The following is a 40470-nucleotide window of genomic DNA, read 5'->3' on the forward strand; positions in this document are numbered from 1 at the left end:
GTCCAGTTCGGTGCTGGCATCGGCGGTCTGAATGGGCATTGATCGGTGCTCCGCAACAGGTTGATCGTAGTGTAATCCCGGTACCGCCCTGATGCCCATCGGAAAGAATGCGTCCCTACCGGGTCAGCCAGATGTCCACCCGCCGATTGAGGGCCCAGGCCGCTTCCGTGGCGGCCGTGTCCAGGGGCCAGGACTCACCGAAGGCACGGGTTTCGATCCGGTGAGCGGCGATTCCCTGGGCGCGCAGATGGGCCTGAACGGCGCGTGCCCGCCGCAGGGACAGGGCATCGTTGTAGGCCTCGGTGCCGCGCTCATCCGCATGCCCCCCCAGGATCACCCGGCTGGCCGGGTTGTCCCTGAGCACCGCCAGGGCACGACGCAGCTCGGCATGCTGATCCGGACGGATGCGGGCCTCGTCGAAATCGAAGTGGATGCGCCAGTCGTCCAGGATCTCGAAATCCAGGGGCCTGATCTCTCCCTGGCAGGCGCGAAAATCCGCCAGGACCTCCCGAAAACGCAAGGGCGAAAGGGTCACCCGGATATCCCGGGCACCGGGACCAGGGTCCGGATGTTGCACAAGGACCTCATGGCCGGTTTCCAGGCCATAGTAAAGGGTCAGTGCCTCCTCCCGTCCCAACCGAAGCAGGGTATCCCCGGCCATGGCCGGCACCGCCCCCAGGTCCTGGGGAGGAAGATCATGGCGCCAGTCGGGCGCCTGCAGGGACAGACGCGCCACATCGGGCGCATTCAGCGGGATGCGCGGGTCCAGGTAAAACCGCAGGGCGCGGCCCGGGCTGGCGTGGAAACGGGCAATGCCGTAGCGGGGAATGGGCTGCACCAGTTCACACAGGTCCGGCTCCTGGCTCACGACCCACTGGGCCTGCTCCATGCGGGGACCATAGTCGGCGGCCCAGAGGCCGGCGGGCAGCAGACAGAACAGCAAAATGGCGTAACGTGTGTTCATGCCTGGTTTTATCGGCGGCAGACGGGGGAAGTTGAGGCCTTCCCCCGTCTGCTTCATCACCGCCGACGCGGTGGCAGGATATCGGTGACCGAACCGTGGGCCACCTCCGCCGCGAAGCAGAGGGTTTCCGACAGGGTGGGATGGGGATGCACCGTCAGTCCCAGGTCTTCCACGTCCGCCCCCATCTCCAGTGCCAGCAGGGCCTCGGCGATCAGCTCCCCGGCATTGGGGCCGACGATTCCGGCGCCGATCACCCGTTGCCGGTCATCCAGCAACAGCTTGGTCAGACCCGCCTCGCCCCCCACGCTGATGGCACGACCACTGGCCGCCCAGGGGAAAACCGCCTTGGTGTACTCGACCCCATCCGCCTTGGCCTGTGTCTCGGTCAGCCCCATCCAGGCCACTTCCGGGTGGGTATAGGCCACGCTGGGAATGGCCCGGGCATCGAAGTGGGACTTTTGCCCGGCCGCCACCTCGGCGGCCACCTTGGCTTCGTGGGTAGCCTTGTGGGCCAGCATGGGGCCACCCACCACGTCGCCGATGGCGAAGATGTGATCGACGTTGGTCCGCATCTGCCGGTCCACCTTGATGAAGCCGTGTTCGTCCACCTGGATGCCCGCCGCTTCCGCGTCGATCCGGCCGCCGTTGGGCAGACGCCCCACCGCCACCAGCACCCGGTCGAAGGTATCCTGCTCCGGGGCATTGCCCCCCTCGAACCAGACCCGGATACCCTCGGCCATGGCCTGGGCCCGCGCCACCCGGGTACCGGTGAAGATATTTTCGTAACGGTCCCTGATCCGTTTTTCCAGCGGCTTGACCAGATCCCGGTCGGCGCCGGGCATCAGATCCTTCGACAGTTCACAGACCGTCACCTTCGAACCGAGGGCATCATAGACGCAGGCCATCTCCAGTCCGATGATACCGCCACCCACCACCAGCAGACGGCCGGGGATGTCCTGAAGCTTCAGGGCTCCGGTGGAATCCATCACCCGCGGATCATCCCAGGGAAACCCCGGCAGCTGCACGGGTCGGGAACCCACGGCGACGACGGCCTGTTCAAAACGGATCCGCTGCTCGCCCTCCTCTCCGGCCACGGTCAGGACATGGGGCGAGGTGAAACGCCCCACACCCTGCACCACCCTGACCTTGCGCTGTCCGGCCAGATGCCGCAGGCCGCCGGTGAGCTTGCCCACCACGCCGTCCTTGTAGGCCGCCAGCGCGGGGAGATCAATTTCAGGCTTGCCGAACGAGATACCATGCCGTGCAAAGGCTTCCGCTTCCTCAATCACCTGGGCGGCATGGAGCAAGGCCTTGGAGGGAATGCAGCCCACATTGAGACACACGCCGCCGATCTGCGGATACCGCTCCACCATGACCACATCCAGTCCCAGGTCAGCGGCGCGAAAGGCGGCGGTGTAGCCCCCGGGGCCGGAGCCCAGCACCAGCAGGCCGCAGTGGATGTCCGCGTCATCGGTCGGCTCGGGGGCCGGGCGGGGACGGCCGGGCGGAGTTTCGGGACGCGACGAGGCAGCGGCCGGCGCCGTGGTGTCTTCCCGTGGGGGGGATTCGGCGGCATCGGTTTCCAGTTCCAGGATGGCCGTGCCCTGGGAGACCTTGTTGCCCTTTTTCACCAGCAGTGTGCCGATGACTCCCGCCATCGGGGCGGGAATGTCGATGGAGGCCTTGTCGGACTCCAGGGTGATGAGTGGATCTTCGGGTTTGACGGCGTCGCCCGGGGCGACGAGGATGTCGATGATTTCCACATCCTTGAAGTCGCCGATGTCGGGGACCTGGATGGTGCGTGTCTGAGCCATGGATTCAACACTCCTTTATGCCGTTTCAAACTGCCCATGAATACCCGTGGGAGCGAGCCGCTGCTACAGCAGCATGCGCCGCATGTCCGACAGCAACCCGCTCAGACAACTGGTGAAGCGGGCGCCCAGGGCACCGTCGATGACCCGGTGGTCATAGGACAGGGACAAGGGGAGGATCAGCCTGGGCACAAAGGCCTTGCCATCCCAGACCGGCTGCATCCTGGCCCGGGAGACCCCCAGGATCGCCACTTCGGGTGCGTTGACGATGGGCGTGAACTGGGTACCGCCGATCCCGCCCAGGCTGGTGATGGTGATACACCCACCCTGCATGTCGTCAGGCTTGAGGCGGTGCTTGCGGGCCTTCTCGGAGACCTCGGCCATCTCCCTGGCCAGTTCCACCAGGCTCTTGCGGTCCACATCCCGGATCACCGGGACCACCAGACCGTCCGGGGTGTCCACGGCGATCCCCAGGTGGAAATATTGTTTCAGGATCAGATTTTCCCCGGTGGCATCCAGCGAGGCATTGACCCTGGGATGCTCCTTCAGGGCCGAGACCAGGGCCTTCATCAGGAACACCAGGAAGGTGATCTTCACGTCCTTGTCCTTGTATTCCGCCACCAGGGACTTGCGGAAGGCATCCAGTTCAGTGATGTCCGCCTCGTCGAACTGGGTGACGTGGGGGATGTTCACCCAGTTGCGGTGCAGGTTCTCGCCGGTGAGACGGTTGATGCGGGTCAGGGCCTGGGTCTTGACCGGGCCGAACCGGGAAAAGTCGATCTCCGGGGCAGGTGCCTGCCCGGGCAGTGCCGCCGGCGCGGCCAGGGCCCGCTTGACGAAGGCCTGCACATCCTCCTTGAGGATGCGCCCCTTGCGGCCCTTGCCCTCCACCCTGCCCAGATCCACCCCCAGTTCGCGGGCAAACCGGCGCACCCCCGGCGAGGCCAGGGCCTTGCGAAAGGCCGCCTCGTCCACCATCCCCGCGGTGGGGGAAGATCGGGTGCCGGACGATGACACCGCTTCGCCGCGGGGGCTCTCCCGGGGGGGCGTCGGCCGGGATTCCGTGACCTCACCCTGATCAGGCCTTGGGGCGGGTGCCTGTTGCGGCGACGGCCGTTCCTCGGCCTTGCCAGCAGCAGATACCTCACCCTCCTCCGCCGGTTCCAGATCCAGAATGGCCACCCCCTGGGAAACCCGGTCTCCCACCTTGACCTTCAGGCCTTTCACGGTCCCCCCCCGGGGGGCCGGGATGTCGATGGAGGCCTTGTCCGATTCCAGGGTGATCAGCGGGTCTTCCGGCCTGACCGTATCCCCCTCCCCCACCAGTACCTCGATGATTTCCACGTCCTTGAAGTCACCGATGTCGGGAACCTTGATTTCAACCACGTTGCCCATGGCGCAACTCCTTTGAAAATTTGGATTCACCGGCGACGGCAGGCAACGGGACGGCCGCGCCGGCCGGTGATGCACATCAATGGATGCGGCCCGGCGCCTCAGGCGCGCAGGGGATTGGGTTTGTCCACGTCGATCCCGTACCTGACGATGGCCTCGCCAACCCGCTCCACCGGGATCCGGCCTTCATCCGCCAGGGCCTTGAGGGCGGCCAGGGCCACGTAATGGCGATCCACCTCGAAATGGTGGCGCAAACGGGAACGCAGATCGCTGCGGCCGAAGCCATCGGTGCCCAGCACCGTATAGCGTCCCGGCACCCAGGCCCGGATCTGATCGGCAAAGGCCCTGACATAATCGGTGGAGGCCACCACCGGCCCCTGACGCCCCTCCAGGCATTGAGTGACCCAGCTGCGGCGGGGGTCGGCCCCGGGATGCAGCATGTTCCAGCGCTCCGTGTCACGACCGTCCCGGGCCAGTTCGTTGAAGCTGGTGGCACTCCAGATGTCCGCTTCCACGCCGAAGTCATTCCTGAGCAGGTCGGCGGCTGCGATCACCTCCCGGAGAATGGTGCCCGATCCCATGAGCTGGACCCTCGGCTCACCCGCCGCCCCTTCCCTGAACAGGTACAGCCCCTTGCGGATCCCCTCTTCCGCCCCCTCCGGCATGACCGGCTGCGGGTAGTTCTCGTTCATGACGGTGATGTAATAGAAAACGCTTTCCAGATTGACGTACATGCGGCGGAGACCGTCATGGAGGATCACCGCCAGTTCATGGGCGAAGGCCGGGTCATAGCTGATGCAGTTGGGCACGTTGGCGGCCATCAGATGGCTGTGTCCGTCCTGGTGCTGCAGCCCCTCGCCGGAAAGGGTGGTGCGACCGGCGGTGCCGCCCATGAGGAAACCCCGGGCCTGCATGTCGCCCGCGGCCCAGATCAGATCTCCCACCCGCTGGAAGCCGAACATGGAATAGAAGATGTAGAAGGGGATCATGCTCACGCCATGGACGCTGTAGGCCGTCGCCGCCGCCATCCAGGAAGACATGGCACCCGCCTCGTTGATGCCTTCTTCAAGAATCTGCCCCTTCTTGTCCTCCCTGTAGAACATCACCTGATCCTTGTCCTGGGGTGTATAGAGCTGTCCCACGGAGGAGTAGATCCCCAGTTGCCGGAACAGCCCTTCCATGCCGAAGGTGCGGGCCTCGTCCGGCACGATGGGGACGATGTGATGGCCGATCTTCTTGTCCCGGATCAGCTGGGTGAGCATGCGCACCAGCGCCATGGTGGTGGACAGCTCGCGCTCTCCGGAGGACTCCATGGCGGCGTCGAACAGGGAGAGATCCGGGATCTCCAGGGGTGCCACCGAGGACTTGCGCACCGGCAGAAAGCCACCCAGGGCCTTGCGCCGTTCGTGCATGTAACGCATTTCCGGAGCATCTTCCGGCGGCTTGATGTACTCCATCCGTTCCACCTGATCATCGGTGAGCGGGATGCTGAAGCGGCTGCGGAAGGTCTTGAGTTCGCCCATGCCCAGTTTTTTCTGCTGGTGGGCACGCATCTGCCCCTCGCCGGCGGATCCCATGCCGTAGCCCTTCACGGTCTGGGCCAGGATCACGGTGGGCTGGTCCGCGTGATTGACCGCTGCGTGATAGGCGGCGTAGACCTTGAAGGGATCGTGTCCGCCCCGGTTCAGACGCCAGACATCATCATCTGACATATTGGCCACCATGGCCTTGAGCTCGGGATATTTGCCGAAGAAATGCTCCCGCACATAGGCACCGTCCTTGGCCTTGTAGTTCTGGTAATCCCCGTCCACGGCCTCCATCATGCGCTGCTTGAGCAGGCCCTTGGTGTCCTTGGCCAGCAGGGGATCCCAGTAACTGCCCCAGAGGACCTTGATGACATTCCATCCGGCGCCCCGGAACATGGCCTCCAGTTCCTGCACGATCTTGCCATTGCCTCGCACCGGCCCGTCCAGACGCTGCAGGTTGCAGTTGACCACGAAGATCAGGTTGTCGAGTTTTTCCCGGGCCGCCAGGGAGATGGCGCCCAGGCTTTCCGGCTCATCGGTTTCCCCGTCCCCCAGAAAACACCAGACCTTGCGATCCCGGCTGCTGGCCAGTTCCCGATCATTCATGTACTTCATGAAGCGGGCCTGCATGATGGCGGCGATGGGGCCCAGCCCCATGCTGACGGTGGGAAATTGCCAGTAACCGGGCATCAGCCAGGGGTGGGGATAGGAAGACAGGCCGCCGCCGCCCACTTCCTGGCGGAACCGGTCCAGCTGGGCCTCGGTGAAGCGGCCCTCCAGATAGGAACGGGCATAGATCCCCGGGGCGGAGTGGCCCTGAATGAAAAGCAGGTCGCCGCCATGCTCATGGGAGGGGGCGCGCCAGAAGTGGTTGAAGCCCACGTCATAGAGGGTGGCGGCAGAGGCGAAACTGGCGATATGCCCCCCCAGCTCCGAACTGATGCCGTTGGCCTTGACCACCATCATCAACGCATTCCAGCGGATGTAGGAGCGGATGCGGTGCTCCAGTTCCGCGTCCCCGGGGAACGCAGGCTCCAGATGGGGCGGAATGGTGTTCACATAGGCGGTATTGGCGGAATACGGCAGGAAAGCGCCGGATCGCCGGGCCTGATCCACCAGACGCTCCAGCAGGTAATGGGCCCGTTCCGGGCCATCGGCCTGGATCACCGCTTCCAGGGCATCAAGCCATTCGTGGGTTTCCTGGGCATCCAGGTCTTGGGGCAATTGCTGCGCCGTCATCACTTTTTCTCCATCCAATCCCCCGTCGCCGCGGGCACGCAGGTGCGCACCCGCTCGGGGTGTGGTTCAGACAAAACGGGATACTTGCTGATATCATTCCGACCGGGCTTTATTATTTTTATGTCCACATCCAATGCCGACCTGAAACGCGACAATTCGGTTCACATCGAGCAGAAAATTCATCGTCGAGTGGCGCAATTCGCTGAGTCATGTTCTAGCTTTTGCACCGGCAGGTCAAGGAACCGGAACACCGTTTCCCATGCTTCACCGCAACACATTTCTGCAATAAAAACAGGAAACAGCAACACAATGACGACAATCCAGGAACTGCGTATCAGACGCCCCGATGACTGGCATTTGCATGTGCGGGACGGGAGCGCCCTTGATAGTGCAGTGCCGCATACCGCCAGATGTTTCGGCCGCGCCATCATCATGCCCAATCTCAGGCCGCCGGTCGTGAACGTGGAGCAGGCCATCGCCTATCGCCGGCGCATTCTTGATGCCGTTCCGCCGGAGATGAAATTCGAGCCATTGATGACAATTTACCTCACCGACATGACCTCGCCGGAAGAGATCAAAAAGGCGGTGGACAGCGGGATTGTCTTCGGCGTGAAGCTGTACCCCGCCGGCGCCACCACCCATTCCGACGCCGGCGTGACCGATATCCGTCACACCTATCCCGCCCTGCAGGCGATGCAGGACCTGGGGCTGCCACTGATGATCCATGGCGAGGCCACGGACCCGGGGGTGGACGTGTTCGACCGGGAAGCGGTGTTCATCGATCAGGTGCTGGCGCCGTTGGTGGAGCAATTCCAGGGCCTGAAGGTGGTTCTGGAGCACATCACCACGGCCCAGGCGGTGGACTTCGTGCGCCAGGCCCCGGACCGGGTGGCCGCCACGGTCACCCCTCAGCACATCCTCATGAACCGCAATGCCCTGTTCCAGGGCGGTCTGCGGCCCCACCACTACTGTCTGCCGGTACTCAAGCGCGAGACCCATCGGGCGGCCATCATGGCGGTCCTGGCGGAGGGGCATCCCCGCTTCTTCCTGGGCACCGACAGCGCGCCCCATCCCAAGGGCGCCAAGGAATCCGCCTGCGGCTGTGCCGGCATCTTCAGCGCCCCGGCCGCCATTGAGCTCTATGCCGAGGCCTTCGAGCAGGCCGGCGCCCTGGACAAGCTGGAAGGGTTTGCCAGCCTGTTCGGCCCGGCCTTCCACGGCCTGCCGGTGAACGATGACTACATCACCCTGCGGCGGGAATCCTGGACGGTGCCGGAGGCCTACCCCTTCGCGGACGCCACGGTGGTGCCCATGCGGGCCGGCGGCACGCTGGACTGGAAGCTGGTAGTCTAGCGCCATGACAGACGAACTGAACTTCCGCCCCATGGGCAATCGTTTCCGTGGTTTTCTGCCCGTGGTGGTGGATGTTGAAACCGGCGGCTTCAATCCCAAAACCGATGCCCTGCTGCAGATCGCGGCCGTGTTCCTGCGCATGGACCAGGACGGCTTCATCCAGCGGGACAGGACATTGTCCTGCCATGTCCAGCCCTTCGAGGGGGCCAACATGGACCCCAAGTCCCTGGAGGTGAACGGGATCAACCCCTGGCATCCCCTGCGCATCGCCCTGCCCGAGGACGAGGCCCTGCAGCGGGTGTTTCGGGAAGTCCGCCAGGACATCAAACGCAATCACTGCACCCGGGCCATTCTGGTGGGACACAATGCCGGTTTCGACCTGGCCTTCGTCAACGCCACTGCGGAGCGGGCCCAGGTGAAGCGAAACCCCTTTCATCCCTTCAGCAACCTGGACACCGTCACCCTGTCGGCCCTGGCCTACGGTCAGACCGTGCTGGCCAAGGCAGTGAAGGAGGCGGGGCTGCCCTGGGACAACGCGGAAGCCCACTCCGCCACCTATGACGCGGAAAAGACAGCGGACATCTTCTGCGACGTCATGAACCGCTGGAATCAACAGATACTGACTCAGGATCCCCTGAACATGGACAAGGCGCTGTGAGTTGCATATAAGAGCTGGGTGACGCATCAACAACGAGAGGCTCTCATGCCACCGCCGCCGCTCTCCATTCTGGTTGTTGACGATATGCAGTACAGTCGGACCGTGCTCAGAAATACCCTGGAGCGAATTGGTTATGATGATGTCCGGCTGGCGGGCTCGGCGCAGGAGGCCCAGGATGCACTGGCACAGCGCCGGGCGGACGTGGTCATTGTCGACTGGGTGATGCCGGAGATGAACGGGCTGGAACTTGCTTCCGCCATTCGCCTGCATGACGAGGAAGCCGACCGTTACACCTCCATCATCCTGTTCACATCAAAAGATGAAGACACGGCCATGCTCAAGGCCTTTCACCAGGGCGTTGACGACTTTCTGACCAAACCGATTCATGACATCCACCTGGCGGCACGCATCTATGCCGCCGGGCGGATTGCCATGCTGCAGAATCGCCTGATAGAAACCTCATCAGCACTGGAAACCGCAAACCGCCTGCTGGAGCATCAGTCCACCGCAGACCCCATCACGGGCCTGGGTAACCAGCGCGCCCTGAATCAGCGCTTAGAAGCCCTGGTACTGGAAACCCAGGCCCGCGCAGGCGGGTTCTGCCTGGCCCTGGTCAGCCTGGACCAGGAAGATGATGATCAACAGAGCGACCTCAGCGCAGAGGTCCTGGTGGGGTTCGCCAAGCGCCTGCGGTTGGCCGTGCGCCCCACCGATCTGGTGGCCAGAATTGCGGAAGAGGAATTCGCCCTGTTGATGCATGTCCACTCACCACAGGACTTCAATCGGGACCTCTTCAAGCGGGTACTGGCCAGCATCACCCAGGACGGCATCCAGACCTCTGAAGGCCCCATTGCCATCAAGGTATCCATCGGTGCCCATTTCCATCATTCAGAGCAGCGGCTGATGACCATCCGGGACCTCATGAAACAGGTTCGGATCAATCTGGAAAAGGCTCGCCATCAAAGCAGTACCCATGTCGTGGTCACCTAGCCACACCCCTGGGAAATGTCCAGACCGGCACCGTGCGCCCCTCATCCCGGGGGCGACCGGCCTGGCTTGGCATGGGGGATGAATTCCTAGTCGCCGCTCCCCGCGGCCTCCTTGACCATATTCTGCAACTCCCCGGACTCGAACATCTCCAGAGTGATGTCGCAGCCGCCGATCAGCTCACCCTTGATGTAGATCTGCGGAAACGTGGGCCAGTCGGCAAAGCCGGGCAACGCCTGCATGATCTCCTGATCCGCCAGGACATTCACATAGGCAAAGGGTGCCCCGCAGGCCTTGAGTGCGGTGGCGGCACGGTTGGAGAAGCCGCACATGGGAAACTGGGGCGTCCCCTTCATGTAAATGATGACGGGGTTTTCCTCCACCTGCTGCCTGATACGATCCAGAGCGTCCACTTCGTTTGACCTCGTGTTTATGAAAAGCCCCAGCCGGGGCAAATTCGGTCACTCCCGCGACAGCGGGAGTCCAGCTTTTTCAGACTGCGACCGGATTCCCGCCTGCGCGGGAATGACTCCATTCAAATGGAAAGTGAATTCCACATGAAAATGAACTGATTCAACACACCACTGACCGATTAAACCTGGTTGGACATCAGAACATGACCATTGGTTTGTTCCCGGGCGCCGGCGTCTAGCCGGCGTGGATCCCCTGGCGCTGCAACCAGAATTCCAGCAGGGCCAGATGCCAGAGCTTGCTGCCCTGGATGCGGGTCAGGTGCTGCTCCGGGGCCTTGAGCAGGGTCTCCACATACTCCCGCTGGTAAAGTCCCCGCTCCCGGCAGGCCCGGGAATTCAGGATGTCGCCCATGAAGTCCAGAAACTCCCCGCGCACGTACTTGAGGGCCGGTAGCGGGAAATACCCCTTGGGACGATCGATGACCGCATCGGGCAACAACCCCCGGGCAATCTGCTTGAGCACGCCCTTGCCGCCCTGGGCCAGCTTCAGCGCCGGCGGCATGCGGGCCGCCAGCTCCACCAGTTCATGATCCAGGAACGGCACCCGGGCCTCCAGCCCCCAGGCCATGGTCATGTTGTCCACCCGCTTGACCGGATCATCCACCACCAGGGTGGTGACATCCAGACGCAGCACCGCATCCAGGAAGGTGTCCGCGCCCGGCTCGTTCAGGGCCGCCTCGATCAACAGGGCCGTGTGATCCTCCCCCACCAGGGCCGGGTTCACCATGCAGGCAAACTCGGGCTGGTCGCGGTCGAAATAGTGCCGGCGGAAGCGTTCCACCAGGGTCCCTTCCGTCTCCGCCGCCATGCGCGGATACCAGAAATACCCGGCAAAGACCTCATCGGCCCCCTGCCCCGACTGCACCACCTTCACGTGCCGGGAGACCTGCTCCGACAGTAGGTAGAAGGCTACCGCATCCTGCCCCACCATGGGTTCGGCCATCTGGTCCACGGCCTCGGGCAGACGGGCCAGAACCTGGTCATTGGGCACATGGAAGCGGTGATGATCGGTGGCATAGCGCTCGGCCACCGGGTCGGAAAACTCGAATTCGCTGCCCTTCTCCTCGGGCTGATCCTCAAACCCCACGGTGAAGGTCTTCAGCCCCGTCGCCCCCGACTCCGCCAGCAGGGCCACCAGCAGACTGGAATCCAGGCCGCCGGAAAGCAGCACCCCCACCGGCACGTCGGAAATCTCCAGGCGCCGCTTGACCGAGCGCCGCAGGGCATCATGCACGGCCTCGGTCCAGGCTTCCGGGGTCTGGTCCCGGTCGGGGCGGGTAGCCTCCAGCTGCCAGTAGCGCTGCAGCCGGGTACGGCCGTCCTGCTCCACGGTGAGGGTATGGCCGGGCTGCAGCTTTCTCACACCCTTGAACAGGGTGCGGGGGGCGGGCACCACCGCATGCAGGGTGAAGTGATGATGCAAGGCCACCGGATCAATGTCCGTATCCACCTCCCCCGCGGCCAGCAGGGCCTGGATGTTGGAGGCAAAGCGCAGGCGCCGGTCGGTGTGACTGTAGTAAAGGGGCTTGATGCCCATGCGGTCCCGGGCCATGAACAGGCGCCGCCGACGCAGATCCCAGACCGCAAAGGCAAACATGCCGTGAAAGCGCTTGACGCAGTCCTCGCCCCAGGCATGGTAGGCCTTGAGGATGACCTCGGTGTCGCCGCTGGAAAAGAACCGGTAGCGATCTTCCAGCTCCCGACGCAGCTCGCGGAAGTTATAGATCGTGCCGTTGAAGACCACCGCCAGCCCCAGATCGGGATCCAGCATGGGCTGGTTGGCCCGTTCGGACAGATCCAGGATGGACAGGCGGCGATGCCCCATGGCCAGGGGGCCGTCGGAATAACTGCCTTCGTGATCCGGACCACGGCGACGCAACCGATCCAGCATGCGCCGGATGGACTCAAGATCAGGGAGGGATTCGTTGAAATTCAGTTCGCCGCAGATGCCGCACATGGAGGTCGTCAGGGATCCTTGCAATGGAGATGTCGTACATCAATGTTCACACAATACAGGAGATGGGGGCGAATTGGACACGCTCAAGCCCCGTGTCGAGCCGGATCAGGAGAGCCGGAGCGTTCCTTCCGGCGGCAAGACATGACGCGCGGACCGCATCGGGATAAGATGCGCGGCTCAACGCAGACACTTGCCGGAGTTCTCCATGTCCGTCATCCGCCAGGAAGACCTGATCCAGAGCATTGCCGATGCCTTTCAGTTCATCAGCTACTACCATCCCCAGGATTATATCCAGGCCCTGACCGCCGCCTATGAGCGCGAGGCATCTCCCGCGGCCCGGGATGCCATGGCCCAGATCCTGATCAACTCCCGCATGTGCGCCGAAGGCCATCGCCCGATCTGTCAGGACACCGGCATCGCCCTGGTCTTCCTCAAGGTGGGCATGGACGTGCGCTGGGAGGCGGACATGAGCCTGCAGGCCATGGTGGACGAAGGAGTGAGACGGGCCTACCAACATCCGGACAACACCCTGCGGGCCTCGGTGCTGCTGGATCCGGCCGGTGACCGCCGGAACTCCCGCGACAATACCCCGGCGGTGGTGCACATGGAGATCGTGCCGGGAGATCACCTGGAAGTGATCTGCGCCGCCAAGGGCGGCGGTTCCGAGAACAAGTCCAAGCTGGCCATGCTCAACCCCTCCGATTCCATCGTCGACTGGGTGCTCAAGACCGTGCCCACCATGGGCGCCGGCTGGTGCCCGCCGGGCATTCTGGGACTGGGCATCGGCGGCACACCGGAAAAGGCCATGCTGCTGGCCAAGGAATCCCTCATGGCCCCGGTGGACATCCATGAACTGATCGCCCGCGGCCCGCAAAACCGGGTGGAAGCACTGCGCCTGGAGCTGTACGAGAAGGTCAACGCCCTGGGCATCGGCGCCCAGGGGCTGGGTGGCCTGACCACGGTGCTGGACGTGAAGATTCTGGACTATCCCACCCATGCGGCCTCCCTGCCCGTGGCCATGATCCCCAACTGCGCCGCCACCCGCCATGTGCATTTCCACCTGGACGGCAGCGGCCCGGCGGTCCTTACGCCGCCCTCCCTGGAGGACTGGCCGCAACTGGAGTACGACGCCTCCAAGGGCAAGCGGGTGAACCTGGACACCATCACCCGGGAAGACGTGGCCGGCTGGCAGCCGGGCGACGTGCTGCTGCTCAACGGCCGCCTGCTCACCGGCCGGGACGCGGCCCACAAGCGGCTCACCCAGATGCTGGACGAGGGCAAGCCCCTGCCGGTGGATTTTGCCAACCGCTTCATCTACTACGTGGGCCCGGTGGGCCCGGTCCGGGATGAGGTCATGGGACCGGCCGGCCCCACCACCGCCACCCGCATGGACAAGTTCACCCGCCAGATGCTGGAACAGACCGGCCTGCTGGGCATGGTGGGCAAGGCGGAACGGGGTCCGGCGGCCATTGAGGCCATCAAGGACAACCAGGCGGTCTATCTCATGGCCGTGGGCGGTGCCGCCTACCTGGTTTCCAAGGCCATCCAGGCCTCCCGCGTGGTGGCCTTCGAGGACCTGGGCATGGAGGCCATCTACGAGTTCGAGGTCAAGGACATGCCCGTGACCGTGGCGGTGGACAGCCGGGGCACCTCGGTGCATGAGACCGGACCGAAGGAATGGCGCGGACGCATCGGCAAGATCCCCGTCCTGGAAGGCTGACAGTCGCCCGGCGAGGCTCGAAACACCCCTCTCCCGGTTTTTGGGAGAGGGGTTGGAGTACCTGACTACGGCGCATCCGGCGGCGGACCTTCCGCCAGCCCGTAGAACCGTGCCACCCGCACCGCAAAATCATAGATGGGTTGCGGCGATGCCGCGTCGGGCATGCCGTCGATGATCTTGCGCCCGTCCCGCAGGTTCAGACAGACCACATAGCGATGCCCTCGATGGAAGGGGTAACGCTCGATGCTGATGCGCTCCACACTGGCCAGTTCATGTTCCAGGTACTGGCTTCGACCAAAGGGCCGCCAGTGCTGGACATCGACCCTGGCCGGCGAATGCTGGAAACGATAGACGGATACCGGCGACAACCGCCACAGGGAGGTGATCAGCATGCCCACCAGCACCAGCAGCACCGCCAGACTGGCCAGGGGCGGCACATGCCCACCGACGAACTCCCGGGCGAAGAAACTGCCGTAGACCACCAGCGCGACGATGGGCAGTCCCAGGATCAGGACTGCCATGGGGTCCCAGTGGCGAATAATCATCGGGATGCGATCTCGTGCATGGCCTTGTCGATGCCCGGATACAGGAACTCATACCCCGCCTCCAGCAACTTGTCGCCGGCGATGGTCTGGGAGTCCAGCACCACCGTGGACATCTCCCCCAGGGCCGTGCGCAGCATGAAGGCCGGCGCCGCCACCACCGCGGGACGGCCCAGGGCATGGCCCAGGGATCTGGAGAACTCCCGGTTGCTCACCGGCTCCGGCGCCACCGCATTGTAGACACCGAACATGGCGTCATCGGTCAGGGCACGATTGATGACACCGACCACATCTTCCAGGTGAATCCAGCTCATGATCTGACTACCGTCGGAAACGGGGCCGCCCAGTCCCATCTTGAACACCGGCAGCAGTTTCGCGATCACGCCACCGTCCCGCCCCAGCACCACGCCGAAGCGCAGGATCACCACACGACTGCGGGGATTGAGATGGCCGGCCTCCTCTTCCCACTGACGGCAGATATCCGGCAGGAATCCGTCACCAGGCTCGCTGTCCTCGGTCAGACGATCCGGCAGGTTGACCGGGTAATAACCGATGGCGGAGGCGGAGACCAGCACCTTGCACTGGGGGGCATGTTCGTTGAGACCTTCCACCAGTTGCCGGGTGGGCTCGATGCGTGAATTGAAGATGCGTTTCTTCTGCTCCGGACTCCAGCGGCGGCTGGCCAGACTCTCCCCCACCAGATTCACCGCCCCGTCCACTCCCTCGAAGGCCTCATCCGGTATGGAGGAACGGGTATCCCACTGGATGAACTGACAGCCCGCTGTCCCAAGCCTGCGCCGGGCGCCGGACACATTGCGGGTCAGCACCACGCATTCATAGTCCTGGGAAACCAGGCGCCTGATCAGATGGGACCCCACAAAGCCAGTGCCCCCGGTGATGAGGATTTTCATGCCTTCTCCATTCGATCAGTCAGTGGCCCGACAGGACGCTTCCCCGTCAGTCCTGTTTTTGGTTGTCGGATGTCTTCTGTTCCTCGGCCCGGCGGCGGTCCCGCTCCTCCCGATCCCGACGCAGGGAGCCAAATTGCCAGATGGCAAAAGCCACCACCGCGCCGATGATCAGCAGGCCTTCAAACATCTTGAACGTCGAGGCTTCCACGGTATGTCCTCCGGTCTTGGGGGCCACGGGTACGGGCCACGCCCCATGGTCTGAAAAACTACGCCGGGAACCGCACCCGGTCAACCGGTGGGCGTGCCTCAGTCCTTGCCCTTGAGCAGATCCCCCAGGGCCGCAAAGGGGTTATGGGTAGCCTCCTTGCCGGTGCCGCCGGCGCCCGCCCCACCCCCGTGGCCAGACATGGCCTCGGTCAGACGCTGATGCTCGTTGTCGTGGCAGTACACGCACAGCAGCTCCCAGTTGGAACCATCCTGGGGATTGTTGTCGTGATTGTGATCCCGATGATGCACCGTCAGTTCACGGACATTGCCGTGATCGAAGGTACGCCCGCAACGTCCGCAGACCCAGGGGTACATCTTCAGGGCCTTGGCCCGGTAACCCTGCTCCCGCGCCGCCTGTTCCTTGTGGCTGTTGGCCACGATCTGATCCAGACGCTGTCTGGAGGATGAATTAGACGCCATCTCACACCTCGAAAAAACCTGAAAATCCCTGCCGTCAGCGATCCCGATCCGGGCCTGCCGCCGGCTCGGGACGCCCCATGCCCAGCATACGCCAGATCCAGCCATCCGGGCGATTGTCACCGGTCACAAGATAGCGCAGGGCCTGCTGATCACGCAGCAGATGATGTAGATAGTCCGCGGCACGGGGGCGGCCGCAGAGCAGGAGCCGATCGCCCTGTTCGATGAGGGTGTCCTCCGATGGCGTCAATCTCTCTTCTCCTCCCCGGCAAAGCATCAGGGGCACGCAGTTGAGGATCGCATAGCGTGCCTGACCAGCCTCCAGCAATTGCCCCAAGGTGACCGGATGGCCTTCACGGATCAGGGCATGCAGCGCAGGCGCCCCCTTGGCCGTGACGTGTACCCGCCAGACTTCGGGCACCCGCTCGTCTGTCACCCCGCTGATCCGGCTAAGGAGTTCATTGGCCCAGGCTTCACCCCGACCCAGGCTCAGCAGCAGAAAACGGGCCAGCAGGGGATTGCCCAGATGGGCCAGTATGGACTCCACGATCATCTCGCTGGAGCGCATGACCAGAGCCGGCCGTGCCGCATCGAACAGGTCCTGATTGTCGCAATGATTCTGACGGGCAATCATGAACAGATCCGGCTTCAGGTCCCGGGCCGTCATGATCACGGAGAGGTTGTTGGTGTCCTGCTCCGTCCCGGCCACCAGTCCCACGGCCTGATCAATTCCGGCAAGACGCAGGGTGTCCGCTTCGGTGCCGCGCCCCTCCACGCAGGGGCCGTCACATCCGGCACGGGAGGGATCGATCTCGATCACCACCGTGCTCAATCCCTGCGCCACCATGGCCCGCCGCACCGCCTTGCCGAAGCGCCCGAACCCCACCAGAATCCAGGTGCCCCTGGGGGGATGCACCGGTTCCTGCAGAGGGGAGCCGGGTACGCTGGTCAGCCATTCACGCAACAGATACAGCCCCGGTGATCGCAGGGCCAGTCCAAGGCGCTCACCAAAGGCATCGAAGGGGTTGATGATGTGATCGGTGCCGAAAGAGGCCATATTGTCCTCGGTGGACCGGGTATGGGCGCGGCAGATCACCGGCAACTCCGGGTTGAGCAGCTTGCTGGTGATGGCGATCTTGAGATTGGCTTCCTCGTCGTCGGTCAGGGCCACCACCCCCCGGCACAGGGGATGCAGGAGCCCCGCGGCCTTGAGATGGCGCGAGACGCTGGCATCCCCCAACAGCCCCGGCACATGCAGGGTCAGGTCCGCCAGTTCCAGATCATTGATGCGATCCGGGTCGTAGTCGATCACCACCGCATGACGCCCCCGCTGCACCATGGCCCGAACCAGCATGGAGCCGGTATCACCATGGCCGCAGACGATGTAAAACGGCTCCTTCATACGCCGCACGGCCCGGTCAAGGGCATGTGAACCGAGGGCCTGTCTGAAGGCCGGGTCCTGGATCAGGGTGAGGATCTTGCCGATGGCATAGAGCCAGGCGACGATGGTGAGATAAATGCTGAAAGTGACCCACATCCGCTGGGCATCGGTAAAGGCATGGGGCACCTCACCGAAACCGGTGGTGGTGGCGGTGTAGCTGAGGAAGTAGAAGGCGTGGAAGATGCTCATGCGCCAGGGTTCGCCCTGGTCGTCCATCCCCGGGATCAGCAGCAGGCCGACACCGGACACCGTATACGCCCCGATCAGCACCAGCAACGGGGTACGCATGCGCCGCAGGAACAGGAAGATGACCTTATTCATGGGGCCGTCCTCGACGCCGACTAGCGGCGCAGATTCACGGTGTCGATGATGACCAGTACCACCGATACGATATTGGCCAGAAGGGCCCCCGCCGCCAGGGAAACGATGCTGGCCATCATCACTGCGTCCACGCCCGTGGCACTGACATGGGCCGCGTAGGCCCACACCACCCCGGCCACCAGCAACTGCAGCACGGCCACCAGCGAACTGGCCAGCAGCAGCGCCCCGGTCTGGGTGCGGTCACCGAACTTGAGCACGGTGGCGATGAGATTCACCACGATTACCGCCAGCAGCTCATAGCTGTGGTGATGATCCGGATTGTCGAACTCTCCCAGGACGAAGCCGAAGTTCAGGGTCAGGGCCAGAAGGATGAAAAAGCTGAAGACGACTTTTTCCAGGGACATGTGTTCTCCAAATCAATGGCATGGAACGATCAGATTTCCAGCAAACTTTCGTTGGCACAAGCCTCCAGAAAACGCTCCATGCTCTCGGCCGCCCCATCAGTCAACCACAGGAAGACACGCCGGCGATCGGATGGATCACGCTCCTTCCGAACCAAGCCTCTGTTGACCAGATCCTCCACATGACGAAGGGCTGTCGTCAACGGGATCCCCGAACCGACCGCCAGGCTGGAAACATAGTCAGGCCGGTTAGCCAGCCGGGCAATCATCAGATCAACCAGAATATTCCAGGTTGCTCCAGAACACAGCTCCGGATCAAAAAAATGCGTCCGCAACGTCCTGGCCTCCGCTGACTTTTTCAGAATGCGGCTGACCCCGGCGCTGGCCAGTGCATTCTCACGCTCGCCCACGCCCATGCGGCGTGGGCCTTCGGGTGGAACCGGATCAATTTCCTCTTTTTCAGAATAGAGATAGCGCAGACGCGACTCAATCTTACTGAGCTGACCTTGCGTGATGCTCAGAACCTCCTTGAGCTGACGTTTTTCCAGGTCCCGTCGCAGGGCGCGGCGTACTGCCTTGATGAATTCCTGCTCACGGAATGGTTTGAAAAGAAAATCCACCGCTTCCATGCGAAGGGCATCCTGTACCTGATCTATCGAGGCATATCCGCTCATGAATATGATCTCGGCCCGTTCGTCCCCCTGGGAATTGGAGAGCGCCCTAACCAGATCCATACCATTCCACTCCGGCATGCGAACGTCGGAAACCAGCACTCGTATCGAGCGGTCTTCCTTGAGCATGGACAGCGCCTTGCCTGGATCCAGGGTAGTCAATGGTATGAAGCCTGCTCTGCGAATCATGATGCCAAGCTCTTCCAGAATCCCTGATTCATCATCCAGAACCAGCACTTTACTCGATTCCAATGTTTCGTAATCCACTCAGCCCCCCTGAACACCGACAACTCACGGCGCGGCGTACCATTATGCTAAAGAAAAAAACCACCAAATTATCAATCAATCTGGAAATTTTAACGAACACAAGAGATTCACTGACAGCAGCGGCGGCATTCATTAGATCCAGAATTGCAGCATCTCAAGACACATCTCTGGAGGAAGGTGCTCTACACGCAATCCAACCCCATCAACCACTCCAAAATGGAGTCATTTTTATTTCACTTTAACTCCCACTACCGGCAACCTGAAAGCTCGGAAGTGAAGGAACAGGCCATGAACCATCAAGTACACCATCCCATCAGGGAGTATCACCAAGTCGCCTCATTGCCAGTCCGGCGTGAACCGGGACCGCTTCAGGTCAATCTCATACTTCTCAATCCAGCAGCGCTCCCTGACTCGGGAGCCTGCGTGCCTGCCGGCACCAATTCGGTGCCCCCACAGCAAAGACTGGAACGACTGGATAACATGCTGGATACCCTGACAGGGCTGGCTCTTCTTTCGATTTCAATCAGCATATTGACCCTCATCGTGACTTGGAGCGCCTGGATTTCCATGCGGTTCATATAAAAATGACTGTCATGGACAACATGACCAAAGCCCCCTCCGTTAAGTCCGGCCGGATTCAGGTTTCTTCTCCGAAGACATTTTTCAATACAGGATTCCGTTCTCTGACAGGGTTCATTCCATATCCCTGGCAGTACCGCCTTTTTCAGGCGCTGATCCAGGGTAAACCACCGGGCAGGATTGACATCCCCTCCGCCTGTGGCAAGAGCGCCGTTCCCACCATATGGGTTTTGGCCGCATCCTATGACGGCCTCATGGCGACCGGCCATGTTCCAAGGCATTTCGTCCTGTTTCGCAACACCTTCAACGGCACGGACCGGGAAACCGAAAATGCCATCGCCATTGCAAAAATACTGACCACTGAAAATCTCGCCTTGGCAGCGAATACCTCATTGACTCCAGTACTGACCGGACTAAGCGTCAGTTTGAGACAACAAGGCACCCCTCCGCTGATCATCAGGGAAATTTTCCCTTACACCATTCCAAAGCACTTCGATCGTTTCCAGGAATCACCCAGCATTACCTTGCTGGACATGCCGGACTGGATGGAAAGTGGGCATGCTGAGTACCAGCCCACGCCATCAAGCCATCTGGATCACGTACTGCAGAATCAGGCATCTTGTTCCGCCTTGCTTTATTTTCCATCCGGACATTTCATTCAAAGATCCGAAAACAACAATGAGAGAAGTCACATCAACCCCATACTGACCCTTGATGAAGATGATCTTTCCTCATGCCATATACGCCGACGAGCAGCAACCCCAAGAACCATCATAGAAGAATCATGCAGCCGGGATCATCTGTTTAAGCACATCATCCAGCATGCATTGTCATTTCAAGATTCCCGCAAGACCATTTTGATCTGCCTGAACGACACGGATATTGCCGATAAAATAACACGGCATCTCTCCAGCATCATCGGCAAGTCGCGTGTCAAGATGATCTCATCCAATCAACGAAACCACGAGAGATCAGAGATTCTTGGAAACACCTACTTTCAATCCCTGTTCATGCACAGGTCAGCCTTCATCACAGAGACACATTACCTGATTTGTGTGGATCAAAGACACCAGATTGGCGATTTCGACGTAGATGCGGGTATCTTTGAGCATATCTCCGATACCGGTCAAAATTGGCGCCTTGCCAGAATCAATCGAAGCGGACGGCGTATAGAAGGAAAGGTCGTGTTTCTGCGCTGCCCTCCCCACCAGACACCTGCCGACGGCGCATCGTTGACAACCCTGGTCTGGCGGGAGCGCATTCCACCAGATCGCGACATGGACAAATGGCTGGGGTATTTCCCCATCAGGCACGAAGAGTGCCTCCGGATACCGGTCATCCAGGCGGTAACCTTTCTGCGGACCAGGCGTCACACCATGTCGGGACGCGGTATCACAGTGGTTGGCCACCAAGGCAACCTCCACGGCATCCATGAGATCGCAGAACTCATCCGTACTCCCGCCCTTCTGCGTGACCATGTTGTGATTCTGCCCTCTGACGCTGGGGGACTGGATGGCGGCCTTCTGTCAACGGCGAGCGAATCACGGGCCGAGGACCTGGCCGATGTCGACAACATCCGTGAACGCTGGACCCTGTATCGGAGAGGGCGTCACTGGCATGCCCGGCGGGTACAGTCGCATTTTCCACATCAGACCCTTCCGCTGGGAGACTCCAGCCAACAGCAGGCCATGCGCGCACTGGAAAACAAAACCGGACTGCAAATGGTTCATCAACTGCCGTGTATTCCTTCCGCACTGCATCTGGCCGGCAGCGTCAACCTGGCCTTCGATACCTGGCTTGTCCATCCGCGTATTACACCCAATCCTGAGTTGCCATCATGCCTGCACACGACCTCAACATACTGATTATCACCCGCCACGGTCAAACCTTGGGCCCTGTAGCCTCAGCCTTGTTCCGAGAAACGACCACCTTATCCAGTCAGGCTAAGGTCACCTCCGCGGCCACGATCCCTTCACACACCCTGGCACCTTCCATTCCCATGGCCAGAACGCTGTCCAAGGTAGGCATCAAACTCGAAAATTATTCAAGCATTCCGCTTACCCGTGAACTGGTGGATTCCAGTTCCCACATGCTGGCCCAGGACGATCTTCTTGCCCGCGAGTTGATCAAAAGTTTTCCCGAAGCCAGATCCAGGATCTATTTGTTAAACGAGTGGAGCCTGAGAGACATCGTTGAACCTGATCTTTCAGACCCACAGCAGATTGTGGAAACCATCACCGTTCTATCTGAAGCCATCGGCGGCTGGTGTTCCGCATTCAACCGGGAAGACCGTCAGCCCGAACCGCTTCTGAACGAACCGAATCGTCAGAAAGAACCCGGACTCATGACTCGCAGTAACGATCACAACCTCAGACAGAACAATCCAGGAAGTCACTAGATCGTCACAGGAGGAAGCACGCCTTCCTCGCAGATGGCGTTACAGATTTCCTCAAGATTTCCTGCAGGAACCAGGGTGGCAAGGAGTTCCTTGGCCTCGCCAGATGAAATCTGGCCGCTACTGGAATCGATTTGCGCGCCCAGACGTTCATCGAACAGGCGACGCCTGAGACGAGTCAATGCGGCAGCCCTAAGGATTGCCTCACGCAGGTCTGCCATCGTCACGGGTTTCAGTAGAAAATCATCCACTTTCTTGCGGAAAATACGCCGAATGAAGTCCTGGCTGACCTCGCCGGTCATCGCAATCATTGCGGGCGGCACACGTTGCCGCTCCTGGCAAAAACGTCTGATGTCGTCGATCAGAAGAAACCCATCTCTTTTAGGCATCATCAAATCAATCAGCATGCAGTCAGGATCCACACCGGAACTGAACAAGGACAATGCCTCATCCGGTGAATCCGCGGAAAGACTGTCGATACCTCGACGCTGCAGGTCCGAGATTACCTCCTGTCGAATCCCGATCTCGTCATCCACCACAAGCACCCGCAAGGGGGCTTTCGCGGCAACTGCAGAGGAATCTTGACTAGTAAGCATTGTGCAATGCTTGTCTTCCTGTACCAGCATCACTTACCTTGTCCCTGCAGGTTTTCATAATCCTGTCTTACAAGACTTAATTGAGTAATTTCCTTGAGCTGGCGGAGCGATACAGGTTTTCTCAAAAACGCAAAAGCCCCCCGACCACTGGCCTCCTCCGCCAACTGGGCACTCCCATGACCTGTAATCACCACCACTTGGGTGGCATTACGCCTCCGCCAACGCTGAAATCCCTCGTCCTTAAGCAGCTCCATTCCATTGCCATCAGGCAACCTGAGGTCGAGAAACACAATCGAAGGCGGAGGCTCTTCCAGCATTCTGCGTCGGGCCTCAGCCAGATTACCTGCATGCCAGCACAGAATACCCATCCTGGAAATGGCCGAGGCCAGTTCACTGCGTACCATGCCATCATCTTCGATGATCAGTGCCCAGCGATCCAGTTGGCTACACTTGGGCGGAGTGCTTTCTGTCGCAGGACGGGCGCTCAACTCCTGAATGAAGGCGATTTCATCGGGAGACAAAAGAGGCTTGTACAGGATCATGGGAAGACCTCACCGTGTGATCAAGCGTGCAACACGCCAGCGCCAGTGCGGCCTTAGCAACAAGACAACGCAACGTGACGGGGCTCTCATCTTCTATTCATTAGAACACCCCGACGTCCTGATTGCCCGAGATCCACATCCACAACGGAAGGACAAATACTCCGGAATGGAGCAGAATCCCAAAAGAACTAACGATCGACCTCAAACCATTTTTCGAGTTTTTTTGCCAGCTCCTTACGGGTATATGGCTTTGGCAACCAGTCATCCATTCCGGCCTCCAAATAGGCCTCCCACTGGTCCCTTGACAAGGCTGCGGTCAGGGCGATGATGGGTACACGGCGCCCGTGTTCCCCTTGTTTGCGAATCAACCGGGTGGCCAACAGGCCATTCATGACCGGCATCTGGCAATCCATCAAGACCAGATCGAATCTCGACTTGGCATGATAGTCCACCGCTTCCTTGCCATGGGCGGCGCACAGCACTGAACACCCCAGACTCTGCAAGGTCTCGGCCACCAGATCCCGGACATCGTCATTGTCCTCCGCCAGCAATATCCTGGGCCTTCTGGGCACATCCGGCTGCCGGCAAGATGCGCCCGGTGGATGCGCCAACGGGGCCAACATCTCAAACATGCCTGAAGGCTCCCGGTCCTCCAAGGCCCCTTCCTGCACATCCAGCACGAACCAGACACGGGTACCAAGGCCGGCCTTGCTCTCCAGGTGTAACCGCCCCCCCATCGCCTGGACCAGATGCTGAACGATACTCAGGCCAAGCCCTGTCCCTGTCCTTCCTTTTTCCGACACCCCGGGTACCTGAAAAAAAGGTTCGAACACCTTGCCCTGAAGTTGTCTGGAGATTCCAATGCCGGTATCCGACACACTGAAACGAAGGCGATGACACCCCACCATTGATCTGCCCACCGACTCCATTCGAACTGAACACACGATGAGACCATTGGTCGTGAACTTTATGGCATTACCCACCAGGTTCCAGATGATCTGGTGCATGCGTACCGGATCGAGCAAGACCGCAGTCGGCAGATCCGGGGCAAGATCAAGCCGCAGTTCATTGCCTCGCGATCTGGCGGAGTGTTCCAGCAGATGAATGGTTTCCTTGAGCATTTTCGGCAGCTCCACCACATCCAGATGAATCTTGAGTCTGCCGGCCTCAATCTCACTGTAATCCAGCACTTCGTTGACAATCCCTCGCAAAGACTCGCCGGATTTCACCAGCGACTTGACGTGCCGGCTCTGCCGTTCATCCAGGTTTGAACCCATCAGCAGCTCGGCAACCCCAAGCATGGCGGTAATCGGTGTGCGAAGCTCATGGCTTACCGTGGCCAGAAAACGGGATTTAGCCTCATTCGCCGCCTGGGCCTGAAGAGCCAGCCGATTGGACCGATCCCGGGACTCGACCAGCTCCCGCTGTATTTTTGCCATCTCACGCTGGCGTTGCCGACGAATCTCGGCATTTGCCATCATGTCGGCCAGCGAACGCAGCATGGTGACATCAATACGCCCCCAGTGCCTCAAGTGCCGAACCGAATCAAATCCCACCAGACCACGACAACCATCACTGCCCATGATGGGTATGCTGACCACGCTCCGGATGCCCTGGGGCGCCAGGGCCTGGCGAACGGGGTCCCCTGGAGGCAATGCCGTGACGTCAGCCACCCGATAGATCTCACCCGCCTGATGAGCCCTCACCCAAACCTCCAAACCGTCCAGGGGGTAGGACTGCAAGTTGGCTTTTTCGCTACTGATACCAGGCGCACACCATTCGTGGGTATTGCTTGCCGTGTAAGCTTCGAAATCGTAGGAAAAGATGAATGCCCGGTCTGCCTTAACCAGTTGGCCAAACTTTTCCAACGCCTCTTCCATGAGGGGGTCAAGATCAGGCTCCCTGGCGGTAATGAACCTCAGAGAGAAACGGGTAAGCAGGCGCTCGAATTCACGCCACTTCTCCAACTCTTCATTCTGTTCGCATGCCAGACAGCACTGGGCGAGCTTGTCTGCCAGGGCCGTGAAGGCTGCGCAAAACGCCATTGAAAGGCAAAGAGCCGGCTTCAGGATGAAAAGCAGTCCAAATGATGGCAGAAGAAAGACGTAATACCGGCAGGAATCAACCTCCACCATCAGGTATCCGCCAGCTTCGTGATCGTTCAACCGTTTCCAGAGCATCTCCAGCGGATACTCCTGGGTCAGACGCTGGAAAAGAGGATGCCGGACCATGTGTTCAGGTAACTCCCCACTGAATTCCCAGGAACCCTGCCCATCCCCGGCCCTTTTGAGCACAATCGCACCAAGAGAGTCCGTAACCTGAACCAGGCATTTCAGAGACCGGACAATCATGGTTTGAAGGTCGAGGCTTCGCCCGATGGATACGGAGATCCGAAGCAGAGCCTGCATCTCCAGCTCCGAGTTCAGTCCAAGGTACGCATTGCCCGGAGCACCGTCATCAGTCATCACCCTCTCCCAATCGCCGATAACGCCCCCCACCTCAGATACACTGCTCCCGGCATCACGATTCATCGCCACCGGCACCCGATTCAGTGGCAGATCTCGCCGGTAATGCCCTCAGGTCAGTGAGAACTGGAAATATCTGAAGGAATCGCGGGCAGAAAGATCGCAAAAACGGCGCCGCCATCGTGGTTACAGCATTCAATTCTTCCCCCCAGATCGCTAATGATGCCGTAACTGATGGACAGTCCAAGACCCGTCCCCTGTCCCACGGGTTTGGTGGTAAAAAACGGCTCAAAGAGATGTTCCATGACCTCCTCGGAGAGCCCTCCACCGTTGTCACGAATCTCAAGCACCGCCTCCTCCCTGCCTTCCCGGATACAGCGGTAAGTCCTGATATCCAACATCGGCACAAATTCAGTATCGCCCTGTTTGGCGGCAAGGTTGGCCCGCTCCTTCAAGGCATAACGGGCGTTGCTGACGCAGTTCAGCAAAACCTGCTCCAATGGCTGCAATTTACCTATTACCGCCACGGAGGGTGACTGGTGCGCCACCTTGACCTGTATCCCACCGACCGTCAATTGCTGCCCCACCAGAGACAGTACGCCATCGACCACTTCCACCAGGGTGATTTCCCGATCGTCCTGCTCCGAACGGCGCCCGAATACCCGCATATGGTCAATGATATCCGCTGCCCGCCGGGCCTGATCGGTAATCCGGGAAAGCCGTGCCTTCACATAACCCACAGTGGTTTGGGTAAGCCCATCCTGCTCAAGGGCTTCGAAGGCATTGTCGGCGGCAAGCTGAATCACCTGCAGGGGCTGATTCAGCTCATGGGCGACGCCCGTGGTCATTTCCCCCAGAATGGCCATTTTCGCCGCCTGAACCAATTGGGATTGGCTGTATTTGAGTTCGCTGATATCCATCATCAGGCTGATACACTCAGGCTGATCACAGGGCTCTGAATCGAGAAGGCTGATGCCGAAATACACCCACTTGAAGTGATCGGATGACTCCATGAAACGCACTTCTTCCCTGGCATGGCCCTGCAACTGCAGGAGGCGAAATAGATTCTGGAATTTCCCCCTGTCAGCGGGGTGAACCCGCTCCATCAGGGCCAGAGAATCAGGAATGGCCTTCAATCCGGTCAGTTGCTCCACCGCACCATTGCTGAACGTGGTGTTGACCATTCCATCCTGCCCCACCTGACCACACCAGATGGCGATGGGAGAGCGGTAAACCAGCCGCTCAAGCCATTGAGTCTGTCGAATGACCTGCTTGTGTTCCTTTTGAAACTCGGACACCAACTGTACCAGTGCAAGGTTCAAGGCATCAGGCTCAAGGATACGGGTCCGAATCCTCGGAATCGAAGCGCTTGCCACCCGTTGATCCACGGCATCAGCCGTCAGAACCAGTGAATGAATGAACAGGCGATTCAGCCAGGCCGCCAGCAGAATGGCAGCCACCAGCGAGGCTGAATACAATGAGAAATACCGGAAAAACCCTTCCGAAGACCAGGCCCATTCCTGGGGCACACCAAGCAAGTGGGCATGAATCAACAGTATGATTAATGGGGGCATAAGTATCATGACCACCAGGACATTGAACAGCACGGAGCCGATCGAATACACCAAAGGCCTGACGGACTGGCGAATCCGGGTGACATCGCCCACGACCAGCAGAATAATCAACGACGCGACCGCGGCAAGCACCATCCCGTTGAACAGTTGCTTGATCAACATGATGGCCGCCCCGATCTGATCCACCCGGGCCTCCCAAATGAATAAGATCCCCCAAATGGGTATGCCCACTGCGAGCCAGTACACCAGATCCGCAAACGGCAGGGTCCACCCACGGCGCTCGGCAAGCCAGCCTACCACCGCAATTTCCAGGATAAATACCGGAATGGCGAGATAGGTGTGCCAAAGAAACAGTGTCGGCAACGCCGCCAGGGCCGTTCCCAGCACTGCCCAGCGAAGACCGAAAAGAATGAACAATCCAAACCCCACCAGCAGACCGGGCAGGATCTGAATGTGGTATTCATCAGCAGGACAACAGATGACTTCGATCGGCCAGCAGTTGAGTATGGCCCCCGCCATCCCGGCCAGCACGGTGATGGCCCAGCGCTGCCAATCAGGTGTCTTCCGGACGAGCGCCTTGAGCATTGAGATCATGAAAGTTGCCCCGGTTTATCCCTTAACCGCTTGTCAAACGCCCCTGCCGCTGACTACCAGAAACCGTACTCCCAAGGCATAAGCCGTCAAATCACAGGTAAGGGTATTTGTGTTTACTGCCGACCAGGAACCGTTTCCGGCACGCTGAACGGCGCAGGGGCATCACTATAAACTCGGGGAAACCGGCGGCAGCAGGATGAAAACATCCATTTTGGAGGTATTCCCCCTTCTGGAAGGAGGAAACGCGCAATCAACCTATATGAAGAAAGTCGTGCGTGGGATCAGCGGCCCTCTGCCGTGATCGGCCGGGCCTTGCGGCCAGAGACGGACACCCTCGAAAGGCGGCGAAGGGCCCAGGCCAATATCATGGAAGCAGGCACCAGCAGCCCCCAGAGAATCACCATGACCATGGGGGAGGCATGACCAGATGCATGCCAGACCCCCATCATGACCATTCCCCCCTGCATCACCAGCAATGTGACCAAGGTCGAATTGACGCCGATGCCGGTGCTCAACAGGAGATGATGGAGATGCTCATGCCCTGGATGAAAAGGGGAACGGCCGGAAGCCATCCGCTCGAACATCACCCGAAGGGTATCAATGATCGGAATACCCAACAGCCACAGGGCCGCGGTTGCCGGCATTGCTGCAACCGGCGACTGACTCAAGGCGATCACCCAGTAGGCCAGCAACAATCCCAATGTGGTACTCCCCGCATCCCCCAGGAACACCAGCGCCCGAGGCCGCCCGATACGGGCATTGAGCAGCAGAAAGCCACATAATGCGCCAAGCTGGGTAAGAACCAGCATCAGACCGGCTGCATCCCGGGTCTCCAGCACCACCCATGCCAGGCCCGTCAGGGTCACGGTCCCCAGTCCGGCGGCCAGCCCATCCATGCCGTCGATAAGATTGAATGCATTGATGCACCCGATAATCGCGAAAAGGGTCACGCCGACTCCAAGGAACATACCCAAAGAGAGCCAACCCCAATCTGCCCCCAGGTCAATGACTCCCATATCGGTGATCACCACCCCGGACAGCAGCAGGGCAACAGCCGCCAACCCCTGTGCCGCAAAACGAATTCTTACGGAAATCTGACGGGCATCGTCCCAGACGCCAACCGCCAGCAGCATGATGAGCGCAAACAAAACACCCAAAGGGAAAAGGGCAAACTCGACTCCGTTGATTGCAGACCATAATCTGGCTAATCCCAGGCAAATCAGCAACGAAAGGACAACGGCAATGCCACCAAGTAAAGGCGTGGGATTTTGATGCAACCGATGTGCACCGGGATGATCGACCAGACCGTAGAAGGTCTGCCCCTTCATCAACCATAATTTCAGCAACATGACCACAATCATCAGTGCGGTCATCATCAGCATTAAGGCCAAAAGTCCAGGAATAGAGATCACCCAGGACCAATGATAAGACGGGGCTAATCCTTCCATGCCTCACCCTCACAAAGACAGTGAAATCAAGTGCCGAATCCGGCCTCCAAACAGCCGCACTCAGAACCTTTTCGTCCTCAGGAAGGTAACAGCATCAATCGAACTTAATATTTAATAATGTTTCACATTGAAATCAATTAAAACCAGCATGAAAGCATCATCATTCAACAATGGAGGAAACACTGTAACGCTACAAGAAAAAATGCCGAGAAAACCGGCCAAGACAACACTTTCATTAGCGCCACAACGGAACATTCCCTCCGCAGAAACACGCATCACAGGCATCCCACACCACACAAAAATAAAGGAATTTAACCTCTTGGAACCGATCAACGGGGCATTTCCTCTCTCTGACGGTCAGCCTTTTCAGGTCTCTTCAAGGTAATTTAATGGGAAATCAGCGAGGCCAACAGGCAGCGCCTGCATAAACCCTGTCGATTCAATGGATATCGCAGCAATTCCCTGATGGAACGCAGTTAGTCCAGAAGGCTATCTCCAGAAGGCTATCTAATGCACCGTCACTCTTACGTCGTCTTCAGATCAAGCGCCATCACTCTGAGCGTTTTCCTGGCCAGTGTGTCGCTATATGGATGTGGTGGCGGAAAGAACGTCCAACCCAACCCCGGGAATATCAACACCTCCAATCCTTCCAGAGTAGTCAGTAATCCGGATCAGGTTCTCGTCCCACAGGAAGGTGAAAGCGGGCGACCTGTTCTGGTGGCGGTGGCTGATACAGGTATCAGCGCTACCCACCAGGAGTTCGAAGGTATCATCGCCTATCGCTACAACGCAGTCCGCGGTTACGGTGAGCAGTCACCCGAGAATGCAAATCAGACAACCCTGGATCGAGAGCAGCAATTCGGTGCCATTGATGACACCACCCCCAAACACTGGCATGGCACTTCCGTGGCGGGAATCCTGGCAGGGAAATACACCGGCTATGCCGGAAATGCACAGCTCATGGACATTCAGGTTTCACGCACGGAAGATGGGACCGCTTCCACCGCAGTGAGCCTGCAGGGGCTGGCCCATGCGGCCCAGCAAGGTGCCAGAGTGTTCAACTACAGCTACAACGGCACCCTGACAAATGTCGCCAACACCAATGCCGGCATCCAGGCCGCAAGAGACAATGACGTCCTCATCGTGCAAAGCGCGGGTAACGGCAACCAGATGGCTCCGGCACTACGTGGTACCTCCGCAATATATGACCAGTACCTGATCGTCGGGGCCCTGAATGCCGCCGAAACCGATAGGGCCGAATTCTCGAACTACCCGGGAGACAACACATCAACCCAGGCACGCTTCATCCTCGCCCCCGGGGAAAATCTCCGCACGTCGGATCAGCGTGCCGACAACGCCTATACCCTTCTCAGCGGTACCTCCGTGGCCGCTCCCGTGGTTTCCGCCGCTGCCGCCACGCTGCGCTCTCTTTGGCCTCACCTTGATGCAATCCAGGTGAGCACACTGCTGCTGGTCTCGGCGGACCGAAGCTTCAGCCCTCAGTACGGAACATACCAATGTGGCACATCCGGCACGATTGATTGCGGATTGTATTATTACGGGCAAGGCAAGCTGGATCTGGATGCCGCCATGCAACCCCAGGGAGAAATCAGCATCACCACTGCCGCGGATCTTGCATCAATCAATGATCAGACCCTCCCCACCCAGCCTTTCATGCGACTTGCCCCCGCTTTCGGTGATGCCCTGTCCAACAACGGCATCCTTTCCAACGTCACGGGCTTTGATCAACTGGGGCGGGACTATCGCGTGGATATGACAACGCGAGTGGCTCCTGCTCATGATCCCAGACGGGACTCGGAACATCGGATACTCCAGCACATGCGACATGTAGGCAGTAGCCCCATGGCGCAGACCCACCTCAACTACCACGTCCAGGCTAACCATGATGCCGATGGCAACCCGGTTCGCATGGCACTGGACTGGCACGGCGAACGTGTCAGCCTGTCTGCCTATCACCTCTCCGGTGGCCAGCCCCTGCCTGGCACACCACAGGCTGAATTACCCATGCTCTCAGTCAATGGCACCCACGGTTTGGCGGATCATGCCGACTCAGTCACAGGTTTTGCCAGCCGCTACCCTGTCAATGAGCGACTCACCCTGGTCAGCCGCTACTGGTGGGCAACGGAGTACAGCCATGGAATATCCACCACCCCCCTCCAACACATGGATTCAAGCCTCATATTCAACCTGAGTGAACAATGGTCCTTGACTCTTGGAATGAGCCGTCTCATCGAAAAGGATCGTTTTCTGGGAACCCGGGGAGGCGGCGCCCTGAATACCGACGGCCAGCATGTGACCCACTTCATCAAGGCGGGTATTGATGCCTGGATCGACGACCGAATCAGTCTTTTTGCGGAATATCGACAGGCCCAGGGCAATCCGTCCTTCCGGGACAGCATGCTGAAACAGATCCAGGACATGGAGGCCCGACAAATGACCATGGGCATCAACATCCGTGGAGAAGATACCCAATGGGCGCTGGTTTATCACGAGCCCCTGCGGGTTCAGACCGCCCTGGGCGAGTTCAACATCCCGACAGGCCGAACCCCTGAAGGGCTGGTGACCTTCGAGCGTCAAACCGCCGACCTTGCACCCACAGGCAGACAGCGCAATCTGGAACTGGTCATGCGGCACGCACTTTCCCCATCCAGATCGCTGCAGGCTAATATCGTCCATTTTCAGGATCCCGGCCATAGCAGCCGTGCCAGTGATGAGATTGCCGGCGTAATCACTTACCACATGATGTACTGAGGCTGATGTATCTGCTGACGCATCTCCAGTGAACGTCATGACGTGGCGCGTATATCATCCAGCGCAACCTTGGCACGCGATCGCCGACCCAGCCAGTCAAGGAGAATGAATACCCGATCCGCACTGGTAGCAGCCTGAAAGACGCCCTCCAGGCCACTCAGTGGCCCCCGGATAATGGTGACTTTCTCTCCAGGCATGAAGGAGGGTTCCTGAAGATGGTGACAACCGGTCACTGGATCCTCCTGCTCCTTCAGGGCGATCACAACCCGATCACTCACCGGTTGATAGTGCTCGCCGAATCTTACCAGGGTGCTGACACCGTGGGTTGAACGGATCGGAGCCAGACTTTGCTCCCTCTGACTGCACGCAGCAAACAGATAGCGAGGGAACAGGGGCTCATCCTGCACACGACCGAACCCGGTGCGCCGTGACTTTCGGCGTACCTTGGGAAGATAGACCTGGTAGGCCTGAGCCTCCAGTGCCCGTGCAGCCGTTTCTTCCTGCCTGGGTTTGCAATAAACCAGATACCATGATCGTCCCATGTGCTCCCACCCTGCGGCTCTTCCTTTTCGGGGCATGGATCTGCCCTGTTGTTACGGATGTCCTGAAACAAATCCTTTCCGCACAAGCAGGAACCCACCAGTCAAGGACTGGTCATTTTCGGACTTCCGCCTTCGCAGTGATCGCTGAAAGGGATTTTTCAGTATTTCCTGAACCGAAGATTAACTGTGACGGGGTTCGCCCTTAAAAGGTATTACATCCATTTCAGAGAGATCATCTTGATGTGCATCGCATGAATTCGGCGTCAAATGGGGCGATCCTGGATTACCCCTGCGCCATTAACATCCAATCACTTTCATATCGGATTCTTTTACCCACATAGTGAAGCTAATAGTCCTTTCTCAAAGGCTTAGAATCTGGGCCGTCACCCCATTCAAGACTGAGGAAGGTCAAGCGTGTCTCAGACAAAATGCTCACCGGCGCTACGCCTCCTTACTCTCAGCAGTCTTTTGATTTGTGTTCTGCTCCTGGCATCGGGCTGTACCGTGCCGGGCATGAAAATGCCCACCCCTCCCCAACTGGAAAAAAGCGCAGCCGCGGATGGGATCTATGAAACCCCCTCCGGCCTGAGGGCCGAGGTGATGGCCATTACACCGGTCACAGTCAGCCGCCAGGACCTGATCTCCCCGCCGCCCTCCGCCCCCATGCCGCTGGCAACCCCCGAAGCATTGCAGGCCGATTACAGGATCGCGGTCCGCGATGTACTTGAGATCACCGTGTGGGGACAGGAAGAATTTGCCCTGATTGAACGGGAAACCCTGCCACGGCATGTGGTGGCACAGGATGGAACCATTTTCTTCCCTTACGTCGGCCGGGTTCGGGTGGCTGGCCTGAGCGCCCAGGGAGCCCAGACGCTGATCACGCAACGGCTCTCCAGGGTGTTTGAAGCCCCCCAGGTGGATGTGCGAGTTCTTGAGTATCGGGGACGTCAGGTCCGCGTGGTGGGTGCGGTCGGCAGCCCGGGGCCCGTCGCCATCCAGGACCGCCCCATCACGCTGATCGATGCCATCTATCTTGCCGGGGGACCGCTGGAAACCGCCGATCTGAGACGGGTTTCAGTAACCCGCAATGGCCACCTCTTCAGGGTGAACGTGCTGGACATGTTCGAGCAGGCGGAACAGGCCAAGGGCCTCCTGCTTCAAGAAACCGACCTTGTGTACGTCCCTGACAACAGCGGCGCACGGGTTTATGTAATGGGCGAAGTCAAACGCAACAGCAGCCTTGCCATCCCCAGGGCGGGCCTGACATTGACCCAGGCCCTGGCCGAATCCGCGGGACCGGATCCCATCACGTCACGGGCGCAGAGCGTTTATGTGCTGCGCGGCACCACTGAACTCCCCCGTATCTTTTACCTGGATCTGCGTCAGGCAGACGGTCTGCTGCTGGGTGACCGTTTCCAGTTGGCGGGGCGGGACGTGATCTATGTGGATGCAGCCCCCATCACCCGATGGAACCGTTTCATCAATCAATTGCTTCCCTCTTTGCTCGTACTCACGGAAGCCGATCGCGGCCCCCTCTTCAGTCATTGACACTCAGGAAATCAAGTTGATGTCTCGCCACCAGGATCCCGGTTCACAACACTCAGTCCCCTCCACCCTGGAGGTTTCGCCAGGGACAGGCAATGATACGGAAGACACGATCAACCTGAGCGAACTGGTGGCATTTGCCCTTCGGGGAAAATGGCAGATCCTGGGTGGATCGGCCCTGGGGATGCTCCTGGGGGCCTTCCTGTCCTGGCAATCCCTGCCGCAGTACCAGTCCACTGCCCTGCTGCAAGTGGAACTGAAGTCAACCGGCCTGGCCTTTCAACTGGGCACCGACTTCCTGCCGGAAAGCCTGGGCATTCCCACGGAACTGGAGATCATGCAGTCCCGCATGGTGCTGGGACCGGTAGTACGGGACCTTCAGCTCCACATCAAGGCCGATCCTGTGCCGGCTCCCTTACTGGGTCGCCCCCTGGCTCCGGATTTCCCCTTGCTTTCCCTGCCCCCGCTGGACAGATGGTTGAGGCACTATACCGGTCACGGAGCACGCGTGGAGGTGAGCAGACTGGAGTTTGATGGCCCTTGGCCGGAGGCGGCGCTGATTCTTGAAGCCCGGGAGAATGGTCACTTTCTGATGTATTCGGCCACCACCAGGCAACCCCTTGGAAAAGGTCAGGTGGGTGAGCTCGTCGAACTGGCTGACGGAGAGCAACGAGCACTGGTGAGAATCCAGGACCTGCAGGCCACGCCAGGATCCCGCTATCTACTCAGACGGCAAACAGAACTCGGCGCCACCCGGGAATTACGGTCACACCTCACCATACGTGAAGTGGGCCGTCAGACAGGCCTTGTGCATCTGTCGGTACAGGCAGGCACGCCGACCGAGGCCGCCCGGATCGGCAATGCCATCGCAGCCAGCTACCAACGCCAGCACGTGGAGCGCCGATCGGAACAGGCCCGCTCCACACTGACATTTCTTGAAGGGCAGATCCCCGGGCTGCGGCGCGAAGTGGAGCAGGCGGAACAGGTGTTGATCGATTTCATGCAGACCGAAGGCACCACCGATCTGGACAGGGATGCCTCCTGGGTATTGAAAAAACTGGTTGAACTGGATACCCAGCTTTCCGAACTGAGCGCCAACCGTGAGGAGTTGCTACTGCGCCTGACAGTGGAACACCCTCGGATTCAGGCACTTGACCGGCAGATTATCCGCCTGCGTCAGGAACTTCAGGAAGCGGAGCAACACATCAATCGGCTGCCGGTAGCCCAACAGACCTTGCTGGGACTGAGGCGGGACGTTCAGGCCGCCACCGAGATATACGTCAGCCTGTTGAACACTGCCCAGGAACTGGAAATCGCCCAGGCGGGAATCGTCGGATCGGTAAGGGTCATCGATCCGGCGGTCCCTGAATTTCGTCCCGTGGGTACCCATCCATGGCGAATCCTGATCATCGCCACGCTGCTGGGCCTGATGGGGGGTACCGGTGTGGCATTCATGGTTCACGTGGCTGGTCGCCGGGTTCACGATCCGGATCAACTGGAACGGGATACCGGCCTGCCGGTGTTCGGCGTCATACCTGAAAGCCAGCTTCAGCGCCAGCTATCCCGATCGGCGCGACAGGGCAAGCAGATCCCTCCCTTGCAGACCGTAGATGACAACGAGCCCTCTGTGGAAGCGATCCGCAGCCTGAACACGGGACTGCACATCGCCGGAGACCTGCAGACCCGCAAGATCCTCATCATGACAGGGCCTTCACCCGGAGTGGGAAAATCGTTCCTGAGCATGAATCTGGGGGCAGTCATGGGCCAGGGAGGTGCCCGGGTGCTGGTGATTGATGCCGATATCCGCAGACGTTCCCTGGAACCCTATCTGCCCCGTGGCGCGAATGGCCCAGGACTCACCGATTACCTGGTGGGAGGGCATCGCCTGGAGGATGTGGTCCAGCCTCTGGAGCATACCGGGCTGGATGTCATCAGTGCCGGAGCCTATTCCACCGGGGCCTATTCCCTGATGATGAGCGCCCGCTTCAAGACCCTGCTGAAAGAAGCCGCCCAGCGCTACGACCGGGTGATCATTGACACACCACCGGCCTTGCTGTTTGCCGATGCAGCCACCATGGCCAGGGATGGGTTGTGCACGCTGATCGTACTCAAAAGCGGCACCCACAAGATGGCGGAAGTCACGGAGACCATCAAACGCCTAAAAAGATCAGGAGCATGTGTGCTGGGAAGCGTGGTCAACCAGTACATACCCACTGCGGCTGGTAACTATTACGGCTACAACCGTGCTTACAGCCGCTACAGGGCCAACTACGCCAAACAGGCCCCGCGGGCGGGAAGTCGCTTCACCGCAAAAAGGCGCCCACAACAGGATATGAAAACCCCTTGAAAAAACCTGGAATTGCCCGTGATGTTGCTGATTCCTGATTGCCGGGTTACTTCCATTTTCGATCAATTTCCGGTTTCAAGTTCCATCCATGAAATGGATGATGGTGTCGGATGAAAATCAACCCAGATGCTGCTAAAGCCGAGGGAATCGCTCATGCACATGCCCGGATCTTTCTGGAAGGCAAGATCAGCACTCGCCAGACATCATCATCACCCGATCCATTACAGACTGCTTGCCTGCCTCCTGGCTCTGGTCATTCCCGCCGGGGTGGCCGCCCAACAACCCGGTAGCCAGCCCATCACGGAAGCACAGTTCCTGGAATACTTACAAGCCCTGCTTCGGGATCCACTCCCCCAACCCCAGGCCACCAATTTCGGTGTTGTCACCGGCTTTGGACTACCCCATGGTTCCGCGTTCGCAGCCGGCGTATTGACCGACAAACGTGAGCGCAACCAGTCCTCGGACCATGACGGTTCCGCCGCCCTGGGCATCGGCCTGGGTGATGCCAGGCGCCTGGTGGGCATGGAGGTCACCCTGGGCATCATCAGCACCACCCCCTCGGAGTTTGCCGAAGACGGCAACATCAACTTCAAGTTGCATCGTGTACTGCCCGGGCTGACCCACCAGGGGATCAGCTCGGTTGCAATAGGGGTTGGCAATGCGGCGCGCTGGGGTGATGCGAGGGAAGTGGACCGAAATCGCTATATATCGGCATCCACGGTGTTCAACGCCAATCCGGGAAATCCCGGGCGCCCCGTGCCCATGATGCTGACGGCAGGGTATGGCACCGCCATCAGCAATCTGGGGCGGGATGCCGACGATTTTTATGGTCTTGGCGTCGGCCTGACCCGCCACTTCGCCGCCAGCGCCTCCTGGGCTGGCGACGAATGGATTGCAGGTCTCAATATCAAACCATTCCGGCAATATAACGCGCAGGTCACCTTAGCCATGGGCGACGTGACCGACCGGGTGGATGGCAGGCGCTACCTGCTGGCCGTCGCCTGGGTATTCGATGAATTGTTTTAGGAGCGGCATGTGATGCAGCGAAAACTCCGATCCATCCTGATCCTGGCCCTGCCCGCAACACTGATAGCCGGAGAAGTGCCCGTCGTACCACCAGCAGCCATCGTGACGCCCCCCCCCACCAACATCATCGTCCCGACCATCGTTCCCCCCGTTGCCCCACCGACCACCCCTGGTATGGGGACACCCGCTGAGGGCGGCATCATTCCCGGCGCAATAACCGGCTTCAATGTTCAGTCCATGACAGCAGTGGAACTCACGCAGGCCCTCAGCCTCATCGATCAAGCTCTGGAAAACCTGCAACTGTCAGCTGTGGACCGGGATGCCATGCAAAACCTCAGGCAGTTGATTGAACAGGAACTGACCAATCGTTAAACCAGTCCAGAGGAGCTCATGAATGTGCGGGTAGGCCTTGCCATTGCCTGCTTTTTGTACCTGGGCCCCATCCCGGTGTGGGCCCAGGAACTCCACAGTCTGTATTTGGTGGAACAGCATCGGGAATGGTATTCAGGCGCGCTTTATCTGGACCATGTCTATGCTGTCCGGGCGGCCACATCGTCCCTGGTGCACAAAGACACCTTGCTCATCGTGGACTTCGCTCCACCTCATTGTGCCCCAGCACCGTTGCTGTTGAGCGTTCTGGAAAAATCCAGCCCACACGATCAGGACATGGCCATCGATTCCGTTCAATCCCGGGTGGATGAAAGAAATATCATCCAGGCCCGGGGTCATCTTTCCCTCTCCCGTGGCAGCCAGGGACTTTTCCTCTACCTCTTCATAGACAGCATAGGCCCCTGGATGAACGACCTGATGCATGGAAAACAGCTGCTGTTGAGCATCACGGCCCAGGATGGCTTGATACGGGAACAGTTTTCTCTTGACGGATCACGTGAAGCCCTGCAACGTAGCCGGTCGCTATGTCAGGCCCTTGCCAGTCCGCCGGACGGCAATCTGAAACCCGGGGGCTTATGAATCTCAGATACTGACGGAAGGCAGATATGGCTTTTTCTCAAAAGCCTTCACCACCTCTGTATAATTACAATCAGACAGTACCTCCTTGAGCTGCTGCTTGAGATCAAGATGGGTCAAGTCCTGACTGACATTCTCCGCAGCATGCACCAAGTCACCGGACAGTGTCTTCTTGCGCATCCGGTTCAGTGCCGCACCTCGGACAAGTGCCCTCACCACATCATCAATCGCTGCAGAACTCAGCAGAAAATCATCCACCTGTTTCATGAAGATTCGCTTTAATGAAGCCTGGTCTGCTCCTGGGCTCATGGCGATCAAGGTAGGCGGTATCTGGCGATCTTTCAATGCCTGGCTACGAATCGTGTCGATGAGTTCAAATGCCTTTGACTCTGAGTCCCGCATATCCAGAAGCACGCAGTCTGATATCAGATGAAGATACGCCCTTGTCAGAGCCGAATCGAAGCTGACATTCTTGATGCAGATAATATTCCGCCTCTGCAGTTCAAGCTGAAGATCCTGATTGAAATAAACCTGCTTCCCTACCAGCCAGACGGTAATCGGGGGTATAGACCCATAATCCGGTCCTGTTTCCCTGCGTGGTATTGGCCTTTTATCCATAACAGATATCCCTTCATTATCATGATTGGCAAGAATAAGCCAAAATCCGGACGATGCAGACCAATGGTACACTTACTACAATAAAATAACCCTCTTAAAAACCAAGATTTTCATCCATTTTGAAAACAATTATTGATGCAGAATAAGACTAAGTCTTACTCCATTGCCAGCACTTCAAAATCTGATTCCCGAAACATCTGGCGGGCTCCATGAATTCAAGATCAATAAAGCAGCCGGCTCCCGGTGCATGTCATTCGAATACGGGTATGGAATTGCTCAGGCCCGGAAACTGCGCGAATCTGCAGCTCCAACCCCAGCTCAACCAGATGTTCCACGAACTGCATATCAGTATTTGCTGTAACCAATCGCCATCGCTCACTGTCCCGCGGTAACGCTCGTCCTCGCTCACTCAACAGGGGTTGAATCAGTCTGACCTGGTCGGGATTTGGCCAATCCTGGATCACTTCCAGCACCAGAGTCAGTTCTCGACCGGGAGGGGCGGTGATACGGAACATCCCAGGCATTGGGGATATACTGGAAGAAATACTGATATCGTCAGAGGTGATCAGCGTCCGATCTCCCTGAAGCACCGCCCACCCACGCGCACCTCGAGCGGTCCTGAGCAATCCCATATCCAGGTGACTGATGGCTTCGATACTCACCCCAGGGCAAGGATTGATGGGATCCGAACCCATCGCCGGACTGCCCAATACTGACAGTATGAGCAAGACTCCAAAAGGAGTCTTGCTCATACTGAAGGATGATCTCCACGTCAGACAGCGCCCGAAACCACTGAACCACATTATGGTTTTTCGCATCATTTTATATCCCGGGTCAGTTTCAAACGCGCACGCTCCGTGGCATCGGAAACCAAATACAGCAACAGCGCATCACTTGGCGCCCCCTGTGCCAAGTTGACGGTCACACTGCCGCCGTCGTCCATTGTCATGTCATGGAGACGCTGCTCAGAGGCCAGACGGATATGCCAGTCCCCTTCATAGGCCTCACTAAAGAGAAAATACCGGCGGCTGTCAAGGTGGTTGGAACCCGGGTCATGCAGCCTCTAATGAAGCACGAGGATCATTTTGAATTTCAGGGTTGAGCCACACCGGACCCACCGGCGTCCAGTTACGGGTCTCACCG

36 protein-coding genes (1 of these 36 running past the window's edge) are annotated in these 40470 nt (G+C 59.4%); 13 read left to right on the forward strand and 23 right to left on the reverse strand.

Going from position 1 to position 40470, the window contains the following annotated elements:
* From CKO35_RS18210 to aceE, 5 genes are all read right to left on the reverse strand, one after another.
* Positions 1-39: the start of a methyl-accepting chemotaxis protein gene (locus CKO35_RS18210; protein ID WP_200175240.1), read on the reverse strand. The gene continues 636 nt to the left of window position 1, outside the view; the window shows 39 of its 675 coding nt (coding positions 1-39); it begins with the start codon at positions 37-39; its stop codon lies beyond the left edge, outside the window.
* 76 nt (positions 40-115) lie between these two features.
* A complete protein-coding gene (locus CKO35_RS09630) occupies positions 116-964 on the reverse strand; it encodes an OmpA family protein (RefSeq protein ID WP_200175241.1) in 849 nt (282 codons plus the stop codon).
* 56 nt (positions 965-1020) lie between these two features.
* Positions 1021-2778 carry a dihydrolipoyl dehydrogenase gene (gene lpdA, locus CKO35_RS09635; protein ID WP_200175243.1) on the reverse strand — a complete coding sequence of 586 codons (1758 nt, stop codon included), beginning with the start codon at positions 2776-2778 and terminating at the stop codon, positions 1021-1023.
* A gap of 63 nt (positions 2779-2841) precedes the next feature.
* Positions 2842-4170, reverse strand: a complete 1329-nt coding sequence (gene aceF / locus CKO35_RS09640; RefSeq protein WP_200175244.1) for a dihydrolipoyllysine-residue acetyltransferase — start codon at positions 4168-4170, stop codon at positions 2842-2844.
* 98 nt (positions 4171-4268) lie between these two features.
* The gene (gene aceE, locus CKO35_RS09645) at positions 4269-6932 is read right to left on the reverse strand and encodes a pyruvate dehydrogenase (acetyl-transferring), homodimeric type (RefSeq protein ID WP_200175246.1); all 2664 of its coding nucleotides are present in this window, start codon (positions 6930-6932) and stop codon (positions 4269-4271) included.
* Between the two features lie 309 nt (positions 6933-7241).
* Here aceE and pyrC point away from each other — a divergent pair, with 309 nt between their 5' ends.
* The 3 genes from pyrC to CKO35_RS09660 are packed head-to-tail and all read left to right on the forward strand — an operon-like array spanning position 7242 to position 9933.
* Positions 7242-8285 carry a dihydroorotase gene (gene pyrC, locus CKO35_RS09650; RefSeq protein WP_200175248.1) on the forward strand — a complete coding sequence of 348 codons (1044 nt, stop codon included), beginning with the start codon at positions 7242-7244 and terminating at the stop codon, positions 8283-8285.
* A gap of 4 nt (positions 8286-8289) precedes the next feature.
* Complete coding sequence (gene rnt, locus CKO35_RS09655; RefSeq protein WP_200175250.1) at positions 8290-8943, forward strand: ribonuclease T; 654 nt, start codon at positions 8290-8292, stop codon at positions 8941-8943.
* A 45-nt stretch (positions 8944-8988) separates the two neighbouring features.
* Entirely contained in the window at positions 8989-9933 is a 945-nt protein-coding gene (locus CKO35_RS09660) for a GGDEF domain-containing response regulator (RefSeq protein ID WP_200175252.1), read from the forward strand.
* Between the two features lie 86 nt (positions 9934-10019).
* Here CKO35_RS09660 and grxD read toward each other — a convergent pair whose 3' ends face one another.
* Positions 10020-10343 carry a Grx4 family monothiol glutaredoxin gene (grxD, locus tag CKO35_RS09665; protein WP_200175254.1) on the reverse strand — a complete coding sequence of 108 codons (324 nt, stop codon included), beginning with the start codon at positions 10341-10343 and terminating at the stop codon, positions 10020-10022.
* 235 nt (positions 10344-10578) lie between these two features.
* Positions 10579-12360 carry an N-acetylglutaminylglutamine amidotransferase gene (locus CKO35_RS09670; protein WP_200175256.1) on the reverse strand — a complete coding sequence of 594 codons (1782 nt, stop codon included), beginning with the start codon at positions 12358-12360 and terminating at the stop codon, positions 10579-10581.
* Between the two features lie 205 nt (positions 12361-12565).
* On the opposite strand from CKO35_RS09670, the gene CKO35_RS09675 reads away from it, so the two are divergent.
* A complete protein-coding gene (locus CKO35_RS09675) occupies positions 12566-14080 on the forward strand; it encodes a fumarate hydratase (RefSeq protein ID WP_200175258.1) in 1515 nt (504 codons plus the stop codon).
* A gap of 65 nt (positions 14081-14145) precedes the next feature.
* Here the strand turns inward: CKO35_RS09675 and CKO35_RS09680 are convergent, their stop codons facing one another.
* The 7 genes from CKO35_RS09680 to CKO35_RS09710 all read right to left on the reverse strand — a co-directional run bounded on the left by CKO35_RS09680 (position 14146) and on the right by CKO35_RS09710 (position 19318).
* A complete protein-coding gene (locus tag CKO35_RS09680; RefSeq protein ID WP_200175260.1) occupies positions 14146-14601 on the reverse strand; it encodes a hypothetical protein in 456 nt (151 codons plus the stop codon).
* A gap of 20 nt (positions 14602-14621) precedes the next feature.
* On the reverse strand, positions 14622-15533 hold the full coding sequence (locus tag CKO35_RS09685) for a TIGR01777 family oxidoreductase (protein ID WP_200175262.1): 912 nt from the start codon (positions 15531-15533) through the stop codon (positions 14622-14624).
* A 46-nt stretch (positions 15534-15579) separates the two neighbouring features.
* Entirely contained in the window at positions 15580-15741 is a 162-nt protein-coding gene (locus CKO35_RS09690; protein WP_200175264.1) for a hypothetical protein, read from the reverse strand.
* Between the two features lie 98 nt (positions 15742-15839).
* The gene (locus CKO35_RS09695; RefSeq protein ID WP_008932875.1) at positions 15840-16220 is read right to left on the reverse strand and encodes a YajD family HNH nuclease; all 381 of its coding nucleotides are present in this window, start codon (positions 16218-16220) and stop codon (positions 15840-15842) included.
* A gap of 34 nt (positions 16221-16254) precedes the next feature.
* A complete protein-coding gene (locus CKO35_RS09700) occupies positions 16255-17979 on the reverse strand; it encodes a potassium channel family protein (protein WP_200175266.1) in 1725 nt (574 codons plus the stop codon).
* A 20-nt stretch (positions 17980-17999) separates the two neighbouring features.
* On the reverse strand, positions 18000-18383 hold the full coding sequence (locus CKO35_RS09705; RefSeq protein WP_200175268.1) for a DUF6394 family protein: 384 nt from the start codon (positions 18381-18383) through the stop codon (positions 18000-18002).
* Positions 18384-18412: 29 nt separating this feature from the next.
* Positions 18413-19318 (reverse strand): response regulator, encoded by a 906-nt coding sequence (locus tag CKO35_RS09710; protein WP_200175270.1) that lies wholly within the window; start codon positions 19316-19318, stop codon positions 18413-18415.
* 177 nt (positions 19319-19495) lie between these two features.
* Here CKO35_RS09710 and CKO35_RS09715 point away from each other — a divergent pair, with 177 nt between their 5' ends.
* The 3 genes from CKO35_RS09715 to CKO35_RS09725 are packed head-to-tail and all read left to right on the forward strand — an operon-like array spanning position 19496 to position 22295.
* On the forward strand, positions 19496-19900 hold the full coding sequence (locus tag CKO35_RS09715; protein ID WP_200175272.1) for a hypothetical protein: 405 nt from the start codon (positions 19496-19498) through the stop codon (positions 19898-19900).
* 11 nt (positions 19901-19911) lie between these two features.
* Positions 19912-21762 carry a P-loop NTPase family protein gene (locus CKO35_RS09720; protein WP_200175274.1) on the forward strand — a complete coding sequence of 617 codons (1851 nt, stop codon included), beginning with the start codon at positions 19912-19914 and terminating at the stop codon, positions 21760-21762.
* On the forward strand, positions 21735-22295 hold the full coding sequence (locus CKO35_RS09725; RefSeq protein WP_200175276.1) for an arsenate reductase/protein-tyrosine-phosphatase family protein: 561 nt from the start codon (positions 21735-21737) through the stop codon (positions 22293-22295). The genes CKO35_RS09720 and CKO35_RS09725 overlap by 28 nt, the downstream gene beginning before the upstream one ends.
* Here the strand turns inward: CKO35_RS09725 and CKO35_RS09730 are convergent.
* From CKO35_RS09730 to CKO35_RS09755, 6 genes are all read right to left on the reverse strand, one after another.
* Positions 22292-22918 (reverse strand): response regulator, encoded by a 627-nt coding sequence (locus CKO35_RS09730; protein WP_242467129.1) that lies wholly within the window; start codon positions 22916-22918, stop codon positions 22292-22294. The genes CKO35_RS09725 and CKO35_RS09730 overlap by 4 nt on opposite strands.
* Positions 22918-23430 carry a response regulator gene (locus tag CKO35_RS09735; RefSeq protein ID WP_200175285.1) on the reverse strand — a complete coding sequence of 171 codons (513 nt, stop codon included), beginning with the start codon at positions 23428-23430 and terminating at the stop codon, positions 22918-22920. Before CKO35_RS09735 ends, CKO35_RS09730 begins: the two co-directional genes overlap by 1 nt.
* Before the next feature lie 188 nt (positions 23431-23618).
* Entirely contained in the window at positions 23619-25661 is a 2043-nt protein-coding gene (locus tag CKO35_RS09740; RefSeq protein ID WP_200175287.1) for a GAF domain-containing hybrid sensor histidine kinase/response regulator, read from the reverse strand.
* A gap of 350 nt (positions 25662-26011) precedes the next feature.
* On the reverse strand, positions 26012-28063 hold the full coding sequence (locus CKO35_RS09745; RefSeq protein ID WP_200175289.1) for an ATP-binding protein: 2052 nt from the start codon (positions 28061-28063) through the stop codon (positions 26012-26014).
* Positions 28064-28344: 281 nt separating this feature from the next.
* Positions 28345-29511, reverse strand: coding sequence for an MraY family glycosyltransferase (locus CKO35_RS09750; RefSeq protein ID WP_200175291.1), 1167 nt, complete (start codon positions 29509-29511; stop codon positions 28345-28347).
* 111 nt (positions 29512-29622) lie between these two features.
* Entirely contained in the window at positions 29623-29844 is a 222-nt protein-coding gene (locus CKO35_RS09755; RefSeq protein ID WP_200175293.1) for a hypothetical protein, read from the reverse strand.
* Between the two features lie 384 nt (positions 29845-30228).
* Between CKO35_RS09755 and CKO35_RS09760 the strand changes: the two genes are divergently transcribed.
* Entirely contained in the window at positions 30229-32283 is a 2055-nt protein-coding gene (locus CKO35_RS09760) for a S8 family serine peptidase (protein WP_200175294.1), read from the forward strand.
* Between the two features lie 35 nt (positions 32284-32318).
* Here the strand turns inward: CKO35_RS09760 and rfaH are convergent, their stop codons facing one another.
* Entirely contained in the window at positions 32319-32825 is a 507-nt protein-coding gene (gene rfaH / locus CKO35_RS09765; protein WP_200175306.1) for a transcription/translation regulatory transformer protein RfaH, read from the reverse strand.
* 513 nt (positions 32826-33338) lie between these two features.
* Here rfaH and CKO35_RS09770 point away from each other — a divergent pair.
* The 5 genes from CKO35_RS09770 (at position 33339) to CKO35_RS09790 (ending at position 38712) form a co-directional block, all read left to right on the forward strand.
* On the forward strand, positions 33339-34373 hold the full coding sequence (locus CKO35_RS09770) for a polysaccharide biosynthesis/export family protein (RefSeq protein ID WP_200175308.1): 1035 nt from the start codon (positions 33339-33341) through the stop codon (positions 34371-34373).
* A gap of 19 nt (positions 34374-34392) precedes the next feature.
* Complete coding sequence (locus tag CKO35_RS09775) at positions 34393-36717, forward strand: polysaccharide biosynthesis tyrosine autokinase (protein ID WP_200175315.1); 2325 nt, start codon at positions 34393-34395, stop codon at positions 36715-36717.
* A 159-nt stretch (positions 36718-36876) separates the two neighbouring features.
* Positions 36877-37743, forward strand: coding sequence for a hypothetical protein (locus tag CKO35_RS09780; protein ID WP_200175317.1), 867 nt, complete (start codon positions 36877-36879; stop codon positions 37741-37743).
* 12 nt (positions 37744-37755) lie between these two features.
* Positions 37756-38115 carry a hypothetical protein gene (locus tag CKO35_RS09785; protein ID WP_200175319.1) on the forward strand — a complete coding sequence of 120 codons (360 nt, stop codon included), beginning with the start codon at positions 37756-37758 and terminating at the stop codon, positions 38113-38115.
* 18 nt (positions 38116-38133) lie between these two features.
* Positions 38134-38712, forward strand: coding sequence for a hypothetical protein (locus CKO35_RS09790; RefSeq protein WP_200175321.1), 579 nt, complete (start codon positions 38134-38136; stop codon positions 38710-38712).
* Between the two features lie 3 nt (positions 38713-38715).
* Here CKO35_RS09790 and CKO35_RS09795 read toward each other — a convergent pair whose 3' ends face one another.
* Together CKO35_RS09795 and CKO35_RS18215 are read right to left on the reverse strand one after the other, a co-directional pair.
* Entirely contained in the window at positions 38716-39327 is a 612-nt protein-coding gene (locus CKO35_RS09795) for a response regulator (protein ID WP_200175323.1), read from the reverse strand.
* An 817-nt stretch (positions 39328-40144) separates the two neighbouring features.
* A complete protein-coding gene (locus CKO35_RS18215) occupies positions 40145-40276 on the reverse strand; it encodes a hypothetical protein (RefSeq protein ID WP_274600823.1) in 132 nt (43 codons plus the stop codon).
* Positions 40277-40470: the final 194 nt, after the last annotated feature.

The organism is Ectothiorhodospira shaposhnikovii (assembly GCF_016584105.1).
Classification (GTDB): domain Bacteria; phylum Pseudomonadota; class Gammaproteobacteria; order Ectothiorhodospirales; family Ectothiorhodospiraceae; genus Ectothiorhodospira; species Ectothiorhodospira shaposhnikovii.

Coding starts and splice junctions, on each gene's coding strand:
- CKO35_RS09630 (WP_200175241.1), bottom strand. CDS start 964: ATGAACACACGTTACGCCATTTTGCTGTTCTGTCTGCTGCCCGCCGGC.
- lpdA (WP_200175243.1), bottom strand. CDS start 2,778: ATGGCTCAGACACGCACCATCCAGGTCCCCGACATCGGCGACTTCAAG.
- aceF (WP_200175244.1), bottom strand. CDS start 4,170: ATGGGCAACGTGGTTGAAATCAAGGTTCCCGACATCGGTGACTTCAAG.
- aceE (WP_200175246.1), bottom strand. CDS start 6,932: ATGACGGCGCAGCAATTGCCCCAAGACCTGGATGCCCAGGAAACCCAC.
- pyrC (WP_200175248.1), top strand. CDS start 7,242: ATGACGACAATCCAGGAACTGCGTATCAGACGCCCCGATGACTGGCAT.
- rnt (WP_200175250.1), top strand. CDS start 8,290: ATGACAGACGAACTGAACTTCCGCCCCATGGGCAATCGTTTCCGTGGT.
- CKO35_RS09660 (WP_200175252.1), top strand. CDS start 8,989: ATGCCACCGCCGCCGCTCTCCATTCTGGTTGTTGACGATATGCAGTAC.
- CKO35_RS09670 (WP_200175256.1), bottom strand. CDS start 12,360: ATGTGCGGCATCTGCGGCGAACTGAATTTCAACGAATCCCTCCCTGAT.
- CKO35_RS09675 (WP_200175258.1), top strand. CDS start 12,566: ATGTCCGTCATCCGCCAGGAAGACCTGATCCAGAGCATTGCCGATGCC.
- CKO35_RS09680 (WP_200175260.1), bottom strand. CDS start 14,601: ATGGCAGTCCTGATCCTGGGACTGCCCATCGTCGCGCTGGTGGTCTAC.
- CKO35_RS09685 (WP_200175262.1), bottom strand. CDS start 15,533: ATGAAAATCCTCATCACCGGGGGCACTGGCTTTGTGGGGTCCCATCTG.
- CKO35_RS09695 (WP_008932875.1), bottom strand. CDS start 16,220: ATGGCGTCTAATTCATCCTCCAGACAGCGTCTGGATCAGATCGTGGCC.
- CKO35_RS09700 (WP_200175266.1), bottom strand. CDS start 17,979: ATGAATAAGGTCATCTTCCTGTTCCTGCGGCGCATGCGTACCCCGTTG.
- CKO35_RS09705 (WP_200175268.1), bottom strand. CDS start 18,383: ATGTCCCTGGAAAAAGTCGTCTTCAGCTTTTTCATCCTTCTGGCCCTG.
- CKO35_RS09720 (WP_200175274.1), top strand. CDS start 19,912: ATGGACAACATGACCAAAGCCCCCTCCGTTAAGTCCGGCCGGATTCAG.
- CKO35_RS09725 (WP_200175276.1), top strand. CDS start 21,735: ATGCCTGCACACGACCTCAACATACTGATTATCACCCGCCACGGTCAA.
- CKO35_RS09730 (WP_242467129.1), bottom strand. CDS start 22,918: ATGCTGGTACAGGAAGACAAGCATTGCACAATGCTTACTAGTCAAGAT.
- CKO35_RS09735 (WP_200175285.1), bottom strand. CDS start 23,430: ATGATCCTGTACAAGCCTCTTTTGTCTCCCGATGAAATCGCCTTCATT.
- CKO35_RS09740 (WP_200175287.1), bottom strand. CDS start 25,661: ATGGTCCGGCATCCTCTTTTCCAGCGTCTGACCCAGGAGTATCCGCTG.
- CKO35_RS09745 (WP_200175289.1), bottom strand. CDS start 28,063: ATGATCTCAATGCTCAAGGCGCTCGTCCGGAAGACACCTGATTGGCAG.
- CKO35_RS09750 (WP_200175291.1), bottom strand. CDS start 29,511: ATGGAAGGATTAGCCCCGTCTTATCATTGGTCCTGGGTGATCTCTATT.
- rfaH (WP_200175306.1), bottom strand. CDS start 32,825: ATGGGACGATCATGGTATCTGGTTTATTGCAAACCCAGGCAGGAAGAA.
- CKO35_RS09770 (WP_200175308.1), top strand. CDS start 33,339: ATGAAAATGCCCACCCCTCCCCAACTGGAAAAAAGCGCAGCCGCGGAT.
- CKO35_RS09775 (WP_200175315.1), top strand. CDS start 34,393: ATGTCTCGCCACCAGGATCCCGGTTCACAACACTCAGTCCCCTCCACC.
- CKO35_RS09780 (WP_200175317.1), top strand. CDS start 36,877: ATGCCCGGATCTTTCTGGAAGGCAAGATCAGCACTCGCCAGACATCAT.
- CKO35_RS09785 (WP_200175319.1), top strand. CDS start 37,756: ATGCAGCGAAAACTCCGATCCATCCTGATCCTGGCCCTGCCCGCAACA.
- CKO35_RS09790 (WP_200175321.1), top strand. CDS start 38,134: ATGAATGTGCGGGTAGGCCTTGCCATTGCCTGCTTTTTGTACCTGGGC.
- CKO35_RS09795 (WP_200175323.1), bottom strand. CDS start 39,327: ATGGATAAAAGGCCAATACCACGCAGGGAAACAGGACCGGATTATGGG.
- CKO35_RS18215 (WP_274600823.1), bottom strand. CDS start 40,276: ATGACAATGGACGACGGCGGCAGTGTGACCGTCAACTTGGCACAGGGG.